This window comes from Burkholderia sp. BCC0397 (assembly GCF_902832865.1).
Taxonomy (GTDB): domain Bacteria; phylum Pseudomonadota; class Gammaproteobacteria; order Burkholderiales; family Burkholderiaceae; genus Burkholderia.
On sequence record NZ_CADFDL010000017.1, the window covers coordinates 1 to 57,671 of the forward strand.

A 57,671-nucleotide genomic window follows, 5' to 3' on the forward strand; every position below is an offset into this window, starting at 1 on the left:
AACCAGTTTGCTATCCTGTTCGGCGAGCGATTTATGCAGGCGCGTGGATAACGTGCTGTTCAACCGCCTCGCCCACAAAAATGCGGACAGGTTCGCGTTAGCGGGTCCAGGCCTACCATTTCCTTACATGCTCAGATGGCGTAGGCAAGCTCCCGCTCTTCCACTTTCTCGTTGAACGAACCCGTTCCAATGGTCGGCGCTTCCTCACAAGCACTGAAGTGGTACCCGGCATAGTGCGCGAACACTCGAATGTCCTTCCCTCCGATGCGACGCTTTTGCAACGCGTATGCTCGAGCGGATTCGGAAAGAAAGAATCGATGTTCGCCGTTACCCGGCTCAACGCTCACCAGCGACTTCTCGGTCAGTTCAGCAATGTCGCTGGCAACGTCAGACAGCGTATACCTCGCATCACATACCAGCGCGCGCAATGCCTCGAAAGTAAAAGCACTCTGGAATGCCGCAACGTGACCCAATAGCTTCTGACTCGACGGGCTCAGCGACGCAAAGCTCCAATCGAAGCTGGCCTGTAACGTCTGGTGGTGCGCAAGCGCCGTTCTGTATCCCCGCGTCAGCAACTTGAAGCGATCGTCGAGAAATCCGTGAACACCTCGAACGCCCAATGCACCGATACGCCCAACTGCCATTTCGATCGCCAGTGGATTACCGTCGAGCCGACGGCAGATATCGCCAACGAGACGAGCGCTTTTTCTTAAAGTATCAAGGTCGCAACCCGACTGTCGCGCGCGCTGCAAGAACATTTGCACTGCCTCACAATCCAGCAGCTCTACGATGGATGACTCCGGACGTGGCACTTGGAGCGGGCGCACGTGGAAGACAGTCTCACCCGATACCCTCAACGGCTCACGGCTCGTGACGAGTACCCGCAAGTTGCCAAGCCGCATGCAAACTGAATCGACCAGTCGAGCGACTGCATCGATGACGTGCTCGGCGTTGTCCAGCACCAGCAGCGTGCGGTCTCGCGGCAAAACTGCGACTAGCGCGTCGACCGCCAACCTGTCGTCCCGTATCGACAGGCCGAATGCCGTCGCGATTTTTTGCAAAACCGCTTCTGGAGAGGCAGCATCGGAAAGCGCGACGAAACGCGTGATATCAAAACGGCCGCTTACTGCCGCATGAGCAACTTCAATTGCCGCGCTCGTTTTCCCGACTCCCCCGGCGCCCACCAGTGTCAATATATGCGTCGTGTCCAGTATTGCCGCAATATTGGAGACCAGGCTGTCGCGTCCCGTGAGCGCCCCGTGCCGTCGCGGAATATCGCTGTCGCCCTGCCTGAGCGGTGTAGCCCTCGTCAAATTCGCGCTCGCGGCTGATCTCTGCGTCAGTTGGTAACCGCGACCGGGTACGGTCACAATCAGGTCGCGTTGCGGTCCGAGCAATTTTCGCAACGCGGAAATATGGACCTGCAGATTGTTCTCTTCAACTACTGTTCCGGGCCAGACCGTGGCCATCAACTCGTCTTTCGTTACGAGACGTCCCGCCGCTGACAAAAGTACCGCGAGCACGTCAAATGCACGCGAACCGACATGGATAGCCTTCCCATCACGTCGTAATGAGCGCGTCGACAAATCGACTTCGAGTGTGCCTAGCAACATGACTCAGGCCTCGTCCATTAGACAAACCGGGCCACTGAGCCAGCAACCGCTGCTTTCATCGGCCGGATCGCGAAAGTTCACCGTGATCGCGGACGGACGTCCCATCGCCACACCCTGACGCACGACGATGCCGCGTCCCGCTCCGGTGACGAGCCCATAGCGATGCGCGCCGTACAGGAGCGCTGCCGCTGCGATGCCGGTCGCCGCGTCTTCCGGATAGCCGGACGCGCGCGGGAATTGCCGTGCGTCGAACACGTGCGGTGCATTGGCATCTAGCGAAAACGGATACAGACCGGTCGACGACAGCGCGTCGCATAAGGCCTGGATTTGGTCGAGTTTCGGCGTGATCGCATTCAGCCGTGAGGTCGTGCGGACCGGCACCAGCGTTTTGGTGCGGCTCGTCGTTGCGTTGACGATGCCGAGAGGCAGCAGCTCGCCGGCATCAAGGTTCAACACATCGAGTGTTCTGGCAATGAGCGCCGCATCGATAACCGGCTCGACGCGTCCCGCCGGCTGGCTGACTTCGATCCGCGCGTCGGACGCGTCGTACCGCGCTTCGACGCTGCCGCTCAGCGTTTCAATCAGCGCCGTGTTCGTGCGCCATGCGCCTGTGTGACGCAGCAGCCACAATGCGCCCAGCGCCGCGTGTCCGCACATCTCCATCTCGTGGTTGGGCACAAAAAAGCGGAAGCGAAAATCATGGTGCGGGTCGACGGCGCGCATCACAAACCCGCTTTCCAGACCATACGCGCGGGCCACCTCTTTCATCTGCGCGTCGGACCAGCCGTTCGCGTCGAGCACGACCGGGGCCGGATTGCCGCCCTCGTCGGTGGTGAAAAATACCCGTACAACCCGCACACGTTGTACGATGCTCATGCGCTTGCTCCCTAATTAACTCTGCCTATCGGTGTGCCGCCTTTTGTGAAGCTGGCGGGAAGGCCAGTCCGTCGTCCCTCGCAGCATGCACGGTCTGCGTTTTTTATTCGCTTCCATTTGGGCCAGAACATGCTCACTATCGGGCCATGGTGGTTTGCGTCAGCGCGTTGTCCATCCCCTATAAAGTCCCAAGTCGCAGGTTCTCGCCATGTTTTATCAGACGTCTAAATCGCACATTCCCGCCGACCGCGTGGCTGCGACCCGTCGCATTACGATGGCCGATTACGTGACGTCGTGGCACGAGCACGAAGAGTTCATGTTCCTGCTGCCGAGTCAAGGCACGCTGACGCTGACTTCGGAGTGTTCAAAGCATTCGCAACGCATCAGCGCCGGCGTGCTTGCGATGGTTCCTGCCGGGATTTTTCACGACACGGCGAGCAATCCCGGAGAGCACTGCCATACGGCGGTCTATGCGGAGCGCGACTTCGTTTCGTTTTGTGCGCGCAAATCCAATGTCCGGATCGCCGGGGGCGATGCACCGCGCTACTGCGTGCCGCCGCCTGCTCTGCTTGGGGCACTGCGTTTGCAAACACAGTTCGACGCGGGCGACGAAACGGCGGAAGCACACGATATGTCGCGGTATCAAAGCGATCTGGTCGATCGGCTGATTGCGTCAGCGTGCGTGGCGGCGGTGCTAAGCGCCGCACCGAGCGGCGCCAATCCGAAGATCTCGCGCGAGCAACTGGTCAGTGAAATCAAGGCGTATCTTGACGTCATGCTGGCGGAGCGGATCGATATCGAGACAATCGCTTCGGAATTCGCGATATCGCGACGTCATCTCACCCGGATCTTCCGCGAGGAGACCGGCGAAAGCCTCACCGATTATCAGCTCCGGCAACGTGTCATGCGCGCGCGTTCGCTCTTGAATGTTCCCGGCACGACCGTGCTGTCGGCAGCCCTGAGCGTAGGGATCGAATCGCCGTCCTACCTGGCAAGGCTATTCAACAAGTTCGGTATGCCTGCGCCCCGCGATCTGAAGGCATCCCGTGCTCGATGCAACTGATGCCTCTTCACTTCCGAGTTCTGTCAGCTCCATCAGACTCGAACCACTCATCCGGTAAATTCTGGCGTACCTGACCGCTCGCGATAAGCTTGTTGCCGGCAGTTTGGACGCGGCAGCCCCGGACTGGGACGGTGAACGGCCGATGCCGCACCGACAATATCTGCCGTGTCATCACACGGTGTGCGGCAAAAGCCCACACTGCAACTGTTCAATTTCCGCACACCGAATCGCATCCACCCGCCAATCCATGCGGGCGCTACGGATGGGAAAAAACCCGGATACCCCCGTTTCACCACCCTCGCCTACCCTCGCGCGCATGCCGGTCGACGCCCAAGCAACGATCCGGCCGATCCGAATTTCCCAGGAGCGCATATGGATAGCACCAACCCCGCACTGTTCGACACCGACGTCTGGCGCAGCAAGATCTTCACCGGACGCTGGCACGCAAGCCCGCATGCGGCCGACGTAATCGAACCGGCGACCGGCAACACGCTCGGCCGCATCGGTCTTGCCGATAGCGCAGCCATCGCCGAAGCATCGGCCGTCGCCCATCGCGCGCAGCCCACATGGTTCGCCCTCCCCTACGACGACCGCGCAGCGGTGCTACGCCGCGCCGCAACCATCGCCGAAACACACTTCGACGCGATCGTCGACTGGCTCATCCGCGAAAGCGGCTCAACCCGCGCGAAGGCGTCGTTCGAAACCTCCGTCACGATCAAGGCACTGCACGAAGCAGCCAGCCTGCCATCACGCGCAGCCGGCGAAGTGCTGCCGTCCGCAGCCGGCCGGTTGTCGCTCGCGCGCCGCCGCCCGCGCGGCGTGGTCGGCGTGATCTCGCCGTTCAACTTCCCGCTGTACCTCGCGATACGCGCGGTCGCGCCCGCACTCGCGCTCGGCAACGCGGTCGTGCTGAAGCCCGATCCGCGCACCGCCGTGTGCGGCGGCGTCGCGATCGCCCGCGTGTTCGAACTCGCCGGCTTGCCGGCAGGCCTGCTGCACGTGCTACCCGGCGACGGCGCAGCCGGCGCGGCGCTGGTCGCCGATCCGCACGTCGCGATGATCCAGTTCACCGGCTCCACCATGGCCGGGCGCAAGGTCGGCGAAGCGGCGGGCCGCCACCTGAAGAAGGTGTCGCTCGAACTCGGCGGCAAGAATTCGCTGATCGTGCTCGACGATGCCGATCTCGACCGCGCGGTCGCGAACACCGCATGGGGCGCGTACCTGCATCAAGGCCAGATCTGCATGGCGACCGGCCGCGTGCTCGTGCAGCGCGCGATTCACGACCGCTTCGTCGCGAAGCTCGTCGAGAAGGCGCAAAGCCTGCGCGTCGGCGATCCGGCCACCGGCGACGTCGGCCTCGGCCCGCTGATCAACGCCGCGCAACGCGACCATGCGGCGAACCTGGTCGACGCGGCCCGCCGCGCGGGCGCGCGCGTCGAGACGGGCGGCGGCCATCGCGGCCTGTTCTTCGAGCCGACCGTGCTGAGCGGCGTCGCGCCGGGCAATCCGGCGTTCGACGAGGAAATCTTCGGGCCGGTCGCGATCGTCGTGCCGTTCGATACCGACGAAGACGCGATCGCGCTCGCGAACCAGACCGAATACGGGCTGTCGATGGCGATCCTGTCCGCCGACGTCGGCCGCGCGCTGAGGATCGGCGAGCGCTTGAACACGGGGCTGCTGCACATCAACGACCAGACGGTCAACGACGAAGTGATCAACCCGTTCGGCGGCGTCGGCGCATCGGGCAATGGCACGAGCATCGGCGGGGCGGCAAACTGGGAAGAATTCACGCAGTGGCAGTGGCTGACGATCAAGGGCGAAGCGCCGCTGTATCCGATTTGACGAGGAGACCGATCATGTACACCGAACACGATACACGCGCCGTCACCGCGGCCGTCGCGCGCGCCGCCGGCGCGCCCTTCTCGATCGAAGCGGCCCGCATCCGCGCGCCGCGCGGCGACGAGGTACTGGTGCGCGTCGTCGCGACCGGCTTGTGCCATACCGACCTGATCGTGCGCGACCAGTACTATCCGGTGCCGCTGCCGGCCGTGCTCGGTCACGAAGGCGCCGGCGTGGTCGAGGCGGTCGGCCCGAACGTGAAGACGCTCGCCGCGGGCGATCACGTCGTACTGACCTACGGCGCGTGCGGCCACTGCGCGTCGTGCGTCGGCGGTCACGGCGCGTATTGCCGGCAGTTCTTCGCGCTGAATTTCGGCGGCGCCGACGCCGACGGGCAGACGGCCATCCGCGACGAAGCCGGACAGCCGCTGCACGATCATTTCTTCGCGCAGTCGTCGTTCGCGAGCTACGCGCTCGCGCGCGAGAACAACGCGATCAAGGTGCCGAAGGAAGCGCCGCTCGAACTGCTCGGCCCGCTCGGCTGCGGGATCCAGACCGGCGCGGGCGCGGTGATCAATTCGCTCGCGGTGCGCACGGGCAGCAGCTTCGCGAGCTTCGGCGCGGGCGCGGTCGGCATGAGCGCCGTGATGGCCGCGCGTATCGCCGGCGCGACGACGATCATCGCGGTCGATATCGTGCCGTCGCGGCTCGCGCTGGCGCTCGAGCTCGGCGCGACGCACGCGATCAACAGCCGGGAAGTCGACGTGGTCGATGCGATCCGCGAGATCACCGGCGGCGGCGTCGACTTCGCGCTCGAATCGACCGGGCTGCCGGCCGTGCTGTCGCAAGGGATCGACGCGCTCGGCCCGCGCGGCACGATGGGCGTGGTCGGCGCGCCGAAGCTCGGCACCAAGGCCGAATTCGACGTGAACAGCCTGCTGCTCGGCGGCCACACGATCCGCGGCATCGTCGAAGGCGACAGCGTGCCGCAGACGTTCATCCCGCAGCTCGTGCAACTGCACCTGCAAGGCCGGTTTCCGTTCGACCGGCTGGTGAAGTTCTATCCGCTCGAGCAGATCAACCAGGCGGCGGAAGACAGCAGCAACGGGAGCACGCTCAAGCCGATCCTGCGTTTGCCGCATTGAACGCCGGTAACGCCGCCGGCCGCCGACGCAAACCGGCGGCACGCGGCGGCACCCTTGCCGGAACCGAAAATACCCTGCTTCAGGCGCCGGGCTATATTACGCATTCGCGCGACACGCCGGCCGGCACACCCGGCCCGGACATTCGACCCACATGGAGCGCAGCGTGAACCCAGCCCCCGACTCCCTTTCACGGCCGGTCGACCTCGACCGGCTCCGCGCCCGCTTCGCGGCGGGCGAGCCGCTGCCGGAAACGGCGTTGCCGGCCAGCGTCGCGCGCTCGTGGCTGCGTTCGCGCGACGCCGGGCTGCGGCCATGGCAAACCGCCCGCTATGAAATGCAGCGCGAACCCGACGAATCGCGCGCGGACCGGCGGCTGACCCGCTGCATCGCGCAGGAGATCGAGCCGCTGTGGGCCGCGTTCGGCGGCAGCGAGTGGACGATCATGTGCGTCAATCCACACGGCACGATCGTCCATGCGCGGCGCAGCCCGCAATGCGACGACTCGCTGCTCACGCCGATCGTCGCCGGCCGCCGGATCGTCGAACCGAACATCGGCACGACCGCGCCGAGCTGCGTGATTCACGACGGCGCCGAAACCGTCGTCGCGGGCGCGCAGCACTATCTCGACGAGTTGTCGCGGGTGTTCTGTCTCGCGGTGCCGCTGGTCGGCTTCGACGGCGAAGTGATCGGTGCGCTGGATATCACCGGCATCGGCCGGCGCAATGTCGCGCAGTTGCGCGAGTCGTTCCGGCACGCGTCGCTGTCCGCCGAGCAGCGGCTCTATGCGATGCTGCGCGACTGCCATCTGCTGCAGGTCCAGCATGACGCGCGTTGGCTCGGCACGCCGCTCGCCGGCGTCGTCGCGCTCGACGAAGCGGGCCGCGTGCGTGCGGTGAGCCGCCTGGCACGCCAGATGCTCGACCTCGCGCCCGCCGGGCCGGTGGCGCCGTACGATCTCCGGCAGCTGTTTCCCGGCGCGACGCCCGCACAACAGCGCCGTCTGCTGACACCGGCGCGCACGCCGCAGCGGATCGCGCGCGACGATGGTAGCCACGTATGGGTGCGCACCGTGCGTGCGCCGCTCGGCCGGGCGACGATGGCGCGTCAGGCCGATGTGTTCGAAGAAGCCGCCGATGTTTGCAACGTGACGTCGGCCGCCAGTCCGCAGGCGAGCCTGCACGAACAGTCGCTCGATGCGATCCGGCGGACGCTCGCCGAGCACGACGGCAACGTGTCGGCGGCCGCGCGGCAACTCGGCATTTCACGCACGACGCTGTACGCGAAACTTCGGCAGCTCGATGCGGCGGGGATCCGGCACGACGGGCCGCATTGACGATCGGGATGAAGCGGGCCGTATGGCGATGGCGCCAAGCCACTGCCCGCCGCTCATGCAGCCGCAACGCGAGCCACGCGATCCCGGCCGCGAACGCACCGACCACACCGCCGAAGGTGCCGATCCACGGCAGCCCGAAGTCGCCCGCGATCACCGAATGTGGGTGCGCCGACACCATGACGATGTCGCAATGTGTCGGCCGACGGCACAGCGGCGGCGAACCCTACTCGCGCCACGTCGCATCCGCGAGCTTCACCACCAGTTCGTCGTACACCACCCGGATACGCCTGGGCATCGGGCCGCGCCGCGGCCGATAGACGTGCAGCTTCCACGGCTCGGGCTCGAGGCTCCGCAACACCCGCACGAGGCGCCCCTTTTTGACGTACGGCCGGACCAGATATTCCGAGCACTGACCCAGCCCCACCCCCGCGCACACGGCCTCGATCTCCACCTCGGTGTCGTCCGTCAGGTAAGCCGGCGACGACGGCACGAACTGATGCTCGCCGCGAAACATCCACGGCCACGGGCGCCCGCTTGCACGATCGATCAGGCCGGTCACCGGCATCGCTTCGAGTGCCTTGCGGTTTTTCGGCTCGCCCAGCCGCCTGATCAGCGACGGCGCGGCCACCACCCACATCGGCAGCGGCCCGACCATGCGCGCGACGAAGCGGTTGTCGCCGATTGCGCCGACGCGCACGCCGATGTCGATCTGCTCGTCGACCACCGGCGACGGCACGTCGGACAGCCGCAGATCGGGCACGAGCCCCGGATACCGCTGCATGAGCCCGGTGAGGATCGGCTGCACGTAATGCCGCCCCATGCCCGACGGCGCGGTGATCCGGACGACGCCGACCGGCTCGTCGCGCTGCCCGGCGGCAGGCCCGAACAGCCCATCGACGACGGCCAGCGCGCCCTGCGCGTCGCGCGCGAACGACTGGCCGAACGCGGTGATCCGGATGCTGCGGGTCGTCCGGTGAAACAGCGTTTCGCCGAGCATCTCCTCCAGCTCGCGCACCGCGCGCGTGACGACCTGCGGCGACACGCCGAGCCGCGCGGCCGCCTCGCGAAACGTCGGCGCCGCGGCAGCGGCGGAAAAGATCTTCAGGATATCGAGGCGGTTGAGCATGGGAAGCCTTTATGATGCTCGCGACAAAGCGATTTTAATTCCTCAAAAAGGAATTCTAAATGCGCCATTGTTCCATTTTCTTGTCGCCGCCGAGCGACCACAATGCGCATCAGACGTCGCTTCGACGCAACGGGTCAACCACCATGGAGAAACGCCTCATGAACGCAAGCACGCACTCTGCCCCACTCGAAGGCCGCATCGCGCTGGTGACGGGCGCCAGTTCCGGCATTGGCCGCGCCTCGGCGATCGAACTCGCGCGGCGCGGCGCGAAGGTCGTCGTTTCCGCCCGGCGCAAGGCCGAACTCGATCGGCTGGTCGATGAGATCGCGACCGCCGGCGGCGACGCGAGGGCATTCGCCGCGGATGTCGCGAACGAAGCCGATCTCCGCAAGCTGTTCGATTTCACGGTGTCGGCCCACGGACGCCTCGACATCGCGTTCAACAATGCGGGCACGGAAGGCGTGTTCGCGCCGCTGCTCGAGCAGGACGCGGAAAGCTACGACCGGGTGTTCGAGCCGAACGTGCGCGGCGTATTCAACTCGATGAAGTTCGCGGCCGACATCATGCTGCGCCAGGGCGCGGGCAGCATCATCAACAATGCGTCGATGGGCGGCGTCATCGGCTTCGAGAATGCATCGGTGTATATCGCGAGCAAGCACGCGGTGATCGGGATGACGAAGACGGCGTCGATCGAATGGTTCAAACGCGGCGTGCGCGTCAACGCGCTGTGCCCGGGGCTGATCGATACGCCGTTCCATCATCGCGGCATCTGGCCATCGGAAGAGGCACGGCTCGCCTTTGCCGAATCGACGCCGGCCGGCCGCTGGGCGTCGGCCGACGAGATGGCGACGATCGTCGCATTCCTCGCGTCGGACGATTCCAGCTATGTGTCGGGGCACGCGCTCGTGGCCGACGGCGGCTATTCGGTCGCGTGATCCACCGGGCGCGCGCCGCGCAGCGGCTTCAAGGCGCGGGGGCCGCGACCGCCGCTTCCCGTTTCGCGTGGAGCCGCAACGCGGCCCACGCGATCCCCGCCGCGAAGATCGCGACCACGCCGCCGAAGGTGCCGATCCACGGCAGTCCGAAGTCGCCCGCGATATGGTTGCCGAGCAGCGCGCCGGCGCCGATGCCGACGTTGTACAGCCCGGAGTAGATCGACACGGCCAGGTCGGTCGCCTCCGGCGCCAGCTTCAGCACCCACGCCTGCATCGCCAGCCCGAAACAGACGATCGCGCCGCCCCACACCAGCGTGTGCACGGACAGCGTGACGATGTTCAGCGCGCACGGGAACAGGATCAGCAGGCAGCCCGACAGCGCGACGATCGACGCCAGCAGGAAATCGTCGGGCCGGTGCGGATAGATGCGATTGAAGCAGAGCGCGGCCGGCAGGCCGGCGACGCCGAACAGGATCAGCACGTACGTGATCCGGCTGTTGCTCGCATGGTTGATGCTCTGCACGAACGGTTCGATGTACGTGTACGACGTGAAGTGCGCGGACACGACGAGCACGGTGATCGCGTACAGCGCGACCAGCGCCGGCTTGCGCAGGAACACGCCGATGCTGCTCAGCGACCCTGCGCCCTGGCTCGGCAGCAACGGCAGCGTGGCGCGCAGCAACAGCAACACGACGCCCGCCGCGCCCGCGATGATCAGGAACGTGACGCGCCAGCCGAACGCCTCGCCGATCACGCGGCCGAGCGGAATCCCGGCCACCATCGCGATCGCCGAGCCCATCGCGATCAGGCTGAGCGCACGGCTTTTGCGGTCGCTCGGCGCGAGCCGCACCGCGAGCGGGATCGAAATCGACCAGAACACCGCATGCGCGCATGCGATGCCGAGCCGGCCGATCATCAGCACCGTGAAATTCCACGCGAAGCCGGTCACGACATGGCTGCCGACGAACACCAGCAGTGCCACGCTCAATAGCTTGCGGCGCTCGACGTGCCGCGTGACGAACGTCAGCGGCAGCGATACGACGGCAACGGCCCACGCGTAGATCGTCAGCATCAGGCCGACCGCGGTCGGCTGCATCTGCAGGCTGTCGCCGATCGCGCTCAACAGCGCGACGGGCACGAATTCGGTGGTATTGAAGATGAAGGCGGCGAGTGCCAGGGCCAGAACGCCCCACCACGATTGTTCGGAACTGACGGCGTCGGGGGTTGCCATACGGGGATTCGACGAAGGTTGGGCGCACACGGGCGGCCCGCCCGGCGCATCGGCGCGATTGTACCAGCGGTGGTCGATACGCTGCCGCCGGGCGCGGCGCGTACGGCGCGGGACATGGCGGTGACACGGCCGCGCGCCGATAATGTGACGAATTGGGTTTTGCCGACGATTTGCCCGAACGCCATCGGGCCAGGAGATTCACATGCGCATTGAAACGTCATTTCTGTTCGATCTCGACGGCACGCTCGTCGACAGCGTCTATCAGCACGTGCTCGCTTGGAAGGAAGCACTCGATGCCGAGGGCATCGAACTGTCGGTGTGGCGCATCCATCGCAAGATCGGCATGAGCGGCGGCCTGTTCCTGAACCAGTTGCTGCGCGAGACGGCCGGCGACATCGACGCGGAGCGCGTCGAGCGGCTCGCCCGGCTGCATGCGGCCGCGTATCAGCGGCTGCGCGCGCAGGTCCGGCCGCTGCCGGGCGCGCGCGAGCTGCTGGCCGCGTTGTCGAACGCCGGCATTCGCTGGGCGATCGCGACCAGCGGGCGGATGGAAACCGCGGCCATCAATCTCGAAGCGCTCGGCGTCGATCCGGCGAAGAACGTGGTCGTCACGCGCGATCAGGTGAAGTACGCGAAGCCGGACCCGGACCTGTTCCTGACCGCCGCCGCGAAGCTGAACGTGCCGATCGAGCATACGGTGGTGGTCGGCGACAGCATCTGGGACATGCTCGCCGCCGCCCGCTGCCGCGCGCTGGGTGTCGGGCTGCTGTCGGGCGGCTACGGCAGCGACGAGCTGGAGCGTGCGGGTGCATTGCGCGTGTATGACGATCCGGCGGATTTGCTGTGGCATCTCGACGAGGTGGCCGCGCGGCCGTAGGCGCTACACCGCCCGCCTGACCAGCATCGTCCGGATCTCCGAAATCGCCTTCGTCGGATTCAGCCCCTTCGGGCACACGTCCGTGCAGTTCATGATCGTCCGGCAGCGGAACAGCCGGTACGGATCCTCGAGATTGTCGAGCCGCTCGGCCGTCGCGAGATCGCGCGAATCGGCGATGAACCGATACGCCTGCAGCAGCCCGGCCGGGCCGACGAACTTGTCCGGATTCCACCAGAAGCTCGGGCACGCGGTCGAGCAGCACGCACACAGGATGCATTCATACAACCCGTCGAGCTGGTCGCGCTCTTCCGGCGATTGCAGCCGCTCGCGCGCGGGCGGCGTCGTGTCGTTGATCAGGTATGGCCGGATCGAGTGGTACTGGTTGAAGAAGTCGGTCATGTCGACGATCAGGTCGCGCACCACCGGCAGCCCCGGCAACGGCCGCAGCACGATCTCGCGCGGTAGCGTCTGCATGTTGGTCAGGCACGCGAGGCCGTTCTTGCCATTGATGTTCATCGCGTCCGAGCCACAGATGCCTTCGCGGCACGAGCGTCGATACGACAGCGTCTCGTCGCCGCACTTCACGCGGCCGAGCACGTCGAGCAGCATGCGGTCGGCCGGGTTCACGTCGATCTCGTAGCGCTGCATGTAAGGCGCCGTGTCGCGATCGGGGTCGTAGCGGTAGATATGCAGGGTGCGCGGATCGCTCATCGGTTCCTCCCGGCGCGGGCCGGCATGGGTTCACGGGGTACTGCGGGGTGCTGCCGCGGCACACGGCGACGCAGGCGCCACGCCGGTCAGTCGTCGTCCACGCGCTTGTCGATCAGATAGCGGCCGCGCTCGAGCCCCGCGCGCAGCGCCTCGACCTCGGTCAGCCATTCGGGGCCGGCGGCCTCCGGTACAACTAGCTCGATGCGCGCGCCGGCGACGTACACCTGTACCTCGTCGCGCCATGCGCCGCGCTCGTTGGGGTGCGCCCAGACGAGAATCTCGTGACCGCGATACGGGTCCCGAACCTGTGCGTCCTGTTGATGTGCCACGGTGGCCTCCTGTCTTATCTGCGATGGCGATGCAAAAAATGCGCGCCGCCTGCGGGCCGCGCACACCGTTGGCCATGTGCGCACGTGCCGTGCCCGGCCGGCACGCTGCTTGCGTCCCTTTTCCGCATCGAACCGCTGCCGGGCCCGCATCGCGCAGGGCCGGAACGGATGCCCCTCATGCTCGGCCACCTCGAATTACTCGGACGCCTGCCGCTGGCCGCGCCGCTCGGCAGCGTGATCGGGCTCGAACGCGAGCGCCTGAACTGGGCCGCCGGGCTTCGCGCATGCTCGTGTGCGTGGGCGCCGCGCTCGTGATGCGGGTGTCGACGTTCGGCTTCGAGGACGTGCGCGGGCAGGACGGCGTCGTGCTCGATCCGTCGCGGGTCGCCGCGCAGGTGGTGGCCGGCATCGGCTTTCCGGGCGCGGGTTCGATCCTGCTGCGCGGCGAAATGGTGCGCGGGCTGACGACGACGGCGAGCCTGTGGGCGGTGGCCGGCGTCGGGCTCGCCGCGGGCGGCGGCATGGTGATTGCGTCGACCTGTCAACCCGACACCTCGTCAAGGAGTTTCGTGTGACCCATACCGACCTGCTCTCCTATCTCGTGACGAGCCAGCTGACCGTGCGCATGCGCAGCGGAGCCTGGCTCACGACCAGCCAGCTGGTCGGCGCGCAGCGCGCGTGGCTCGCGAGCCGGCACGCCGAATGCGACTGGTTCGACCGGATCAGGATCGCGCACGCGTCGGCGACGATCGCGCAGGAGATCTACGAGATCGCGGTCGCCTACGGCGATCCGCACAGCGGCGAACGCGTGCGGCTCGATGCGCATTCGCCGGAACTGCGGGCGCTGCGCGCGCGCTGCGACGCGCTGCTGCAGCGGATCGACGGCGACCGGGACGTCGGCGACCGATGATCGTGCCGGATCGCGCGACCCGCGCCGACGACCGCCGGCTCGACGCCGCGCCGGCGGACGGCCTGCCGCGGCACGGCCTGCTCGAACGCGGGCGCAACTGCGACGCGATCCGCGGCGCGGACCGCTTCGCGATGCTGGTCGACGGCGACGCGTACTTCTCGACGCTGCGCGCCGCGCTGCTGCGCGCGCGCCATACGGTGTTCATCGTCGGCTGGGACGTCGACAGCCGGATGCGGCTCGCGCCGGGCGGCGCCGGCGACACGTTGCCCGACACGCTCGCGGCCTTCCTGCACGCGCTCGCGTCCGCCCGCCACAACCTGCGCATCTACGTGCTCGCGTGGGACTTCGCGATGATCTACGCGCTGGAGCGCGACTGGCCGCCCGTGTATCGGGCCGGCTGGCGCGCGCATCGCGGCATCCGGTTCCGGCTCGACGATGCGCACCCGCGCGGCGCGTCGCATCACCAGAAGCTGGTCGTGATCGACGACCGGCTCGCGTTCGTCGGCGGCCTCGACCTGACGCGCGCGCGCTGGGACACGCCCGCGCATGCGGCCGACGACCCGCGCCGCCGCGACGAGCACGGCATGCCGTACGGGCCGTTCCACGACGTGCACGCGATGTTCGACGGCGACGCGGCCGCCGCGATCGGCGAGCAGGCGCGGGCCCGCTGGCTGCAGGCGTGCGGGCGCCCGATCGCGATCCGCGCGCAGCGCCATCTCGACCGGGCGGACGACGACGATCGGTGGCCGCCCGATGCACGCGTCGACGTGCGCGACGTGCAGCTCGGCATCGCCTATACGGCGCCGCGCCACGGCGGCCGCGAGCCGGTACTCCAGGTGCGCGCGCTCGTCGAGGACGCGATCCGCGCCGCGCAGCGGCACCTGTATGTCGAAAACCAGTACTTCACCGCGGCGGTGGTGCGCGAAGCGTTGTCCGCCCGCCTCGCCGACGCGCGCGGGCCGGACGTGACGGTCGTCGCGCCGCGCGTGCAGAGCGGCTGGCTGCAGGAAGCGACGATGGGCGTGCTGCGCGCGCGGCTGCACGCGACGCTCGCGTCGGCCGACCGCTTCGACCGCTACCGGCTGCTGTATCCGCACGTCGACGGGCTCGGCGACGCGTGCGTGAACGTGCACAGCAAGGTCGCGATCGTCGACGACGAATGCATCGTGATCGGCAGCGCGAACCTGAACAACCGCTCGATGCTGCTCGATACCGAATGCTGCATCGCGCTCGTCGCGGCCGGCGATGCACGCCTTCGCCGCGCGATCGCCGGCATGCGCGAGCGGCTGCTGGCCGAGCATCTCGGCACGACGCCCGCGGCGGTGGCCGACGCGTTCGCGGGCGGGGAGCGGCCGAACGCCGTACTCGACCGGCTGCGCGCGAAGCCGGGCCGCACGCTGCGCACGCTCGACCCGGCCGTGTCGCCGCAATTCGAGGCGCTCGTGCCGGTCAGCGCGCGGCTCGACCCGGAGCAGCCGATCGAACCCGACCGGTTCGTCCGCGAATTCGTGCCGCACGAGCAGCATCGCTCGCTCACCGCGCGCTTTTTCGTGCTCGGCGCGATCGTGCTCGCGATCGCCGCGCTGGCGCTCGCGTGGCGCTTCACGCCGCTGGGCGCGCACCTGAACGTCGCGTCGCTGTCGCGCGCGGTGGCCGGCATCGCGCGGCTGCCGGCCGCGCCGGCGCTGCTGCTCGCGGCCTACGTGGTCGCGGCAACCTTCGCGGTGCCGATCACGCTGCTGATCGCCGCGACGGGGCTCGTGTTCGGCGCATGGCCGGGCTTCGCGTATGCGGGCGTCGGCTCGATGGCGGCCGCCGCCGCGACCTATGGGCTCGGCCGCTGGCTCGGGCGCGACGCGGTGCGCCGGCTCGCCGGCCCGCGCGCGAACCGGCTGAGCGAGCACATCGGCCGGCGCGGCGTGGTCGCGATGGCCGCGCTGCGGCTGCTGCCGATCGCACCGTTCACCGTCGTGAACCTCGTCGCCGGCGCGTCGCACATCGGGCTGCGCGACTTCCTGATCGGCACCGCGCTCGGGATGCTGCCCGGCATCTTGCTGACCGTCACGTTCGCGCACCAGCTGACCGCGGCGCTCAGCCATCCGGGGCCCGGCGCGTTCGCGTGGCTCGCGGCGATCGGCCTCGCGCTGGTCGGCGTATCGATCCTGCTCGTGAGGGTGCTGCGACGATGGCGCTGAGCACCCACGCGGCCCCGCCGCCGCACGTCGTCACCGCCGACGCGGCGCCCGCCGCCGCGCCGGGCGGGCGCGACCTGCGGATCGCGACCTACAACATCCGCGGCGGCTACGGCGCGTGGCCGGCGCGCGCGGCCGACCGGATCGCGGCGGTGATCGACGAGCTCGACGCGGACGTGATCGCGCTGCAGGAAGTGCCGCTCGGCGGCACGCGTGCGCCGGACGTGCTCGCGCACCTGCGCGACGCGACCGGCATGCACGCGGTGGCGGGCCCGACGATCGACACGCCGGAGCGCCGCTACGGCAACGCGGTGCTGTCGCGCTGCCCGATCCGCGCGGCGCGCACGCTGGACCTGTCGTTCCACCCGCGCGAGCCGCGCGGCGCGCTCGACGCCGACATCGACTGCGGCGCCGGCACGATCCGCGTGGTCGCGACCCATCTCGGGCTGTCGGCCAGCGAACGCAGCGCGCAGGTGCAGCGGCTGCTCGCGGCATTCGACACGGGCGCGATGCCGGTGATCCTGCTCGGCGACATCAACGAATGGTTCGTGCGCGGCCGCGCGCTGCAGGCGCTCGTCACGCGGTTCCGGCGCGCGCCGGCGCCGCGCACGTTCCCGACCGTGTGCCCGGTGTTCTCGCTGGACCGGATCTGGATCCATCCGGGCGAGCTGCTGGTCGACGTGGTCGTGCACCGCAGTGCGCGGGCGCGGCACGCGTCGGACCACTATCCGCTGGTGGCCCGGATGCGCGCGACGCCCGCGACGGGCACGGCGCTTGCGCGGTGAGCTTTTTTCGATCCGACGGAGGCAGCTCATGCGAACCGACGCACTCGACGGAAAGGATCTCGATTACTGGTGCGCACGCGCGTTGTGCGTCGATGACGAAGACACGCTGCGCTTCACGGCCGTCGCGCCGACCGTCGTCGTGACGGCCGCGTGCGACGCGTTCCGGCACCTCGATGCGCCGTTCGCGCCTTCGGCGTCGTGGGCCGATGCGGGCGCGGCGCTCGATCGCGTGGACGACCTGCGGATCGCCCGCCACGGCGACGACGTCGAATGCGACGCGACCTTCGTCGACGGCCCGTCGACCTGCGGCGCCCATGGCCGCGATGCGCGCGAGGCGCTGCTGCGCGCGTTCGTACGCGCGCGCTTCGGCGACGAGGTGGACGAGCCGCCGCCGTTCCCGCACCGGATCGAACATGGCGCGGTGGTGCGGTACGACCCCGGTGTGCCGATTCCGGACACGGACGACGATCCGGCGACGGGCGACAGCACCGATATCCGTTCCATACCGCGCATGTAGTGCACGCGTGGGCCCGGCGGTCATGTAAAAACGACAGTCCCCTTCGATCCGCATTCCCGTCGATGCCCCGCCCCGCTGGCGATTGCGCAGCAGGCACGCCAGTTGCGACGCACCGGCTTTACCGCTCGCCGCCACCCGCCCGCGCCACGCCATGGACTCCACACCACCGTTCGCTCCGCACCTCTACTTCTGCGACGCCCGCCTCGTCGGGCCGCTCGACGCGTGGCCGCAGACCTTCGCGCATATCGCGGGGATGGGCTTCGATCACGTGCTCGTCGGCGCGTTCTGGGCCGCGAGCGTCGCCGGCTTTCCGCGCCATGTGGCCGATTTCCGGCGGCCGGCCCAGTCGTTCGAGACGCGCGCGAGCGCGCTCGAAACCTTCTCACGGCTCGCGCAACTGGCGAAGGGCCACGGGCTGCGCCTGCTGCTCGAAGTCGTGCCCGATCGCATCGCGTGCGAAAACCCGCTGCGCGCCGAGCATCCGGACTGGTACGTCGAGCGCCCGCACGACGACGCGCTGATCGATCCGCGCGGCACCGCGCACGGGCTGGATATCGCGCATGCGAACACCGGCGACGAAGCGGCGCGCGACGCGCTGTCGGCATGGTGGTGCGCGCATCTCGCGACGTTCGCCGACGCGGGCGCGGCCGGCTTCCTGATCGATGCGCCACACCATCTGCCGGCCGACTGGTGGCCCGGCTGGCGCGCGGCGCTGCGCCGTGCGCGCCCGGATGTCGCGGTGCTCGCCGGCGTGCCCGGCCATGCGCGCGACGCGCTCGCGCAGCTCGAAACCGCCGGGTTCGACGCGGTGTTTTCATCGGTGCGCTGGTGGGACCTGCACGCACCGTGGTTCGCGGACGAACACCGGCTGCTGCGGCGCATCGGCGCGCCGATCGCGTTTCCCGATGCGCCCGACGGCCCGCGTCTCGCCGACGACTGGCCCGACGCATCGGACGACACCGTCGCCCGCGCGTATCGCCGTGCACTGTGGACGGCGGCGGCCGTCGGCACCGGCTGGCTCGTGCCGATGGGTTTCGAGCGCGGCGTGACGGTGCCGCTGATGGCGCGCGACGCGGATGCCGAACGCTACCGCGCGGCGTTCGAGCGCGCCCGTTTCGACCTGTCCGGCGCGCTCGCCGATGCGAACGCGTGGCGGCGCGCCACGCCCGTTGCGGCGGCCCGCGGCGAAATCGTGCAACTGAGCGCGCCGGGCGCGAGCGCGACCGTGCTGCTGCGCGGCACCGGGCCGTCGCTCGAACACGACGACGCGGCGTTGCTGATCGCGTTGAATCCCGATCTCGACGCGCCAGCGACGGTCGACCCCGCGACGATCCTGCCCGGCGTGCCGGGCGGCTTCACGCGCGTCGCCACGCAGGGCGGCGCGCAAACGCATCCGCCGGCCGCGCTCGAGCCGTTCACGCTCGCGCCCGGCGCGTATGCGCTGCTGCACGCGTGGCAGGCGCCGCCCGTCACGGTGCACGCCGACGCCGCGCGCGAGCGCACCGCGCTGTCGGCAGCGCTCGCCGCCGACCGGATCGCGATCGAGCGCGTCGAGCCGTCGGTCGACGGCGGCCGCTTCGCGATCAAGCGCGTGATCGGCGAGCCGCTCGTCGTCCGTGCGTCGATCTTCACGGACGGCCACGCGCATCTGGCGGCCGTACTCCAGTGGCGCGCCGCCGACGACGACACCTGGCGCGAAGTCCCGTTCGAAGCCGAGCCGAACGACCGTTGGCATGCGCGCGTCACGCTCGACCGGCTCGGTCGCCATGAATTTCGCGTGATCGCGTGGCGCGACGACTGGGCGTCGCTCGTCACCGACATCGGGAAAAAGCGGGCCGCCGGCCAGGACGTGACGCTAGAGGTGCGCGAAGCGCAACTGCTGCTCGCGACCGCGCTGAAGCTCGCCGAGCCGGCCGATCCGCGCGCGGTCACGCAGATGAAACGGCTCGCCGCCGAGCTCAAGGACGCGTCGCCCGACGACTGCCTCGCGCGGATCGGCGCGCCCGCGCTCGCCGACGCGTTCGCGGCGCTGCGCTACCGCCCGTTCGTCACGCACGACGCGACGACCTATCCGGTCGACGTCGAACGCCGCAAGGCGCGCTTCTCGAGCTGGTACGAGATGTTTCCGCGCTCGGCGAGCGACGATCCGCACCGGCACGGCACGTTCGACGACGTGATCGCGCATTTGCCGCGCATCCGCGACATGGGTTTCGACGTGCTGTATTTCCCGCCGATCCACCCGATCGGCACGTCCGCCCGCAAGGGCCCCAACAACAGCCTGACCGCCGGCCCCGACGACGTCGGCAGCCCGTACGCAATCGGTTCGCCCGACGGCGGGCACACGGCCGTGCATCCCGAACTCGGCACGCTCGACTCGTTCCGCGCGCTGATCGACGCCGCGCGCGTGCACGGGCTCGAGATCGCGCTCGATTTCGCGATCCAGTGCTCGCCCGACCATCCGTGGCTCGCCGCGCATCCGGGCTGGTTCGCGTGGCGGCCCGACGGCTCGCTGCGCTTCGCGGAGAATCCGCCGAAGCGCTACCAGGACATCGTGAACCCCGATTTCTACGCGGCGGACGCGCTGCCCGACCTGTGGCTCGCGCTGCGCGACGCGGTGCTGTTCTGGGTCGACGCGGGCGTGCGGATCTTCCGCGTCGACAACCCGCATACGAAGCCGCTGCCGTTCTGGGCGTGGATGATCGCCGACGTTCGCGACCGGCATCCGGACGTCGTGTTCCTGTCCGAGGCGTTTACGCGCCCGGGAATGATGTATCGCCTCGCGAAAGTCGGCTTCTCGCAGTCGTACACGTACTTCACGTGGCGCGAGTCGAAGCGCGACTTCATCGACTACCTGACCGAGCTGACGGCCGGCCCCGCGCGCGAATTCTTCCGGCCGAACTTCTTCGTCAACACGCCCGACATCAACCCGCGCCACCTGCAGAACGCGCCGCGCTCGCAGTTCGTGATCCGCGCGGCGCTCGCGGCGACGCTGGCCGGCTCGTGGGGCCTGTACTCGGGCTTCGAGCTCGGCGAATCGGCGCCGCTGCCGGACAGCGAGGAATACGCGAATGCCGAGAAATACGAGCTGCGCGTGCGCGACTGGAGCAAGGCCGCGCACATCGGCACGGAAATCGCGCGGCTGAACCGCGCGCGGCGCGATCACCCGGCGCTGCAGACGCATCTCGGGCTCACGTTCGTCGACGCCGACAACGACTCGGTGCTCGTGTTCATGAAGGCGACGCCCGCGTTCGACAGCGTGGTGGTGGTCGCGATCAGCGTCGACCCGTGGCATCCGCAGGCCGCGAACTTCACGCTCGATGCGGCGCTGTGGCGCGGCCTCGGGCTGGTCGACGGCGAACCGCTCGATGCGCTCGAACAGGACGCCGCGCAAGCGGAAACCTGGCGCGGCCATCGCCAGTACGTGTCGCTCGATCCGCACGTGCGGCCGTACGCAATCTGGCGGCTCGCGCCGTCTCCGGGCGCCGCGCGGGCGGCGACGCCCGCGCCGGACGACGCCCGACACTCTTCGGGAGCCCACGGATGATGAAACGCGAAGATTCCCTCGACGACGTGCGCCGCGCGCAATTCCCGTCGCTCGCGCCGGCCGGCACGCCGCGCCGGCGCCGCGCGCGCCGCCGCGAACCCGCGCTCTGTGCGGACGATCCGCTGTGGTACAAGGACGCGATCATCTACCAGGTGCACGTGAAGTCGTTCTACGACTCGAACAACGACGGCATCGGCGATTTTCCCGGCCTGATCGCGAAGCTCGACTACATCGCCGAACTCGGCGTCGACACGATCTGGCTGCTGCCGTTCTATCCGTCGCCGCGCCGCGACGACGGCTACGACATCGCCGACTACCGCGACGTGCATCCCGACTACGGCACGCTGGCCGACGTGCGGCGCTTCATCCGCGAAGCGCATTCGCGCGGCATCCGCGTGATCGCCGAGCTCGTGATCAACCACACGTCGGACCAGCATCCGTGGTTCCAGCGTGCGCGCCGCGCGAAGCCCGGCTCCACGCATCGCGACTACTACGTGTGGTCCGACACCGACACGAAATACGCGGGCACGCGGATCATCTTTCTGGATACCGAAACGTCGAACTGGACCCACGACCCGGTGGCCGGCCAGTATTACTGGCACCGCTTCTACTCGCACCAGCCGGACCTGAACTTCGACAACCCGGCCGTCGTGCGCGAAGTGATCCAGGTGATGCGCTTCTGGCTCGACCTCGGCATCGACGGGCTGCGGCTCGACGCGGTGCCGTACCTGGTCGAGCGCGAAGGCACCAACAACGAGAACCTGCCCGAGACGCATGCGATCCTGAAGCGGATCCGCGCGACGATCGACGCCGAGTACCCGAACCGGATGCTGCTCGCGGAAGCGAACCAGTGGCCGGAAGACGTGCAGGAATACTTCGGCAACGAGGACGAATGCCACATGGCGTTCCACTTCCCGCTGATGCCGCGCATCTACATGTCGATCGCGAGCGAGGACCGCTTCCCGATCCTCGACATCATGCGGCAGACGCCGGCGCTCGCGCCGAGCAACCAGTGGGCCGTGTTCCTGCGCAACCACGACGAGCTGACGCTCGAGATGGTCACCGATTCGGAGCGCGACCTGCTGTGGCAGACCTATGCGTCCGACCGGCGCGCGCGGATCAACCTCGGCATCCGGCGCCGGCTCGCGCCGCTGATGGAGCGCGACCGGCGCCGCATCGAGCTGATCAATTCGCTGCTGCTGTCGATGCCCGGCACGCCGGTGATCTACTACGGCGACGAGCTCGGGATGGGCGACAACATCCACCTCGGGGATCGCGACGGCGTGCGCACGCCGATGCAGTGGTCGTCGGACCGCAACGGCGGCTTCTCGCGCGCCGACCCGGAACTGCTCGTGCTGCCGCCGGTGATGGGCTCGCTGTACGGCTATGACGCGATCAACGTCGAGGCGCAGACGCGCGATCCGCATTCGCTGCTGAACTGGACGCGCCGCATCCTCGCGACGCGCCGCGCATCGCAGGCGTTCGGGCGCGGCACGATCCGCTTCCTGCGCCCGGACAACCGCAAGGTGCTCGCGTACCTGCGCGAGCTGGACGGCCACGAGCCGGTGCTGTGCGTCGCGAACCTGTCGCGCGCGTCGCAGGCGGTCGAACTCGACCTGTCCGAATTCGCGGGCCGCGTGCCGATCGAAATGACGTCCGATTCGCCGTTTCCACCGATCGGCCAGCTCCCGTATCTCCTCACCTTCCCGCCGTACGGGTTCCTGTGGTTCGTGCTCGCCGAGCACGGCCGCGAGCCGTCGTGGCGGCAGCCGCATGCGGAGCCGCTGCCCGAATACGTGACACTCGTGATGCGGCGCGGCGATACGCGGCCGGACGTCTCGCAGCTGCATGCGCTCGCGCACGACGCGCTCGCGTCGTGGCTCGCGCGGCGGCGCTGGTTCGCGTCGAAGGATCGCAAGATCGGCGACGCGTGGCTGAACGTCGTCACGCCGATCCCGGACGAGCCGTTCCAGTATGCGGAGGCGTGGGTGTCGGCCAGCGACGGCGGCGCCGAACGCTACGTGGTGCCGCTCGCGACCGCCTGGGGCGGCGAGACGTCCCATCCGCTGTTCGCGCAACTGGCGCTCGCGCGCGTGCGGCGCGGCCATACGGTCGGCTACCTGACCGACGCGTTCGCGCTGCCGGCGTTCTCGCGCGGGATGCTGCGTAAGCTGCGCGACGGCGCGACGGTGCCGACGGCCGACGGCGGCCGGCTCACCTTCCTGCCGGAAGACGCGCTCGCCGGGCTCGACCCGGGCGACGACGCGGAGGTGCGCTGGCTCGCGGCCGAACAGAGCAACAGCTCGCTCGTGATCGGCGACGCGATCGTGCTGAAACTCGTGCGCAAGGTCGCGCACGGCATTCATCCGGAAGCGGAAATGAGCCGGCACCTGACGCGCATCGGGTATGCGAACACCGCGACGCTGGCCGGCGAAGTCGTGCACGTCGATCCGGACGGCACGCCGCATACGGTCGCGATCCTGCAGCGCTACGTCGACAACCAGGGCGACGCATGGACGCGCTCGTTCGACTTCCTGCGGCGCGCGATCGACGAGCTCGCGCTGCCCGCCGCGGACGAAGGCGACGCCGCCGAAACGGACGAAGAGCCCGATGCGCTGCTCGGCTACGCGGCGTTCGCGGGCATCATCGGCACGCGGCTCGGCCAGTTGCACGTCGCGCTCGCGCAGCCGTCCGACGATGCCGCGTTCGCGCCGGAGCGGGCGACGCCCGAGCACGTCGACGGCTGGTGCATGGACGCGATCGCATCGTTCGAGCGCGCGCTCGACGTGCTGCGCACGCGGCTCGATGCGCTCGACGCGGCCACCCGCGCATCGGCCGACGCGCTGCTCGCGTCGCGCGACGCGGCCGTGGCGGCGCTCGGCGAACTCGTGCCGCGCACGCTCGATGCGCAATGCACGCGGATTCACGGCGATTTTCATCTGGGCCAGGTGCTCGACGTGCAGGGCGACGCGCTGCTGATCGATTTCGAAGGTGAACCGGCGCGCGCGCTCGAGCGGCGTCGCGCGAAATCGCATCCGCTGCGCGACGTGGCCGGCCTGCTGCGCTCGCTGTCGTACGTGAGCGCGACCGCGCAATTCGCGATCGAAAAAGCGCCGCCGCAGGCCGCCGGCCGCAAGCGCGCGCTGTTCGACCGCTTCGGGCAGGCCGCCGCCGACCGCTTCGTCGAATGCTATCGCGCGGCCGCGGACCTCGCGCCCGCGCGCTTCGTCGACCCGCGCTACGCGGACCGCCTGCTCGCGCTGTTCCTGATCGACAAGGCGTCGTACGAGCTGTGCTACGAAGCCGCGAACCGGCCCGACTGGCTGAGCGTGCCGGTCGGCGGGCTCGCGGCGCTGGTCGAGCGGCTGCTCGGCGACGGCGTGCTGCCCGACGACGGAGGACACCCATGACCGACACGCTGTTCGACCGCGCCGATATCGACGCGCTGCTCGCCGGCCGCCATCCCGATCCGTTCGCGTGCCTCGGGCCGCACGAACAGGCCGACCAAGTCGTCGTGCGGGCGCTGCTGCCCGGCGCCGAACGGGTGCGCGCACTGTCGCCGGACGGCGCCGAACTCGGCGCGCTCGCGTGCATCGATCGCGCCGGCTGCTTCGCTGGGACGATCGCGCACGACGGCGACTGGCGCCATTACCTGCTCGCGATCGACTGGCCGGATGCGCACCAGGTGACCGACGACGCGTATGCGTTCGGCACGCTGCTCGACGACGCGGCGCTCGCGCGCTTCTCGGCCGGCGATCCGGCCGCCGTGCTCGACTGCCTCGGCGCGACGCCCGTGCGCATCGACGATACCGACGGCGTGCGCTTCGCGGTCTGGGCGCCGAACGCGCAGCGCGTGTCGGTGGTTGGCGATTTCAACGGATGGGACGGGCGCCGCCATCCGATGCGGCTGCGGCGGCCGTCGGGCGTGTGGGAGCTGTTCGTGCCGGGCATCGGCGCGGGCGAGCGCTACAAGTACGAGCTGCGCGCGGCCGACGGGCGCGTGCTGCCGCACAAGGTCGATCCGTGCGCGCGCGCGACCGAAGCGCCGCCGCACACGGCATCCGTGGTCGCCGACGTCGCGGCGCTCGACGCGTTCGCGTGGCACGACGACGGCTGGATGCATGCGCGGCCGCGCATCGATCGCTATCGCGTGCCGTGGTCGATCTACGAGGTCCATCCGGAATCGTGGCAGCGCGTCCCCGAGGAAATGGAGCGCAGCGCGACGTGGGACGAGCTGGCGGAACGGCTGATTCCGTACGTCAAGGGCATGGGCTTCACGCATGTCGAGTTCATGCCGATCGCCGAATACCCGTTCGGCGGCTCGTGGGGCTACCAGCCGCTCGCGCAGTTCGCGCCGTCCGCGCGCTTCGGGCCGGTCGACGGTTTCGCGCGGTTCGTCGATCGCGCGCATGCGGCCGGCATCGGCGTGATCGTCGACTGGGTGCCCGCGCATTTTCCGAACGATGCGCACGGGCTCGCGCAATTCGACGGCAGCGCGCTGTACGAGCATGCCGATCCGCGCGAGGGGATGCATCCCGACTGGAACACCTGCGTGTTCAACCTCGGGCGCACCGAGGTCAGCGCGTTCCTCGTCGCGTCGGCGCTCGCGTGGGCGCGCCGCTATCACGTCGACGGCATCCGCGTCGATGCGGTCGCGTCGATGCTGTATCGCGACTATTCGCGCAAGGAAGGCGAATGGGTGCCGAACGTGTACGGCGGCCGCGAGAACCTCGAATCGGTCGCGTTCCTGCGCCGGTTGAACGACACGCTGCACGGTGCGGTCGCGCCGGCCGGCGTCGTCACCGTCGCGGAGGAATCGACCGCGTGGCCGGGCGTCACCGCGCCGACCGCCGACGGCGGGCTCGGCTTCGACTTCAAGTGGAACATGGGCTGGATGCACGACACGCTCGCGTATCTGCACGAAGACCCGATCCACCGCCGCTATCACCACGACCGGATGACGTTCGGGCTCGTGTACGCGTTCTCCGAGCGCTTCGTGCTGCCGCTGTCGCACGACGAGGTCGTGCACGGCAAGGGCTCGCTCGTCGCGAAGATGCCCGGCGACGCATGGCAGCGGCTCGCGACGCTGCGCGCGTATTTCGGCTTCATGTGGGCGCATCCCGGCAAGAAGCTGCTGTTCATGGGCAGCGAATTCGCGCAATGGGCCGAGTTCGCGCACGATGCGACGCCGCACTGGGACTTGCTCGACGCGCCCGCGCATCGCGGCGTGCAGCGGCTCGTGCGCGACCTGAACCGCACGTATGCGGCCGAACCGGCGCTGCATGCGCTCGACTGCCATGCGGCCGGGTTCTCCTGGCTGATCGGCGACGACCGCGACAACAGCGTGTTCGCGTTCGCGCGCCGCGACGATGCGGGGCACCTGGTCGTCGCCGTCTGCAACTTCACGCCCGTGCCGCGCGCCGGTTACCGGCTCGGGCTGCCCGCGCCGGGTCATTGGCGCGAACTGATGAACACCGATGCCGCGCCGTACGGCGGCACCAACGCCGGCAACGACGGCGCCGTGTGGGCCGAACCGGTGCCCGCCCACGGCGAGGCGTGGTCGGCGACCTTGCGCTTGCCGCCGCTCGCGACGCTGTGGCTCACTCCCGCCTGATTTTCCGCGCCCTCGACACGGAGATTCGCCCCATGCCGACCGCCCTGCCCGCCCGTCTCGAACCCGGCCGCAGCTACCCGCTCGGCGCCACCTGGGACGGACTCGGGACCAACTTCGCGGTATTTTCCGCGCATGCGCAGCGCATCCAGCTGTGCGTGTTCGATCCGACCGGCCGCAAGGAACTCGCGCGCCTCGACCTGCCCGAATGCACCGACGAGGTGTGGCACGGCTACCTGCCCAACGCGCATCCGGGCACCGTGTACGGCTTTCGCGCGGACGGCCCGTACCAGCCGCAGCACGGCCACCGCTTCAATCCCACCAAGCTGCTGCTCGACCCGTACGCGCGCAAGCTGGTCGGCCAGTTCCGCTGGTCGGACGCGCTGTTCGGCTATCGCGTGCATTCGAACCGGGCGGACCTGTCGATCGACCGCCGCGATTCGGCGCCCGCGATGCCGAAGGCTGTGGTCGTCGACGAGGCATTCGACTGGAGCACCGACCGCCGCCCGAACGTGCCGTGGCGCAGCACCGTGATCTACGAGACCCACGTGCGCGGCGCGTCGATGCGCCGCGCCGGGCTGCGCCCGCCGGAGCGCGGCACGTTCGCATCGCTCGCGCATCCGGCGTTCATCGATCATCTGCTGTCGATCGGCGTGACGACGGTCGAGCTGCTTCCGGTTCATGCATTCCTGCAGCAGCGCGCGCTGGTGCATCGCGGGCTGCGCAACTACTGGGGCTACGACACGGCCGCGTTCTTCGCGCCGGAACCCGCGTACCTCACGACGCGGCGGCTCGACGAAATGCGCATCGCGATCCGCCAGTTGCATGCGGCCGGCATCGAAGTGGTGCTCGACGTCGTCTACAACCATACGGCGGAAGGCAACCAGCTCGGGCCGACGCTGTCGTGGCGCGGCCTCGACAACGCGAGCTATTACCGGCTGCGGCCCGACGATCCGCGTTACCACGTCGACGAAACCGGCTGCGGCAACACGCTGAACATGTCGCATCCGCGCGTCGTGCAGATGGTGATGGACTCGCTGCGCTACTGGGCGACCGCATTCAACATCGACGGCTTCCGCTTCGATCTCGGCGTGACGCTCGGCCGCGAGGATCACGGCTTCGAGCCGGGTGCGGGTTTTTTCGACGCATTGCGGCAGGACCCGGTGCTCGCGCAGCGCAAGCTGATCACCGAACCGTGGGATCTCGGCCCCGGCGGCTATCAGCTCGGCCGCCATCCGCCCGGTTTCGCCGAATGGAACGACCGCTTTCGCGACACCGTGCGGCGCTTCTGGCGCGGCGACGCCGGACAGCGCCCGGAACTGGCCGCGCGGTTGTCAGGCTCGGCCGACCTGTTCAACCACGGGCGGCGCCGCACGTGGGCGTCGGTCAATTTCATCACCGCGCACGACGGCTTCACGCTGGCCGACCTCGTGTCGTATGCGGGCAAGCACAACGACGCGAACGGCGAGGACAACCGCGACGGCCGCGACGACAACTGCAGCGCGAACTGGGGCGCCGAAGGGCCGACCGACGACGAGGCGATCCGCGACGTGCGCGCGCGCGTCGCGCGCTCGATGCTCGCGACGCTGTTTACCGCGCTCGGCACGCCGATGCTGGTAGCCGGCGACGAATTCTGCCGCACGCAGCAGGGCAACAACAACGCGTATTGCCAGGATAACGAACTGTCGTGGCTCGACTGGGAGCTGGCGCACAGCGACGACGGCGTGCAGATGACGCGCTTCGTGTCGCGGCTCGCCGCACTGCGGCGCATGTACCCGGTGATGTCGGCGCCGCGCTACCCGTCGGGCGACCGCGACGGCGCGCCGGGCATGCGCGAGATCGCATGGTTCGACGAACGCGGCGACGCGCTCACCGTGCCCGCATGGGAAGACGGCGAAGGCCGCGCGCTGACGATGCGGCGCGTCGGCACCGGCCGCACCGGCCGCACCGAGGCGTTGCTCGTAATGCTGAACGCGTCGGCCGACACCATCACGTTCATGCTGCCCGCGCCCGTGCTCGACTACCGCATCCTGCTCGACACCGCGACACCCGACTCGGGCCCGCGCTCGTGGCCGGAAGCCGGGTTCGACGTCGCCGCGCACGCGGCCGTGATCGCGGTCGCGGCCGTGCCGCCGCCCGATCAGCCCTCTTGAGGACCGCCATGACTTCTCGTTCCGCCCGCCCCATCGGCACGCATGCCTTCGAATCGTCGTTCGGCGCGACCTGCGTCGATGCCGACCGCACGCGCTTCCGGCTGTGGGCGCCCGCGAGCCGCACGGCCGCCGTCGAGCTGCAGGACGAAGGCGGCCGTGCGATGCCGATGACACCGGCCGGCGACGGCTGGTTCGAGACGGTCGCGCCGTGCGGCCCCGGCACGCTGTACCGCTACCTGCTCGACGACGCGCTCGCGGTGGCCGATCCCGCGTCGCGCTTCCAGCCTTACGACGTGCTGGGCCCGAGCCAGGTCGTCGATCCGGCCGCGTACCGCTGGCGCCACGACGGGTGGCGCGGCCGCCCGTGGCACGAGACGGTGCTGTACGAGCTGCATGTCGGCGCATGCGGCGGCTACGCGGCCGTCGAGCGGCGGCTGCCGTCGATCGCCGAACTCGGCGTGACCGCGGTCGAGCTGATGCCCGTCAACGCGTTCCCCGGCGCGCGCAACTGGGGCTACGACGGCGTGCTGCCGTTCGCGCCCGACGCGTCGTACGGGCGGCCCGAGGAACTGAAATCGCTGGTCGATACCGCGCACGGGCTCGGGCTGCAGGTGTTCCTCGACGTCGTGTACAACCACTTCGGCCCCGAAGGCAACCTGCTGCCGCGCTACGCGCCCGACTTCTTCCGCGCGGATCGGCAGACCGCGTGGGGACCGGCGATCGACTTCTCCCGCCCGCAGACGAGCGCGTTCTTCATCGACAACGCGCTGTACTGGCTCGACGAGTACCGTTTCGACGGGCTGCGCATCGACGCCGCGCACGCGATCGACGACGACGCGTGGCTGCGCGAACTCGCGCGCCGCGTGCGCGCATACGCGGGCGATGCGCGCCACGTGCATCTCGTGCTGGAGAACGAGCGCAATACCGCGAGCCTGCTCGGCCCCGGCGGCTTCGACGCGCAATGGAACGACGACTTCCACAACAGCGCGCACGTGCTGCTGACCGGCGAGCGCGACGGCTACTACCGCGCCTACGCCGACGCGCCACTGCGCCATTTCGCGCGCACGCTCGGCGAAGGCTTCGCATACCAGGGCGAGCCGTCGCCGCTGCACGACGGCGCCGCGCGCGGCGAGCCGAGCGCGCATTTGCCGCCGACCGCGTTCGTCGCGTTCCTGCAGAACCACGACCAGATCGGCAACCGCGCGTTCGGCGAACGGCTGCGCGCGCTCGCGAACGACGACGCGGTGCGCGCGGCCACCGCGCTGATGCTGCTCGCGCCGTGGATCCCGCTGCTGTTCATGGGCGAGGAAGACGGCAGCACGCAGCCGTTCCAGTTCTTCACCGACTATCGCGGCGCCCTCGCCGACGCGGTGCGAGATGGCCGGCGCCGCGAATTCGCCGCGTTTCCCGCGTTCGCCGACGCCGCGCATCGCGACGCGATTCCCGACCCGAACGACATCGCGACGTTCGTGCGTTCGTCGTCGCACCATCCGCCCGACGAGTCGTGGCCCGACGCGGCCGCGTGGCGGCGCTTCTACCGCAGCGCGCTGGCCGTGCGCGCGGCGCTCGTGATGCCGCACCTGGCCGGCGTGCAGTCGCTCGGCGTCGACCTGCTCGCGGGCGAAGGCGACCCGCCCGCGCTCGTCGCGCGCTGGCGCCTCGGCGACGGCAGCACGCTGACGATCGCGCTGAATCTCGGCTCGCACGACGCGGCGCTGCCCGCGCTGCCGGTCGGCAAGATCGTGTTCGAGACGCCGCCGCGCGCGCGCGACCGGCTGCCCGGCGGGCACGTGCCGCCCCGCGCGTGCATCGCGTGGCGCGACGGCGCGGTCAACCAGGATGCGCGGCAGCACCGCGCGAACGGACGGAGCCGATCATGACGACCGACGTCCCGATCGCGGCGCTCGCCCGTGCGGCCGGCGTGGAACCCGACTGGACCGACGCGGGCGGCGTCGCGCGGCGCGTGGACGACGACGCGCTCGTCGCGCTCGTCGATGCGCTCGGCTGGCCGTGCGGCACCGCGATCCAGCGGGTCGACAGCGCGGCGGCGCTCGCCGACGCGAACGCGTCGCCGCCGCGCGTCGTGACCGGCGATGCCGGCCTGCCGCTGACGCTGCCCACGACCGTCGCGCAGCCGGGCGCACGCTTCCGGATCTCGCTCGAAACCGGCGGGCACGTGGATGGGCGCGTGGGCGGCGCGGGCGAACACGGCACGCTGCCGCCGCTCGCGATGCCCGGCTATCACGCGCTCGACGTCGGCGAACAGCGCATCGGGCTGGCGATTGCGCCGCCGCGTGCGCAGCCGTTCGACGCGTTCGCCCGCACCCACGACGCGGGCCGCTGGGGTATCGCGGCGCAGCTCTACAGCCTGCGCCGCACCGGCGACGACGGCGCGGGCGACTATACGGCGCTCGCGCGGCTGGCCGCCCAGGCGGCGCGCCACGGCGCGCAGGCGGTGGCGATCAGCCCGACGCATGCCGGCTATCCGGCGCTCCCCGCGCACGACAGCCCGTATTCGCCGTCGTCGCGACGCTGGCACAACGTCGCGTATCTCGACTGCGACGCGGTGCCGGGCGCCGATGCCGCGCCTCGCTCATCCGCGGCCCCGGCCGCCGCCGCGCTGATCGACTGGCCCCGCGTGCTGCCGATGAAGCTGCACCGCCTGCGTGCGTGCTTCGACGCGTGGCGCGCCAGCGACGACCCGTCGCGCGACACGTACCAGCGTTTTCGCGCGGCGGGCGGCGCGGCGCTCGACGCGCATGCGCGCTTCGATGCGCTGCAGGCGTTCTGCATCGAGCACGGGATCGGCGCGGACTGGCGGCAGTGGCCCGCACCGTGGCGCATGCCGGGATCGGCGGAAGTCGACGCGTTCGCGCACGCGCATGCCGACACGGTCGCGTTCCACACCTTCCTGCAATGGTGCGCGTCGCGCGCGCTCGGCGACGCGCAGCATGCGGCGCGCGGCGCGGGCATGGCGACCGGCCTGATCGCCGATCTCGCGGTCGGTTCGGATCGCGCCGGGAGCGACGCGTGGGCCCACGGCACGACGCTGCTGCGCGGCGTGTCGCTCGGCGCGCCGCCCGACCTGTTCAATGCGGCCGGCCAGGCGTGGGGTGTGACGACGTGGACGCCCGATGCGCTGCGCGCGGACGGCTTCATGCCGTTCATCGAGCTGCTGCGCGCCGCGTTCGCGCACGCGGGCGGCATCCGCATCGATCACGTGCTCGGCTTCGCACGGATGTGGATCGTGCCGGACGGCGGCGCGCCGCGCAGCGGCGCGTACCTGCGCTATCCGCTCGACGATCTGGTGCGGCTCGTCGCGCTCGAAGCGGCCCGGCATCGCGCGATCGCGATCGGCGAGGATCTCGGCACCGTGCCGGCGGGATTGCGCGAACGGCTCGGCTCGCAAGGTGTCGCGGGCATGCGCGTGCTGTGGTTCGAGCGCGATGCGAACGGCGCGTTCCGGCCGCCGTCCGCGTGGGATCGCAATGCGATCGCGACGACGTCGACGCACGATCTGCCGACCGTGGCCGGCTGGTGGCGCGGCGTCGATCTCGGATGGCGGCGCGTGGCAGCCGAGGCCGCAGCCGCGAAACGGCGCGACGCAACGCAGCCGCCGCACGACGTCGCCGCACCGGCGCCGGGCGATGCGAGCGCGCACGATTCGGACGAGATCGTGCAAAGCATGGCGCTCGGACACGACACCACGCAGCGTCCCGAATCGGGTAATGCGACACCTCCGCCGGCGTCGCCTCCCGAGCTGCTCGCCGCTCACGCGGAACGCGCCACCGAGCGCGCGGCGCTGTGGCACGCGCTGCAGGAGGCCGGGTGCGTGCCGGCCGACGCCGCGATGCCGCCGGCCGACATGCCGCCGGTGACCGCGATCCTCGGATACGTCGCGAGCAGCCCGTCGCCGCTCGCGCTGCTGCCGCTCGAGGATCTGCTCGCGCTCGACGCGCAGCCGAACCTGCCGGGGCCGCCGTGCGGCCATCCGAACTGGCGGCAGCGGCTGCCGCGCACGATCGACACGCTGTTCGACACCGACGTGCGCACGCGCATCGCCGCCGTCGTGCACGCGCGCCGCGCGCGGAGGCACGGCCCATGACCCCACGCGCGACGCTGCGACTGCAGCTGCATGCGGGCTTCACGTTCGACGACGCGGCCGCGCATGCCGACTACTTCGCGCGGCTCGGCGTCAGCCACCTGTACCTGTCGCCGGTGTCGACGGCCGAACCCGGCTCGCTGCACGGCTACGACACCGTCGACTACGGCGCGCTCGGCGCGGAACTCGGCGGCGAAGCCGGCTTCATGCGGCTCGTCGACGCGCTGCGCGCGCGCGGCCTCGGCGTGATCGTCGACATCGTGCCGAACCACATGGGCGTCGGCGGGTCGTCGAACGGCTGGTGGAACGACGTGCTCGAATGGGGGCCGGCGAGCCCGTACGCGCGCACCTTCGACATCGACTGGCATCCGCCCGACCCCGCGCTCGACGGCAAGGTGCTGCTGCCGTGCCTCGGCGCGCCGTACGGCGATGCGCTCGCGGCCGGCGACATCACGCTGCGCGCCCATCCGGCCGCGGGCCGCTTCTATATCGCGTGCCCGGGGCGGCGGCTGCCGGTCGCCGCCGCCACCTACGCGGAGATCCTGCGCATCGCGAACCGCGCGGACCTGAACGCGCTCGCCGAGCGCTTCGACGCCGCGCCGGCACGCGACAGCGCGCGGCTCGCCGCCGCCCATGCGGCGCTGCGCGACCATGCGGCCGCGCACGGCCCGCACGCGCTCGACGCGGTACTGCGCGGCGCCGATCCGCGCCGCGCGCGCTCGCGCGCGTGCCTGCACCGGCTGCTCGAACGCCAGCACTACCGGCTCGCCTGGTGGCGCACGGCCGCCGACGAGCTGAACTGGCGGCGCTTCTTCGACATCGCGACGCTTGCGGCCGTGCGCGTGGAAGACGACGCGGTGTTCGACGCCGTTCACGCGCTGCCGCTGCGCCTCCATGCGGCCGGGCTCGTCGACGGCGTACGCGTCGATCACGTCGACGGCCTCGCCGATCCGGGCGCGTATTGTCGCCGGCTGCACGCGCGGCTCGCCGCGCAGCGCGACGTGCGGCGCGACGCGAGACCCTACGTCGTCGTCGAGAAGATCCTCGCGCCCGGCGAGACGCTGCGCACCGACTGGGCCGTCGACGGCACCACCGGCTACGACTTCATGAACGACGTCGGCGCGCTGCTGCACGACCCGGCCGGCGCCGAGCCGCTCGCCGCGCACTGGGCGGCCGTATCGGGTTCGACGCGCACGTTCGCGCAGGAAGCGCTCGACGGCAAGCGTCGCGTGCTGATGCGCCAGCTCGCCGCCGAGCATGCACGGGTCGCGCGGTTGCTGCACGGGATCGCGCGGGCGTCGCCCGCGACGCGTGACGTCAGCCGGATCGCGATCCAGCGCGTGCTCGGCGAACTCGCGGTGCGGCTGCCCGTGTACCGGATGTATCCGGCGCCGGGCGACGAACCAACCGACGCCGACCGTCGCGTACTCGCCCAGGCGTACGACGGTGCATACGCAGCGGTCGATCCGGCCGACCGGTTCGCGCTCGAGCGCGTCGCCGCGTGGCTCGGCTTGCCGGTCGTGCGCGTGCCGCGCGCCGACGCCGATGCGCTGGTCGCGGCGCGCGTCGCGTTCGCGCAGCTCACCGCGCCGCTGGCCGCGAAGGGCGTCGAGGATACGGCCAACTATCGCTATGGCCGGCTCCTGTCGCGCAACGAGGTCGGCGCGGACGCCGGCGACTTCAGCCTGTCGCGCGGCGCATTCCATGCGCGCAACCGGCACCGCGCGCGCACCGTGCCGCACGGGCTCGTCGCGACGGCCACGCACGACCACAAGCGCGGCGAGGACGCGCGTGCGCGGCTCGCGGTGCTGAGCGAGGTGCCCGACGCGTGGCGTGCGGTGTCGCTCGACTGGTCGGCGCTGAACCTGCCGCATCGCGGCGGCGCGCACCGCGACCTCGCGTGGACGCCCGGGCCGGCCGCCGAGGCGATGCTGTACCAGACGCTCGTCGGCTGCTGGCCCCCCGCGCTCGCGCCCGACGATGCGGCCGGCCTCGGCGCGCTCGCGACACGCGTCGTGCAATGGCAGACGAAGGCGCTGCGCGAAGCGAAGCAATACACCGACTGGCTCGCGCCCGAGCCGGATTACGAGCACGGCTGCGAAGCGTTCGTTCGCGCGATCCTGACGCCGCGCGGCGCCGGCGATTTTCCGCATCGGCTGCACGCGTTCGTCGCGCGGATCGCGCCGGCCGGCGTCGTCAACAGCCTGACGCAAACCGCGCTGCGGATCGCGTCGCCCGGCGTGCCCGATCTGTATCAAGGTACCGAGTCATGGGATCACTCGCTCGTCGATCCGGACAACCGGCGCGACGTGCCGTTCGCGACGCTGGCGGCCGAACCGGTCGACGGGCCGGTCGCGTCGTATCTGCCGACGTGGCCCGATGCACGCGTGAAACGCGCGCTGATCGAGCGGATGCTGGCGCTGCGTGCGCGGTGGCCGGCGACGTTTGCGGACGGCGCGTACGTTCCACTGCGTGTGCGCGGCACGCTCGCTCGGCATGCGGTGGCGTTCGCGCGGTGCGACGACGCGGCCACCGTGGTGGTGGTCGCGACGCGGCTCGCGTGCCGGTTGATGGGTGAAGCGCCCGGGTTGCCGCGGGTGGAGCCGGCGCAATGGGGCGATACGGCGGTCGTACTGCCATGCGGCGTCGAAGGGCCCTGGATCGACTGGCTCGATGACGGCAGGGAAATCGATGCGCGGGACGGCACGATACGACTCGATCGCTGCCTCGCCGCGTTGCCGGTCGCGGTGCTGGTGACTGCTGATGCGAAGCGCCCGGCGCCATGATCGATTTGTGTAGAGGCGCGGGCGCGCCCGAGACGCGCTTTCGCATGGCCGTCCGGCAAAAGTCGCCGCAATGCTGACGACATATCCTCATCCTCGTATGGCAAGGTCGAGCCCGATTCGATGCAATATCCTGACGGCAAATTTCGGCACGTTGCCCGTCATGCTTTGCGCCCGTACTGCAGACCGCACAACAGCGCGCTGATCGACAGAAAAATCGCGGCGCCGCTATAGATCAACATTGGCGAAGCGACCGGCAGCAGGAACCCCGCGATCAGAGGACCGATGCCCGAGCCGATGTCGCGCCATACCGCGTTCGACGCCAGCGCTTGCACGCGCATGGTCGGATGTTGCTGCGCGACAACCGTGGTGACGAGTGGCAGCTGAAGCGCGCGCAGCACCAGGATGCCGCCGCCGCAGACGACGAACCATTGGCTCCCGTAGCCGATCAACGCCCCGCCCGACAGCAGGGACAACACGACAAGCATGCGGACTGCGCCCCAGCGGTGCGCGGCGCGTCCGCCGAGCGGACTGAGCAGCATTTCCGCCGCGTATCGCAGCGCGAGCAGCACACCTGCCGCAACCACACCGGTCGCCGGCATATGCTGCTCTGCGATGGTCGACAATCCCACGATAAACAGACCATCCAGGATGACGCCTTCCATGAACGACCAAATCGCAACGCTATCGGGCAGGCGGATACGCCGATCGGACAGGGTAACGGCTGGGTGCGGGCCATCCGGCAGACGGAGCGCCTGGATCACGCCGAGCAGAGCCACCCCGCCGAGCAGAAAAAAAATGACGCGTGGACCATATGCCAAGGTCAGCGCGGCACCGACAGGCAGCGCCAGCATCGGGCCGCTCGCGAAGACCGCCCGCGATCTACCGACGCGACGGGCGAGATCGGCCGGGTTCGAAGTCGCCAGGACCTGAGCCGACAGATTCAGCGCGGCGAACGACATTCCCCACATCAGCCGCAACACCAGGATTGCCCAGAATCCGGAAAGCGTCGCGTATCCGAATGCGCAGCATGCTGTCGCCAGCGCGGCCCACAAGGACGTTGTGCGATCGCCGTGTTTGCCATAAAAGCGCAGCACGTAGGCATAACCGGCGATCCGGACCAGCCGGTTGGCTCCCAGCAAAATCCCTGCTTGCGCGAAACCGACGCCGAAGTCACGCGTATGCATCGGCAACAGCAGATAGAGCAACGTGTCGCCAGGTGCGCAAAGCGCGAGCGTCAAGGCCGCGCAAAACGAATGACGATCGGCAACGCTCCGAGAAGATTGGGTCAATACCCGCCGTCTTTCAGCCAATAACGCTCAACCGATTGGTTTTCAATTCAAAGAGAATTCATTGCCGCATGTACCCGCCCTTCTCTTCGTCCCACGCCTCTCGATGCGCCACAAGCACGAACAAAATACGCTACCGAAGCTCGATCACCGCGTCGGCTGCAAATGCCCCCTGGCCGACCGGCAGCGCGAATACCGGGTTCAGGTCGATCGCCTGCAAGCGCGGGCCGGCCTGATGCGCGACAACCGACAGCCGCGCGAGCATCGCCGCCAGCGCCTTGACGTCGACCGGTGGTCTCCCACGCGCACCGAGCAAGAGCGGCGCGCCCTTGATCGAGAGAATCATCTGTTCCGCCAGGTCCTCGCCGAACGGGCAGCGACGCAACACCACATCCTGGATGACTTCAACGAAGATGCCGCCCAGCCCGAACATGGCGACCGGACCGAACACCGGATCGCACTGGATGCCCAGGATGCACTCCACGCCGCCGCTCAGCTGCTTTGCCACCAGCACGCCTTCCAGGCTTGCGCCGGGCGCCGCTCGCCGCGCACGTGCCATCAACGTCTCGAAAGCGGTGTCGACCGCCTCGGCGTCGGCCACGCCGACGATCACGCCGCCGATTTCCGACTTGTGCACGATGTCGGCGGAAAGAATCTTCATGACCACCGGGAAGCCCAGCGCTTCGGCGGCGGCGATGGCTTCGGCCGCGGACGTGCAACCACGCTCCGGCACGACCGGGATGCCGGCTTGCGACAACCATTGCTTCGCTCGTGCTTCGCTGGGTGCCGTCTCGGGCAGCGCGATCGCCGGCACGTCGGGCGCCGGTAACCGCGGCGCACGCGCAAATGCGTCGCCGAACCGGCCCATCGCGTCGATGGCCGCCGTCGCGCGCGCCGGATCCTCGAACACCGTGAAACCGTCCTCCTCGTACTGACGCATCCGTTCCTGCGACGCCAGGATCGACAACACGAACAGACGATCCGGGTACTTGTCCCTCACGGCCTTGAGATGCGCCCGCAGTCCATCGGCGATCGATGCGACCTCCACCGTATAGGTGAAGAAGCCGAGGATCGATCGATAGCCGCCTTCCTGGACGACGGCTTCGGTAAAGCGCGCGGCGATGCTCAGGTCGTTGAGGAACTGGGCCGTGCAGTCGACCGGATTGCGCGGCGCCGAAAACGGGATCAGTTCCTTCAGGTGTCGCTGGGCTGCCGCCGGCATTTCGGGCATGGCCAAACCGGCCGCTTCGGCCGCATCGGACACGATGACGCCCGCGCCGCCACTGACGGTGATGACGCCCAGCGAATTATTGACGGGGTAGATGCGCCGCGTCGCCAGGCGCACGACATCGAGCATGTGCTCGGTGGAACGCGCGCGCACCACGCCGTAATCGGCCAGCACCGCATCGGTCACGGCATCGTCTCCCGCGATGGAGGCCGTATGCGACTGGGCCGCGATGCGTCCCACGGTGCTGGTGCCGACTTTCATGAGCACCACGGGCTTGCGCGCCAGGCGCGCCGCCTCGAGCGCCGACAGGAATCCCGCGCCATCGCGAATGCCCTCGGAATAAACGGCGATCACATCGGTTTCGTCGTCGTCGACCAACGCCCGCACCAGGTCGCCCAGACTCACGTCGGCCTCGTTGCCGGTCATGGTCGCCGATGAAATGCCGATGCCGACGGCCCGGGCGAGCCCGAGGATGTGGCCGCCATATGCGCCCGACTGGCTGGCGATGCCGACGCGCCCCGCCAACGGGAATCCCGTCTCGACCACCGTGGTGAAGCTGCCGTAAAACCCTCGGCGCGGGGTGAGCGTCCCAAGCGAGTTGGGGCCGAGCAACCGGATACCGCTCGAGCGTGCCGATGCCAGCAACGCGCGCTCGAGTTGCGCGCCGTCCTCGCCGGTTTCGGCGAAACCGGCGGAAAAAACGATGGCCGCGGGCGTGCCGAGCGCGCCGAGATCGGCAACGACTTGCGGCGCAAGTTTTGCCGGCACGGCAACGATGGCGACCTCGGGCGTCTCGGGAAGCGCCTGCACGCTGGCGAACGCCGGCAGCCCCTGAATCTCGCCGCGATTCGGATTGACCGGCATCAACCGCCCGTCGTAATGCTGCTTCCGCATGTACGCGATGGGGCGACCGCCGATGCGCTGGACGTCGTCGGATGCCCCGACGATCGCGACACTGCGTGGGTTCAGCAGGCAACGCAAGGCATGCTCGGCGGTGTCCGGCCTGGCCGGACGGTCTGCTGGCAAATCGAAATCCAATGGGTCCATCGCGACTTCTCTCCTGATTTTTCCTAGCTGGCTTGCGTTCGTGACCGCGCCACGAAGCACAACGACGCGCAACAAGAACGTCGCCGTGCGGCAGCGCGCAGCCGCGCATCGTTGGCCTCGTTGTCGTGGCCGAATCAATCGGCCTGCTGCGGATCGTGAACCTTCTCGGGGATGAACGTGGCGCACAGCCCCGTGCAGAAATACATCGCCGCGACCAGCACGAAACCGGCGCCGATCGAAACATGGTCGGCGAACAAGCCGATGGTGACCGGCGCGATCGCGCCGCCGAATCGCCCGAGGTTGTAGGCGCCGCCGGCGGCCGTGCCGCGAATGACGGTGGGGAAACTTTCGGCCATGAAGGCCGCATTCGTGCTGATGGGAATGCCGTACAGAAAGCCGAACAGCCACATCAGGTAGACGATGTTGTCCGGGGTCTGACAGGCCACGATGAACGGCAGGCAGACGGCCGTCGCGAAGCTGCCGAACAGATAGACGGCGCGACGTCCCATCCGGTCGGATAGGAAGCCGAACAGGATTTTCCCGATGATCATCAGCGTGTAGGTACCGACCATGTAGCCGATCATCGCGCTGAACTTGATATGCAGTTCCTTTTCCAGGTAGGTCGGCAACCAATTGGCCACGCCGTAATAGCCGAACAGGAAAAAGAAGTTGGTCAGCGTCCACAGGACGAACATCCGCCGGTGGCTCGGCTGGCTGAAAATCAGCCGGTAGCCGCCGGGCGCATGGCCGCCGGCGACACGCCGCGCGCGCGCCTCGCTCCAGCTCGCGGGCTCGGGTATCAGCCAGTGCGAGAGCAGCGCGAAGACGAGCGGCACGATGGTCACGTAAAACAGCCAGCGCCAGCCGTGGGTGGGCAGCAGCCAGCCGGCGAGCAACGAGGCGACGATGTATCCGGTCGACCAGCCGGCCATCAAGGTACCGAGCGCAAGCGCCCGGTGCCGGGTCGGCACGTATTCCGATATCAGCATGTTGCAGGTGACATAGGTCGACCCCAGGCCCAGCCCGCCGATGAAGCGGACCACCGCGAACTGGCCGAAGTTCTGCGTGAAGCCGAGGCAGGCCGTCCCCAGCGAGAACAGCACGATCGACCAGACCAGGGTGCGCACGCGGCCGTAGCGGTCCATGGTCCAGCCGCCGACGATACCGCCGAGCGCCATCGCAATCAGCGTAATGGTGCCGAACATGCCGGCCTGCGCCGCGCCGAGATGGAATTCCGCGCGCAGGTGCGGCAGGCTGTACGACAGGATCATGTTGTCGGCGCCGTCGGCCAGCAGCAGCAGCACGCAAAACACGAACGGCAGAACCCAGGCGGTCGTGCCGGGCGAGGATGCACTCGTGGAGTGCGGGGTGCCGACGACGGACATGACTGTCTCCTGATGGATCGTTGTCCATTCGCCCGTTCGGCCTTGAATGCGAATCAGGCGATTTATTGTGATATCGATGCAGCCGGCGGCCGCATGACGTTCCCCGGCGTGCGGTCTGCTCCGGCCTTACACGTAGCGTCGGGATACCATCTCCGCCACGCATGCCGGCTTGTCGCTGCCGCCCACGTCGACGACGGCGTACCAGACCACCTGCATGCCGCCCGGCAGCGGATCGGCGGCCCGCAACGTGAACCGCGCGCGAATGCTGTCGCCCACCCGCACGGGCGACACGAAGCGCACGCGGTTGAGACCATAGTTCACCCCCATGCGGACGCCGCCGACCCGGATGCAGCCGCTCGCCAGACACGGCAGCAACGACAGGGTGAGATAGCCGTGGGCGACCGTGGTGCCGTACGGCGACTCCCTGCGTGCCCGTTCCGGATCGACGTGAATCCACTGGTTGTCCTCGGTAACCTCGGCAAACCGGGTCACGCGGTCCTGCAGGATCGGAAACCAGGGGCTCACGGCGACTTCCCGGCCGACGTAGGCCGGCAACGCGTCGAGCGTATCGATCGCAAACACTTTCGTTTCGGTCATGCCGGCAACCCCAGTACCTGGCGCGCGAGGATGTTGCGCTGGATTTCGTTGGTGCCCCCGTAGATCATCGCGGAGGTCGCCCCGATCAGCGGCGACAGCGCGTTGAACGACTGGCCGCCCAGGTCCTGGTCGTCGCCCAGCGCGCCGAGTTCGTCGCACGACTCGACCAGCAGCGCGCCGATGCGGTGATAGGTCTCGCTGGCCCAGATCTTCAGCAGCGACACCGAGGCCGGCAGCGGCTGCCCGGCCTTGACGATGCTGGCGAAGCCGCCGTAGGCGGCCGACAGATCCGCCACGTCGAGGCTCAGCGCCGTATAGCGCTGCGAGAACACCGGATCGTCCAGCAGATGGCGCTCCTGCGCGAGCCGCGCGAGCTGCCCCAACGCATAGCGCGATTGCTTCGGGCTACCAAGGAAAATTCGCTCGAATCCCAGCAGGGCCTTGGCGATGGTCCAGCCGCCGTTCAGCTCGCCGACCAGGTTCCCCGCCGGCACGCGCACATCGTCGAAGAACACCTCGCAGAATTCGGCTTCCCCTGCCAGCGTGCGGATCGGCCGGACGGTGACGCCGGGCGTGCGCAGGTCGCACAGCAGGAAACTGATGCCCGCCTGCTTCCTCGCATGCCTGTCGGTGCGCACCAGCATGAAGATGTGGTTGGCGTCCTGCGCCAGCGTGGTCCAAATCTTCTGGCCGTTGACCATGAAGTGCTCGCCTTGCGCATCGTGCCCCGCGATGGCCTCCGTGCGCAGGCTGGCCAGATCGGAACCGGCATTGGGCTCGGAATAGCCTTGGCACCACACATGCTCGCCGCTCAGGATGCGCGGCAGGAAGTGACGCCGCTGCTCGACCGTGCCGTACCGGATCAGCAGCGGCCCGATCATCACGATGCCCTGGTCCGGCGCACGCGCCACGCCGTATTGCTCCAGCTCCTCGATCCACGCGATCAGCTTGTCGGGCGGCAAGCCCATCCCGCCGTGCGCCTGCGGCCATGCCGGCGCGATCCAGCCCTGCGCCGACAGCGTCAGATACCACTCGCGGATCTCGCTCCAGCGCGCGCGGTGCGAAAGATGGCGCAGGTGCGCGGGATAGTGTCGTCGCAAGTAAGCCCGCACCATGCGGCGGAACTCGGGTTCGGGCATGGCCGACCAATCGGCGGTGCGCGGGAACGCGCCGTCCCAACCGGTTTCGCGGTCCGTGCCGGCCATGGAACCGGCCGCCGTCTCCGCCAGCGCCGCACAGCGCCGCTGATGCGTCGTCACATTGCCGAGCCACGCCGATAGCCGCAGCACCCGCTTGTAGAACAGGCTGACGTCGCATTCGTCCGTGTAACCGATCGCGCCGTGCAGCTGCACCGCCGAGCGGGATGCCAGCAATGCAGCCGCGCTGCAGCGTGCGTTCACGCGACTGGCCTCGTATTCGAGCCGGTCGAGCGACAGATCGGCGGTATGGTCCACCAGCGTCAGCACTTCGTTCAACGTGGCCTGCGCCACTTCGAGATGGATGAACATGTCCACGCAGCGGTGCTGCAACACCTGGAAAGCCGCGATGGGCTGGCCGAACTGGGTGCGTGTGTTGAGGTAGTTGCGCGTCTGCGTGAGCAGCGCCTGCCCGGCGCCGAGCAGCTCGGCCGCTTCGAGGATCTGGGCTGCGGCGAGCGCATGGCGCAGCGCGTCTTGCGCGGCTTCGCCCCTCGCGACCACCGACGCCCCCGGCAACCGCACCTGATCGAAACGCACCGTCGCGGCCTGGCAACCGTCGGTCAGCGCGACGGGGTGCTCGGTCACGCCGGCCGTGCCGCGCGGCACCCACAGCAGCACGGTCTCGTCGTCGCCGCGCGCCGACACCAGCCATCCGCTGGCCGATGCGCCCGGGATCACCATCAGTTTTTCGCCCTGCAGCAAAACGCTGCCATCGGCTCGTACGTCGCAACCGCACGCAAGCGGCACGGCGCCGAGATCGCCGGCGTTTTCCTGCCATGCCAGCGCCGGCAGCGTCTCGCCCTTCACCAGTTCGCCCAGCAGCGCGTGCGCCGCCGCGCTTTCCAGCCGGGACAGCAGCAACGCACTCAAGCCCGCCACCGCAAGCAGCGGTTCCGGCGCCACATGGGCGCCGGCGGCTCGCAGGATTTCCGCCGCGCCGGCCAGGCCCAGCGCGAGCCCGCCAGCAGCCTCCGGGGCCAGCATGCCGGGCCAGCCGAGCGCGACCAGCTCCGGCCAGCCGGGTTCATCCGCACTCGGGCCGGCTTCCACATGCGCACGACAACGCAGCAGGCTCCGGCTGCGCTCGAAGTAATCCCGTGCCGCTTCGTGAATGGCTGTCAGCGATTGCGCGTCCATGACACTCCCACGATGTTTCCGAATGGAAGCCAGCGTGCCAGAAAGACCGGCGAATCCGATTTGTCTTTGCCGAAGGGAGTCTTTCGCATTCATGGAACGGCCCCGAAGCCGGCCGCGTTAGATTTCCATCATTGACGGAACGCCGACACACCACCCCTGCCAGGAACACGCACATGAACAAGGTCAGAAAAACGCTGCACTGCCGCCTCGGCCACAGCACCCCGGACAAGATCACGGTCTGCGGCCGCGATCTGCCCTCTGAAATCCTGGGGCACTTGAACCTGGGCGACATGGCCTTCCTGGAACTGACCGGCCGTATGCCGACGCCACAGGAGTCGACCACCTTCAACGCGATCGTGGTGACGCTGGTCGAACACGGCATCACCCCCAGCGCGCTGGCGGCGCGCCTGACCTATGCCGGCGCGCCCGAAGCGCTGCAGGCCGCGGTGGCGGCAGGGCTGTGCGGACTGGGCACGGTGTTCGTCGGCAGCACCGAGGGCGCCGCCAGGATGCTCTACGACGCCATCCCGCCGGGCACGCAACCGTCTCGTCCGCTCGCGGACCTGGCGCGCGACATCGTGGCCGATTTCCGTGCCCGCAAGCAGATCGTGCCCGGCCTGGGCCACCCGCTGCACAAGCCGGTCGATCCACGCACGCCCCGGCTGTTCCAGATCGCCGCCGAGAACGGGTTGTCGGGCCACTACGTGGCGCTCATGCAGGCCGTGCAGGAAGAGGCCGAACGGGTGTCGGGCAAGTCGTTGCCGGTCAACGCCACCGGGGCCATCGGCGCGATTGCCGCCGAGTTCGGTTTTCCGTGGCGCATCATTCGCGGCATCGGCGTGATGGCGCGCGCGATCGGCCTGGTCGGGCACATCCTGGAGGAGATCGACGATCCGATGGCGGTGGAGATCTGGCAGCGCGTGGAACACGAGGTCGGCGACGCCAGCCTCGGCTGAAAGGCCGTGCCCTAGCGCTAATCTCCAGGCAGAGTCGGAACCGGTGCCGGCGCGTCGTCAGGCAACGACAGATGATCGAACAACGCGCGCGCGGACGCCGGCAACTGTTCGCGATTGCGCGTGACCATCTTCAGTTCGCGCATGGCCCACGGATCGAACAGCGGGACGATAGCGATGTCCATGACGCGCGCGTGGCGGCCCGCCGAGGTCGCCGGCAATACGCCGATGCCGACGCCGGCCTGGATCAGCAGGCAGATCGCCTCGAAGCTGCCGACCTGGATGCGCGGGAGGAAGCTTCGGCCCGCGAGTTCCGCGCGCCGTTGCAGAAAGCGATGAATGGCGCTGCCGTGGTGCAGTCCCACGTGCTGCTCCTCCAGTGTATCGACGAAGGCGACCCCGGCCGCGGCGGCCAGGCGATGCCCGGTCGGCACGACCAGCACCAGTTGGTTGCGTCCGAACGGGCGCGATTCGAAATCGCCCGTGTGAACGTCGTCGGAGAGGATGCCGATATCGGTCTCTCCGGCTGCGACGGCGCGCACGATCTCCTCGCTCAGGAATTCGCGCAGATCGATCCGCACGATCGGATGCTCGGCGAGGAAGACCGCCAGGCGCTCGGGCAGGAATTCCGTGATCGAGGTGGTGTTGGCGAAGATGCGGACATGGCCTTTGATGCCCTTGCCGAAGTCCTGCATGTCGCAACGCAAGTGCTCCATGCGCTGCAGCACCAGCTTGGCGTGATACAGCAGCGCGTCGCCGGCGGCGGTCAGGCTCGCGCCTTGTGCGCTGCGGTGCAGGAGCTTGCTGCCCACCGCCTCTTCCATCTGCTTGATGCGCGTACTGGCGGCCGGCAGGGAAATGCAGGATTTCTCGGCGCCGCGCGTGAGGCTGCGCGCCTCTGCCACGTGACAAAAGAGCCGGAGGTCGAACAGATCGAAATGGAGATTCACATGAAAGCCAGCCGAGTAGACGATGAGGCGCCGGCCGCGTTCCGTCGCATGAACCCGGCCGGGTGGACAAGAGCGACCTTACACCGGATCCCAGCTGAACACATCCGGGGATCGTTCCAGCGGGTAGAACCCGGAACGCATGGCCGGCATCGCATGGTCGGCGATGGCTTGCGGCGTCCAGCCCTCCGAGCGATGGATCGATCGCACCGGGCGCGGCTGGCTGATCAGCGATATCTCGTTATTGCGCACCGAGAAGATCTGCCCGTTGACCTCGCCGGCCGCATCGCTGATCAGATACACGGCCAGCGGCGCGACCTTGGCCGGCGTCATCTGCTGGATCTTGGCGACGCGCGCCCGCTGCTCGTCCGTGTCGGTCGGGATGGCGCCGATCATGCGGCTCCACGCAAACGGCGCGATGCAGTTCGAGCGCACGTTGAATCTGCGCATGTCCAGCGCAATGGACTTCGACAACGCGGCGATACCCAGCTTGGCCGCCGCGTAGTTGGCCTGGCCGAGGTTTCCGATCAGGCCCGACGTGGACGTCATGTGCACCAGCGCGCCCGCTTCCTGATCCTTGAAGTACGGCGCCGCTGCCCGGCTGACGTGGAAGCTCCCGTACAGGTGCACTTTCAACACGGCGTCCCACTCGTCGGCCGACATCTTGTGGAAGAAGCGGTCGCGCAGGATGCCCGCGTTGTTGACCACCGCGTCGACGCGACCGAAGCAGTCCATCGCGCACGCGACGATCCGCGCGGCGCTGGCGGCGTCCGCCACGCTATCGGTGTTGGCGACCGCGCTGCCGCCTCGTGCGCGAATCTCGTCCGTCACCTGCTGCGCGGGCGCCGCGCTCCCGCCCGCGCCGTCGAGCGACGCGCCGATGTCGTTGACCACCACCCGGGCGCCATGCTGCGCCATCGCCAGCGCGATATCGCGCCCGATGCCGCCGCCCGCCCCCGTGACCACCACCACCTTGCCCTCCACCATGCTTCACCTCGATTCCGTTCGATGACCAGGCCGGCGCAAGGCTGGGTTGCGGTTGCCGCCGGGCTCCCATCGAGCGTGACATGCGGAGGCTCGCGCAACTTCGTATTTCCGAGAGAGGGGCTTCGGCAGCACCGGACGTACGCGCTTCCGCGCGTGTGCCGTTGAACACGACAGCGTCCATCGCGCTCGGCGCAAAACCGCTTGGTGGCGCAGCATCCGCGACCACCCGGACGACCGCCCGCGGCGGATGCGAACGCCTGTCATGCCGCCGCATTCGGCACGATCAAGCGAACCGGAAGCGTCGCGCCGGGGAAAAACCCTGCTCCGGGAAACCGGGACCGGCGGTAGCCCCGGTCGTCGCTCATCGAATCGTCGACGCGGATAGCGCGTGGTCACCGTCCACTACTGCACACCCTCCGCCACCACGGCCCGCACCACGTCGACGAACAACGTCATCGACGCGCTCGGCGGACGGCCGAGGCGCGTGACGATGCCGTACGGGTCGAGCTTGCGCGGCAACGGTACGGGCAGGATGTGCAGCAGGCCCATGCTCGCGTGAAATTTCGCGACCGCCATCGGGACGACGGCGACCAGGTCGCTGCCGGGCAACAACGACGTCGTCATCAGGATCGCCGCGGTTTCGATGGTGCTCTGCGGCGCCGTGACGCCCGCCTCCTCGAACGAACGATCGATCAACGCCCGCATCGGGCTCGGACGCGGTTGAAGAATCCACGGGTAAGTCGCCAGCTCACCGAACGTGAGATCGGGCCGCGTCGCCAGCGGGTGATTGCATCCCACCACGACAGCCAGCCGCTCGTCGCCCAGTTGCTCGAACATCAGATGGCTGGCATCCCAGCCTTCCGGCACGCGCCCGAGCACCAGATCGAGTTGATCGCGCTCGAGCATCGGCACGAGCATGTCGCTGGTATCGACATGAACGGTCATGTTGAGCCCGGGATGATCGCGCTTGAGCCGGCGGATCACTTCCGCCATCAGCACCGGCGTCGGGGCCATGACCGCACCGATCCGCACCTTGCCGATTCGGCCCGTTTCCAGCGACATCAGTTCGTCATGCAGGTTCGCCAGGTCCGAGAAGACGAGGGTCGCGTAGCGCGTGACCGCCGTGCCGAAGCGCGTGGGCCGAAGTCCGCGCAGATGCCGCTCGAACAACGTGACGCCCAGTAGCGCCTCCATGTCCTGAAGCATTTTCGTCACGGCCGGCTGCGAGAGCGAGAGCGCGTCCGCTGCCTGACGCAACGAACCGCGTGCCTCGATCGACAGCAGCAAGCGCAGATGCTGCATCTTCAGGCGGCTTTGGAGCGTGAGTGCGGGCGGGATCATGGAACGCTCGGAAGGAAAGGGACCCACTGCGAACGACGAAGGAAGGAACGAAGAGCGGCGATCAGCATTCGCCGGGGTATCGAAAATAGTTATCGACGCATAGAAAAACGTCAATGGATATTATCGGCGCCGGCTCCTATAGTCGTCCGAAGTCGGCACCACCACGCCGGCTTCGTACAAAGACATCGCTGTCGCCACCGGGCATGATCTCCGCCGCCGCGACACGCATCCGGAGACCCGTTACATGCCTTCCAGCCCGGCCACGACGCCCGCGTGCAACACCGCCATCCGCAAGTGCCTCAGGCGCCTGCTGCCGTTTCTCGTGCTGATGTACGTGATCGCGTTCATCGATCGCGCCAACGTCGGCTTCGCCAAGGCGGCCCTGCAGGCGGACACGGGTTTGTCGAACGGCGCATTTGCGTTCGGCGCGGGGATCTTCTTTATCAGCTACGCGATATTCGAAGTGCCGAGCAATCTCGCGCTGCATCGCTTCGGCGCGCGGCTGTGGATGTCCCGCATCATGGTGACGTGGGGGCTGGTGTCGGCGTCGATGGCTTTCGCGCACGACGCCACCACGTTCTATGCGCTGCGCGTGCTGCTCGGGGCCGCCGAGGCGGGCTTCTTTCCCGGAGTCATACTCTATCTCACCTACTGGTTTCCGAGACACGTGCGTGCGCAGGCCATGGGCGTGTTCTACTTCGGCCTGCCGCTCGCACTGGTGCTGGGCGGCCCGCTGTCGGGCTTGCTGCTCGGCCTTCAAGCCCCATTCGGGCTCACACCCTGGCAGTGGATGTTCGTGATCGAAGGGCTGCTCGCATCGGTTGTCGGCGTGATCGCATTCTTCTATCTGAGCGACGGCCCCGCGCAAGCCGGCTGGCTCGCCGACGACGAACGCCGTGCGCTGCTCGATGCGCTCTCGCAGGAAGATGCCGCCAAGCTGGGCCACGGTCCGGCGACCTTGCGCGACCTGTTCCGCAGCCCGCGGCTCGCGGCATTCTGTCTCGTGTATTTCACGGTACAGATGAGCGTATACGGCGTGGTCTTCTATCTGCCGACCCGCATCGCCGAACTCCACGGCGGCAAGGTCGATCTGGGCGTGGGGCTGATTACCGCGATACCGTGGCTGTGCTCGCTGGCCGTGACGCGGTGGACGACACGCATCGCCGACCGTACCGGCGAGCATCGCAGGCTGGCTGCGCTGATGCTCGTTTGCGCCGGCTGCGGGATCGCGGCGTCGACATTCTTTTCGAGCCTGGTGCCGGTGATCGTCGCGTTCTGTTTTGCGGCGAGCGGCTTCGTCTCCGTGCAGCCGCTGTACTGGACGCTGCCGACCAACTATCTCGGCGGCGTGGCGGCGGCCGGCGGCATCGCACTGATCAATTCGCTCGGCAACGTCGGCGGCTTCGTCGCGCCGAATCTCAAGACCTGGGCCGAGCAGGCATTCGCGAACCCGCACGCCGGCATGCTGAGCCTCGCTTGTATCGCATTCCTCGGCGCCGTGATGCTCACGCTGATGCGGCGCGCGGCGCCCGTGCATTCGCACGCGCAGTCGGTCGCCACGTAGGCGGACCTACACGCGTCGTGGTGTTGCAGGGACGTTTGTTTCAGCGACGAATCTGTATCAAGGTACCGAGTGATGGGATCACTCGCTCGTCGATCCGGACAACCGGCGCGACGTGCCGTTCGCGACGCTGGCGGCGGAACCGGTCGACGGGCCCGTTGCATCGTATCTGCCGGCGTGGCCCGATGCGCGCGTGAAGCGCGCGCCGATCGAGCGGATGCTGGCGCTGCGTGCGCGGTAGCCGACGACGTTTGCGGACGGCGCGTACGTTTCCACTGCGTGTGCGCGGCAAGCTCGCGCGGCATGCGGTGGCGTTCGCGCGGTGCGGCGACGCGGCCACCGTGGTGGTGGTCGCGACGCGGCTCGCGTGCCGGTTGCTGGGTGACGCGCCGGCGTTGCCGCGCGTGGAGCCTCGGGAATGGGGCGATACGGCGGTCGTGCTGCCACGCGAGGTTGAAGGACCGTGGATTGACTGGTTGAATGTGCGGGACGCGATCGATGCGCCTGAAGGCGAGCTGGCGCTCGATCGCTGCTACCTGCGGCGGTGCTCGTCGTGGCGCGGAGTGGGAATTGAAGCCGGTGCCCAATGGGCGCCAGCCTGAGTCGCCGAAATCGATTTTGTGCAAAACGTGCCGTAAATAATCGATTTTGTGCACGCGTAATCGAATTTCAACCGAAACGCCCGATCGTAAGCGATTTTGTGCAGTCAACGATGTGCGTCGACAACCTCACGACCACTCCTCCGGCGGCATCTCGCCCCTGTCGTCCTCCCACAACGGTTTCCTTGCCTCTTCTCCGCGGCTCGGTGTCACCGGCCCGTTCCCGCTGTCGTTCCCGCGCTCGGCGCGCCGCGCGTGGTCACGAGAACCCGCCGCATGCGTGCGGGCTCGCGTGCGCGTCGGCGTCACGGTCCGCTGCCCGCTGCGGCGGCGTTCGTCCGTCGACCCCGCATCGTTCGTCTGTCGCGCGTTCGAAGCTGTAGCCATTTTTCTCTCCTGAGTCATTGAGTCATCGAAAGAAACCGGTCGCCCGAACGCAGCAATTTCAGTGCCGCCCACCGGGCAAGCGCCTTGCTCCATCGTTTCGACCGCAACCGTTCCGGAGGTGACGATGTCGACGAATCGCAACCCGCCGCCCGGCACACGCCGTCGCCTCGGAGAATGGATGGCCACCGAGGAATCACACATGGCCGCGTTCCGCGAAAAAATGGCGAGCGAAGCGCGCGCGCATGCCGGCGAGCGGCTGCGCACGCCGGCCGTGCAGGAACTCGCACGGCTGTTCGACGACAACGCCGTGCTGCGCATGAGCCTGACCCGCGCGATCGACGAAGCGCGCGAATCGGGATACCGGCTCGGCTACGCGTCGATCGGCGAGCTGATGACCGTGCTCGACCATCTGATGACCTACACGCCGCCGTTCAGCGAGGAAAGCCTGATCGTGTGCCCGCTGAACGCGTTCTTCGACTGGCCGATGTGCATGCCGTCGGGCCACGCGGTGTTTCGCGACGCGGCCGTCAACGCGCAGTTGAAGCGCGTATTGAACGCATGGTGCGACTTCCTCGGCGGCCCGCATTCGCGCGCGCATCTCGACACGTCGGCGCCCGACGGCTGGTTCTGCGACGCAGCACGCAAGCGCCTGGGGCTGTCGCAGTTCCAGTATCGCGAAGACCAGCCGCACTGGGGCTTCGATTCGTGGAACGACTTCTTCACGCGGCGCTTTCGCGACGGCGCGCGGCCCGTTGCGGCGCCCGACGATCCGCACGTGATCGTCAGCGCGTGCGAAGCCGCGCCCTATCACACCGAAACGAACGTGAAGCTGCGCGACACGTTCTGGATCAAGGCGCAGCCGTATTCGCTGCGCGACCTCTTCACGCCCGCCTGGCTGCCGCTCGCCGAGCGCTTCGTCGGCGGCGACGTCTACCAGGCCTACCTCAGCGCGTACAACTACCACCGCTGGCATGCGCCGGTGCGCGGCGTCGTCACGCATGCGTATCGGGTCGACGGCACGTATTACTCGGTCGCCGAAGCGGAAGGCCCGGACCCGGCCGGGCTCAACGACTCGCAGGGCTACATGACGGCGGTCGCCGCGCGCGCGGTGGTCGCGATCTCGAGCGACGATCCCGGCATCGGCACCGTGGCGGCCGTGTTCGTCGGCATGGGCGACGTGTCGTCGTGCGTGATCGACGTCATGCCGGGCCAGCGCGTCGACAAGGGCGACGAGATCGGCTACTTCCAGTTCGGCGGCTCGACCTACTGTCTACTGTTCGAGGCCGGCGTGATCGACCGCTTCCTGTGCTCACCCCCGATCGAAGGTGAACCGCCGGTCGTGCAGGTCAACGCGCCCGTCGCGATCGCGCGGTAAGTGCCGCGCGCGGCCCGGTACGTCACGCGTCGGCGGCGTCATTCAGGCCGATCGCGTCGGATTCGGCAGCATCATGACGCTGCACGCTCTGCAGGACCGACAGTCCGTCGGCCGTCAATGCCGGCCGGTGCGCGCCCGATGCGTCGTCGCGCTGCATCACGATCAATTGTTGTTCGACGAGCGCGACGACGTCGTCGCGATCGGTCTGAATCTGCTCCGGTGCGTGATGCACCAGGAACAGCGCGGCAAATTCATGGGCGGTCAGCATGCTCGTTTCCCCGTTGGCGGCTACGCGCGACGCGAATCGTGCGCCGGCGACGTGACGAGCATGCAGGGACTGTGCCAAGCGGCGCCATGCGACCGGCGTCCGTGCAGTGTGCGCGCCGCGTGATGTGGCACCGGACGGCGCGTTCGAGCCGCTGCAAAGTTTTCAACGGCATGTAACGGGTGGCCGGATGGGTGGCCGGATGCGGGGTGACCGGCCGGGGTGGCCGGGTGCGGCCGAAGAAAATGCGTGCGAAACGCGCCGGGAATTTGCGCGCCGCTCGCTCACGGCCGCCGCGAGCGAAACAACCCGGCCCGCGCACGCCCGCCCGGCGCACGGAAATACCCGCTGTGCAACACCACGTCGTGGTTACCGCTGGCCAGCACGTCCGCGCACGCGGCTTCGATACGCGCGCGGCCGCGCTCGAACGCGTCGCGCAGGTCGGCTTCCAGCGCGGACGGCGCGCCGAAATGATCTTCCAGCGCCTCGACGGTAATCGCGCAGATTTGCGGCGCGCCATCGACGTCGACGATGAAGCGCAGTTGCAGCACCGCGCCGTCGAACGTGGGCGGTGCGTCGGTGAGCGTCACGGGGCGGGTGGAATCGGCCGGCATCGGCTCATGCCCCCCGCGACGCGAGACGCTCGACCAGCGCGCCGTTGAACGCGGGCAGGTCGGCCGGCTTGCGGCTCGTGATCAGGTTGCCGTCGCGCACGACTTCCTCGTCCACCCACTTGCCGCCCGCATGACGGATATCGTCCTGCAGGCTCGGCCAGCTCGTCATCGTCTTGCCCTCCACGAGCCCGGCCGACACGAGCAGCCAGCCGCCGTGGCAGATCGCCGCGACCGGCTTGCCGGCGCCGACGGCCGCCGTCACGAATTCGCGCGCGGCCGGCAGCATCCGGATCGCGTCGCCGTTCACGACGCCGCCCGGCAGCACGACCGCGTCGTAATCGCCTTCGCGCGCATCGTCGAACGTGCGGTCGACCTTCACGCGCTCGCCCTTGTCGACGTGCCGAAAACCCTGGATCTCGCCGCGCTTCTGCGAAATCACGTCCACCTGCGCGCCTTCGGCCGCGAGCGCGCGCTGCGGTTCGACGAGCTCGGCTTCCTCGAAGCCGTCGACCGCGAGAATCGCTACCTTGCAATGATCCAGCCTGCCGCTCATGAATGCCTCCGTGGATTGGGATAGGGTGGCACACGTCGTGCCGTGCCGTCATGCAGCAATCGCCGTTCCGGCCGGGCGGACGCGATAGGCGTGTGCGGTCATGCGCGTGTGCATTCCGTGCGCATTCAGGCGTTCGCCGGGGACCGACCCGTAGTCCGGCTCGGCCCACGCGCGCCTACGTCCATTGGCCCATCCCGATGCAAAGATTTCAACGGGATGTAACGCGACACCATGCGTCGATCCGGCGCGATTACTGCAGATGACGTGCCGCATCGAGCATCGCGTCGGTCAGCTCGACCGTCAGCGTCACGTCTTCGTCGGTATCGGGCAATTGATCGAGCGTCTGCTGCACGGCATCGTGCAGCATCGCGTGCACGCGCATCCGCGCGCCGTCGTCGAGATCCGCGTAGCGTTCCATCGTCGAGCATTCGAGCGCGAGCACGACCGAATGCCGGGCCGCCTCGGGCGGCGCCTCGATGGGGTTCGCCCACGCCGCATGAAACATGACCCTGCCCGTTTCGACGTCCACGTGGACCGTCGTGTCGAGATCGTCCGCGTCGCTTGCATCGTCGTCGATCTCGTCGTGCTCCAGAAAAATCCGGGAATTCGATTGCATGATGTCCTCCTGCGTGGTGGCGGCGCGCCCGTCCCGGGAAACCGCGCCGCCATCGCGCCGTGCCGGCCGCGCCGGCACGACACCGTCAATAACCGCTGGAACCGCCGCCGCCGGCCCCGCCGCCCGAGCCCGCCGAACCGCCGTTGCCGGCGCCCGTACCGCCCGCCCCGCCCGAGCCACCGGCCCCACCCGATCCGCCGCCGACCCCGCCGCCGGTGGCGCCGCTACCGCCCTCGCCCGCGCCGTTCGGGCCGCCGCCCGGCTTCACGTGGCCGGCCGCCCCGCTGTGCGACCGCATGCCGTGCTTCGCGCCACGCGGCTGCGTGCGCGCCGGCGGAGGCGGCGCGGCCGTATTGCCGTTGGTGCCCGGCGTCGACATGTCCATCGACGGATTCGGCGCGCCGGTGCCCTCGTCCGAGCGCTGCGAGTTCTGCGCCCACGCGGCCGGCGCGGCCGCGACGATCGCGACAGCCGCGCAGGCCAGCACGCGCCGCACGACAAACTTCGATTCGAATCCTGACTTCATGGCGTTTTCTCCCGGTGGAAGATGGTGTGATGGAAATTCCTGATTCGGTCTTTTAGCAAGGCCCATGCCGTCGCGGGCAACGTTCGCGACGCGGCACGCGGTTTGCGCCGGCTTTCTCCACACGACTGTCCTGTGACCCCTGTCCTGTGACCCCATACGGAGCCCCCGCCTTATGCCTTCCACTTCTGCTTCTGCCTCTGCTTCCCACCCGCACGGCAAGCGCCACACGCGCCGCCCGGGCCGCGCGCGCAGCGCCGACCCGGCCCACCGCAAGCGCTGGTCCGGCGAAGTCACGCAAACAAGCGATGCGCTCGACATCGAGCCCGACATCTTCAAATCCGACGATCCGGCCGCGATCGCCGCGTCGCTGAAGCATTCGGCCGAACACAGCCGCCGCCGCAAGGCGTCGCCGTTCCAGTCGGCGATGTCGATGCTGAACTTCTACGTGAACCGCGCGGGCCGCAACCTGCCCAAAACGCGCCGCACGACGCTCGAACGCGCGAAGCGGAAACTGCGCGAAGCGTTCGGCCGCAAGCCATGACGGCTGGCGCGCCGCCCGTCTCCCTCCGCTGCGATTCCCACGCATGCAAGAAACCCTCTGGTACCTGATCATCGGCGCGGTGCTGCTGGGCATGGGCGTCGTGACGTCCGCGCTGCGCCACGTTCCATGCAGCGCGGCCATGATTTACCTGGTGCTCGGCGTCGCGCTCGGCCCGGCCGGCGCCGGCCTGCTGCACCTCGACCTCGAACGCGACGGCCGCCTGCTGCGCGAGATCGTCGAAGTCGCGCTGCTCGTGTCGCTGTTCGCGATCGGGCTGCGATTGCGCGTGCCGCTGTCCGACAAGCTGTGGCTCGTGCCGTGCCGACTCGGACTGCTCGCGATGATCGTCACCGTGCCGCTGCTCGCCGTATGTGCGGTGCTCGCGCTCGGGCTCGGCTGGGGCCCCGCGCTGCTGCTCGCGGCGATCCTCGCGCCGACCGACCCGGTGCTCGCGCACGACGTGCAGGTGCACGATCCGGGCGATCGCGACCTGGTGCGCTTCGCGTTGTCCGGCGAAGGCGGGATGAACGACGGCATCGCGCTGCCGTTCGCGCTCGCGGGGCTCGCGCTGTGCGGCGCACCCGGCGCGACGCACAGCATCCCGCCGCTGTCCGGCACGTTCGCGCTCGTCGCGCTGTGGGGCATCGCGGGCGCGGCCGCGATTGGCGGCGGCCTCGGCTGGGTCATGACGAAGACGATCGGCTGGCTGCGCACGCGCCACGCGCAGGCGCTCGGCCTCGAAGGCTTCTTCGCGCTGGCGCTGATCGTGCTGTCGTTCGGCACCGCACAGGTCGCGCATACGTTCGGCTTCATCGCGACGTTCGCGGCCGGCGTCGCGATGCGGCGCGTCGAGCATCGCGCGAGCGGCGACCGCCCGCCGCGCGAAGTGATCGGCCAGATCGATTCGGAAGACGTCGTCGCCACCGAAAAGCATCCGGACAAAGCGCATGCGTTCATGGCCGAATCGGTGCTCGGCTTCACGATCGAGCTCGAACGGATCGCCGAAGCGGTCGTGATGACGATGATCGGCAGCGTGCTCTCGACGCGGCCCGGCCCGCTGATCACGTGGGGCGCCGCCGCGCTGGCCGTCGTGCTGTTCGTCGCGGTGCGCCCGCTCGCGGTGTTGCTCACGCTGACCGGTTCGCGTGCGACCCATGCGCAGCGGCGGCTGATGGCGTGGTTCGGCATCCGCGGGATCGGTTCGTTCTACTACCTGCTGTTCGCGCTCGAGCATGGGCCGTCCGAGGTCGTGCGCCCGCTCGCGGCGCCGGTGCTGGCCGTCGTGTCCGCATCGGTGGTCGCGCACGGGATTTCCGCGACGCCGCTGATGAACTGGTATTACCGGCTGCAACAGCATCGGCACTGACGGTCATGCTTCGGCGCCGAGCCGCGCCCGCATCGCCGCGGTGATGCGCTGGCGCGCCTTCGCATAGCCATCCCAAGGGTCACGCTTCAACATGTCCAGACGTTCGTGCAGCGTATCGATCGTCCATTGCGCGCCGCCCGTCGTCTCCGGAACCTCGTCCCAGTCGAGCGGCACCGACACGCCCATGCCGGGCCGCGCGCGCACCGAATACGCGGCGATCGTGCTCGCGCCGCGCCCGTTGCGCAGACAGTCGACGAAGATCTTGCCGCGCCGGTGGCGCGGCCCCATCGTCGCGGTGAAACGGTCGGGCAGCGTGCCGGCGACGTGCTGCGCGACCGCGCGCGAGAAGTCCTTCACGTCGTCCCAGCCCGCATGCCGCGTGAGCGGCACGACGACGTGCAGCCCCTTGCCGCCGCTGGTCTTGCAGAACGACACGAGCCCGAGTTCGTCGAGCAGCCCGCGCACGAGTTGCGCGGCGTCGATCATCGTGCGCCACGGCAGCGCCGGATCGGGATCGAGGTCGAACACGATGCGGTCGGGCCGCTCGATGTTCGACGCATGCGCGTTCCACGTATGCAGCTCGACCGTGCCCATCTGCGCGGCGCCGAGCAGCGCGTCGACGCTGTCGATCGACAGCAGCGGCCCGTGGCCCGGGTCGAGCCCTTCGTGCTGCGTGACGAACGGGATCTCGCGGCGCTCCGCGTGCTTCTGGAAGAACAGTTCGCCGGCGATGTCGCCCGGCGCGCGCACGAGCGAGACGGGCCGGCCTTTGAGGTCGGGCAGCAGCCACGGCGCGACCGATTGCCAGTAATGCGCGAGGTCGATCTTGCGCGTGCCGCTTTGCGGGTCGAGCACGCGCTCGGGATGCGTGATGCGCACGCGGCCGAGCTGGTCAGGGCCGGACGCGTCGCCGTCGGCGCGGGCGACTGCGCGAGAACGTGAGGGATGCTTGCGACTGGCGGTTTCATGAGCGACATGCGCTGCGCGCTTGCGTTTGTCGTCGTGGGTGGTCTGGCGTCGATCCATCGTCACCTCCGTTTCCGTGTTTTCCGTGTGTTTCGGCATCTCGCGGACGATCTGCTCCGCCGGCTTGTCGTCGCGCAGCGCGATGAACGCGGCCTGCCGCACGATGCCGTCGCCGGTCCATTCCGCGAATTCGCATTCGGCGACGAGCGTCGGCTCGACCCAGTGCACGCGGGTGCGCGTGCGTTCGCGCGGCGGCGCATCGAACGGCATCGTGTCGCGTTCATGCTTGCGCAGGATCGCGGCGAGACGGTCGAGCATCCGCGCGTCGAAGCCGGTGCCCACGCGGCCGACGTAGCGCAGCGGCCCCGGCCCACGCCGCCGTTTGCCGGCCGGCGCCGGTTCGTGCACGCCGAGCAGCAGCGCACCGAAGCCGTGCCGGCTGCCCGACGGCTCCGTAAAACCGCCGATCACGAACTCCTGCCGACGCCGGCATTTGAGCTTGATCCACGCGGGCGAA

Annotated in this window: 42 protein-coding genes and 2 pseudogenes (1 of these 44 running past the window's edge); 24 read left to right on the top strand and 20 right to left on the bottom strand. The window is 68.9% G+C overall.

Translation table 11 applies throughout. The features are described from left to right. Positions 1–131 precede the first annotated feature (131 nt). The gene (locus HWX03_RS32400) at positions 132–1,613 is read right to left on the bottom strand and encodes a winged helix-turn-helix domain-containing protein (RefSeq protein WP_175874065.1); all 1,482 of its coding nucleotides are present in this window, start codon (positions 1,611–1,613) and stop codon (positions 132–134) included. 3 nt (positions 1,614–1,616) lie between these two features. Beyond that, on the bottom strand, positions 1,617–2,489 hold the full coding sequence (locus HWX03_RS32405; protein ID WP_175874066.1) for a PhzF family phenazine biosynthesis isomerase: 873 nt from the start codon (positions 2,487–2,489) through the stop codon (positions 1,617–1,619). A 208-nt stretch (positions 2,490–2,697) separates the two neighbouring features. Here HWX03_RS32405 and HWX03_RS32410 point away from each other — a divergent pair, with 208 nt between their 5' ends. The 4 genes from HWX03_RS32410 (at position 2,698) to HWX03_RS32425 (ending at position 7,869) form a co-directional block, all read left to right on the top strand. Continuing rightward, the gene (locus tag HWX03_RS32410) at positions 2,698–3,552 is read left to right on the top strand and encodes an AraC family transcriptional regulator (RefSeq protein ID WP_175874067.1); all 855 of its coding nucleotides are present in this window, start codon (positions 2,698–2,700) and stop codon (positions 3,550–3,552) included. Between the two features lie 372 nt (positions 3,553–3,924). Continuing rightward, complete coding sequence (locus HWX03_RS32415) at positions 3,925–5,394, top strand: benzaldehyde dehydrogenase (RefSeq protein WP_175874068.1); 1,470 nt, start codon at positions 3,925–3,927, stop codon at positions 5,392–5,394. 14 nt (positions 5,395–5,408) lie between these two features. Beyond that, positions 5,409–6,536 carry an NAD(P)-dependent alcohol dehydrogenase gene (locus HWX03_RS32420; RefSeq protein WP_175874069.1) on the top strand — a complete coding sequence of 376 codons (1,128 nt, stop codon included), beginning with the start codon at positions 5,409–5,411 and terminating at the stop codon, positions 6,534–6,536. Between the two features lie 163 nt (positions 6,537–6,699). Continuing rightward, the gene (locus tag HWX03_RS32425; RefSeq protein ID WP_244132834.1) at positions 6,700–7,869 is read left to right on the top strand and encodes a helix-turn-helix domain-containing protein; all 1,170 of its coding nucleotides are present in this window, start codon (positions 6,700–6,702) and stop codon (positions 7,867–7,869) included. Between the two features lie 223 nt (positions 7,870–8,092). Here the strand turns inward: HWX03_RS32425 and HWX03_RS32430 are convergent, their stop codons facing one another. Continuing rightward, a complete protein-coding gene (locus HWX03_RS32430; RefSeq protein WP_175874071.1) occupies positions 8,093–8,995 on the bottom strand; it encodes a LysR family transcriptional regulator in 903 nt (300 codons plus the stop codon). 158 nt (positions 8,996–9,153) lie between these two features. Here HWX03_RS32430 and HWX03_RS32435 point away from each other — a divergent pair, with 158 nt between their 5' ends. Then, entirely contained in the window at positions 9,154–9,930 is a 777-nt protein-coding gene (locus HWX03_RS32435) for a glucose 1-dehydrogenase (protein WP_175821354.1), read from the top strand. A gap of 28 nt (positions 9,931–9,958) precedes the next feature. Here the strand turns inward: HWX03_RS32435 and HWX03_RS32440 are convergent, their stop codons facing one another. Continuing rightward, entirely contained in the window at positions 9,959–11,161 is a 1,203-nt protein-coding gene (locus tag HWX03_RS32440) for a sugar transporter (RefSeq protein ID WP_175874072.1), read from the bottom strand. 202 nt (positions 11,162–11,363) lie between these two features. On the opposite strand from HWX03_RS32440, the gene HWX03_RS32445 reads away from it, so the two are divergent. Beyond that, positions 11,364–12,038: an HAD family hydrolase gene (locus HWX03_RS32445; protein ID WP_027785977.1), complete on the top strand. Its 675-nt coding sequence runs from the start codon at positions 11,364–11,366 to the stop codon at positions 12,036–12,038. Between the two features lie 3 nt (positions 12,039–12,041). Here the strand turns inward: HWX03_RS32445 and HWX03_RS32450 are convergent, their stop codons facing one another. Continuing rightward, the gene (locus tag HWX03_RS32450) at positions 12,042–12,749 is read right to left on the bottom strand and encodes a succinate dehydrogenase/fumarate reductase iron-sulfur subunit (RefSeq protein WP_174429770.1); all 708 of its coding nucleotides are present in this window, start codon (positions 12,747–12,749) and stop codon (positions 12,042–12,044) included. Between the two features lie 86 nt (positions 12,750–12,835). Further along, on the bottom strand, positions 12,836–13,078 hold the full coding sequence (locus HWX03_RS32455; protein WP_175874073.1) for a DUF6566 family protein: 243 nt from the start codon (positions 13,076–13,078) through the stop codon (positions 12,836–12,838). A gap of 177 nt (positions 13,079–13,255) precedes the next feature. On the opposite strand from HWX03_RS32455, the pseudogene HWX03_RS32460 reads away from it, so the two are divergent. From HWX03_RS32460 to treY, 12 genes and pseudogenes are all read left to right on the top strand, one after another. Further along, positions 13,256–13,714: pseudogene (locus HWX03_RS32460) on the top strand (MgtC/SapB family protein); the annotation flags it as partial. Then, positions 13,650–13,988, top strand: coding sequence for a hypothetical protein (locus HWX03_RS32465; protein ID WP_175874074.1), 339 nt, complete (start codon positions 13,650–13,652; stop codon positions 13,986–13,988). The pseudogene HWX03_RS32460 and the gene HWX03_RS32465, both read left to right, overlap by 65 nt. Continuing rightward, positions 13,985–16,183, top strand: coding sequence for a VTT domain-containing protein (locus HWX03_RS32470; protein ID WP_175874075.1), 2,199 nt, complete (start codon positions 13,985–13,987; stop codon positions 16,181–16,183). The genes HWX03_RS32465 and HWX03_RS32470 overlap by 4 nt, the downstream gene beginning before the upstream one ends. Further along, the gene (locus tag HWX03_RS32475) at positions 16,174–16,965 is read left to right on the top strand and encodes an endonuclease/exonuclease/phosphatase family protein (protein WP_175874076.1); all 792 of its coding nucleotides are present in this window, start codon (positions 16,174–16,176) and stop codon (positions 16,963–16,965) included. Before HWX03_RS32470 ends, HWX03_RS32475 begins: the two co-directional genes overlap by 10 nt. Positions 16,966–16,993: 28 nt before the next feature. Beyond that, positions 16,994–17,482, top strand: a complete 489-nt coding sequence (locus HWX03_RS32480) for a phage protein NinX family protein (protein WP_174429775.1) — start codon at positions 16,994–16,996, stop codon at positions 17,480–17,482. Positions 17,483–17,633: 151 nt separating this feature from the next. Further along, the gene (locus HWX03_RS32485; RefSeq protein WP_175874077.1) at positions 17,634–21,026 is read left to right on the top strand and encodes a maltotransferase domain-containing protein; all 3,393 of its coding nucleotides are present in this window, start codon (positions 17,634–17,636) and stop codon (positions 21,024–21,026) included. After that, entirely contained in the window at positions 21,026–24,436 is a 3,411-nt protein-coding gene (gene treS, locus HWX03_RS32490; RefSeq protein WP_175874175.1) for a maltose alpha-D-glucosyltransferase, read from the top strand. The genes HWX03_RS32485 and treS overlap by 1 nt, the downstream gene beginning before the upstream one ends. Further along, positions 24,433–26,640 (top strand): 1,4-alpha-glucan branching protein GlgB, encoded by a 2,208-nt coding sequence (gene glgB, locus HWX03_RS32495; RefSeq protein ID WP_175874078.1) that lies wholly within the window; start codon positions 24,433–24,435, stop codon positions 26,638–26,640. Before treS ends, glgB begins: the two co-directional genes overlap by 4 nt. A gap of 32 nt (positions 26,641–26,672) precedes the next feature. Continuing rightward, complete coding sequence (glgX, locus tag HWX03_RS32500) at positions 26,673–28,790, top strand: glycogen debranching protein GlgX (RefSeq protein ID WP_175874079.1); 2,118 nt, start codon at positions 26,673–26,675, stop codon at positions 28,788–28,790. Between the two features lie 8 nt (positions 28,791–28,798). Further along, positions 28,799–30,670 carry a malto-oligosyltrehalose trehalohydrolase gene (gene treZ / locus HWX03_RS32505; protein ID WP_175874080.1) on the top strand — a complete coding sequence of 624 codons (1,872 nt, stop codon included), beginning with the start codon at positions 28,799–28,801 and terminating at the stop codon, positions 30,668–30,670. Further along, entirely contained in the window at positions 30,667–32,895 is a 2,229-nt protein-coding gene (gene malQ / locus HWX03_RS32510) for a 4-alpha-glucanotransferase (RefSeq protein ID WP_175874081.1), read from the top strand. Before treZ ends, malQ begins: the two co-directional genes overlap by 4 nt. Then, on the top strand, positions 32,892–35,678 hold the full coding sequence (gene treY, locus HWX03_RS32515; RefSeq protein ID WP_175874082.1) for a malto-oligosyltrehalose synthase: 2,787 nt from the start codon (positions 32,892–32,894) through the stop codon (positions 35,676–35,678). Before malQ ends, treY begins: the two co-directional genes overlap by 4 nt. Before the next feature lie 158 nt (positions 35,679–35,836). Here treY and HWX03_RS32520 read toward each other — a convergent pair whose 3' ends face one another. The 5 genes from HWX03_RS32520 to HWX03_RS32540 form a co-directional block, all read right to left on the bottom strand. Further along, positions 35,837–36,988 (bottom strand): MFS transporter, encoded by a 1,152-nt coding sequence (locus tag HWX03_RS32520; protein WP_347879544.1) that lies wholly within the window; start codon positions 36,986–36,988, stop codon positions 35,837–35,839. Between the two features lie 109 nt (positions 36,989–37,097). Next, positions 37,098–39,239 (bottom strand): acetate--CoA ligase family protein, encoded by a 2,142-nt coding sequence (locus HWX03_RS32525; protein WP_175874084.1) that lies wholly within the window; start codon positions 39,237–39,239, stop codon positions 37,098–37,100. 134 nt (positions 39,240–39,373) lie between these two features. Then, the gene (locus tag HWX03_RS32530; protein WP_175874085.1) at positions 39,374–40,624 is read right to left on the bottom strand and encodes an MFS transporter; all 1,251 of its coding nucleotides are present in this window, start codon (positions 40,622–40,624) and stop codon (positions 39,374–39,376) included. A 126-nt stretch (positions 40,625–40,750) separates the two neighbouring features. Next, positions 40,751–41,221 carry a MaoC family dehydratase gene (locus HWX03_RS32535; protein ID WP_175874086.1) on the bottom strand — a complete coding sequence of 157 codons (471 nt, stop codon included), beginning with the start codon at positions 41,219–41,221 and terminating at the stop codon, positions 40,751–40,753. After that, a complete protein-coding gene (locus HWX03_RS32540) occupies positions 41,218–43,557 on the bottom strand; it encodes an acyl-CoA dehydrogenase family protein (protein WP_175874087.1) in 2,340 nt (779 codons plus the stop codon). The genes HWX03_RS32535 and HWX03_RS32540 overlap by 4 nt, the downstream gene beginning before the upstream one ends. A gap of 173 nt (positions 43,558–43,730) precedes the next feature. Here HWX03_RS32540 and HWX03_RS32545 point away from each other — a divergent pair, with 173 nt between their 5' ends. After that, the gene (locus HWX03_RS32545) at positions 43,731–44,513 is read left to right on the top strand and encodes a citryl-CoA lyase (RefSeq protein ID WP_175821373.1); all 783 of its coding nucleotides are present in this window, start codon (positions 43,731–43,733) and stop codon (positions 44,511–44,513) included. A gap of 17 nt (positions 44,514–44,530) precedes the next feature. Here HWX03_RS32545 and HWX03_RS32550 read toward each other — a convergent pair whose 3' ends face one another. The 3 genes from HWX03_RS32550 to HWX03_RS32560 all read right to left on the bottom strand — a co-directional run bounded on the left by HWX03_RS32550 (position 44,531) and on the right by HWX03_RS32560 (position 47,785). Then, positions 44,531–45,460 carry a LysR family transcriptional regulator gene (locus HWX03_RS32550; RefSeq protein WP_175821374.1) on the bottom strand — a complete coding sequence of 310 codons (930 nt, stop codon included), beginning with the start codon at positions 45,458–45,460 and terminating at the stop codon, positions 44,531–44,533. Positions 45,461–45,538: 78 nt separating this feature from the next. Next, complete coding sequence (locus tag HWX03_RS32555) at positions 45,539–46,444, bottom strand: SDR family NAD(P)-dependent oxidoreductase (protein ID WP_175821375.1); 906 nt, start codon at positions 46,442–46,444, stop codon at positions 45,539–45,541. Between the two features lie 402 nt (positions 46,445–46,846). Continuing rightward, on the bottom strand, positions 46,847–47,785 hold the full coding sequence (locus HWX03_RS32560; RefSeq protein ID WP_175874176.1) for a LysR family transcriptional regulator: 939 nt from the start codon (positions 47,783–47,785) through the stop codon (positions 46,847–46,849). Positions 47,786–48,029: 244 nt separating this feature from the next. Here HWX03_RS32560 and HWX03_RS32565 point away from each other — a divergent pair, with 244 nt between their 5' ends. The 3 genes and pseudogenes from HWX03_RS32565 (at position 48,030) to HWX03_RS32575 (ending at position 51,707) form a co-directional block, all read left to right on the top strand. Beyond that, positions 48,030–49,349: an MFS transporter gene (locus HWX03_RS32565; RefSeq protein WP_175874088.1), complete on the top strand. Its 1,320-nt coding sequence runs from the start codon at positions 48,030–48,032 to the stop codon at positions 49,347–49,349. A 49-nt stretch (positions 49,350–49,398) separates the two neighbouring features. Further along, a pseudogene (locus tag HWX03_RS32570) lies at positions 49,399–49,920 on the top strand (malto-oligosyltrehalose synthase); the annotation flags it as partial. A gap of 536 nt (positions 49,921–50,456) precedes the next feature. Continuing rightward, the gene (locus HWX03_RS32575; RefSeq protein WP_175874089.1) at positions 50,457–51,707 is read left to right on the top strand and encodes a phosphatidylserine decarboxylase family protein; all 1,251 of its coding nucleotides are present in this window, start codon (positions 50,457–50,459) and stop codon (positions 51,705–51,707) included. 22 nt (positions 51,708–51,729) lie between these two features. On the opposite strand, the gene HWX03_RS32580 is transcribed toward HWX03_RS32575, so the two are convergent. The 5 genes from HWX03_RS32580 to HWX03_RS32600 all read right to left on the bottom strand — a co-directional run bounded on the left by HWX03_RS32580 (position 51,730) and on the right by HWX03_RS32600 (position 54,281). Continuing rightward, on the bottom strand, positions 51,730–51,975 hold the full coding sequence (locus tag HWX03_RS32580) for a hypothetical protein (protein ID WP_175874090.1): 246 nt from the start codon (positions 51,973–51,975) through the stop codon (positions 51,730–51,732). A 281-nt stretch (positions 51,976–52,256) separates the two neighbouring features. After that, a complete protein-coding gene (locus HWX03_RS32585) occupies positions 52,257–52,586 on the bottom strand; it encodes a DUF1488 domain-containing protein (RefSeq protein ID WP_175874091.1) in 330 nt (109 codons plus the stop codon). A 4-nt stretch (positions 52,587–52,590) separates the two neighbouring features. Further along, entirely contained in the window at positions 52,591–53,139 is a 549-nt protein-coding gene (locus HWX03_RS32590; protein ID WP_034209240.1) for a type 1 glutamine amidotransferase domain-containing protein, read from the bottom strand. 250 nt (positions 53,140–53,389) lie between these two features. Beyond that, positions 53,390–53,755 carry a DUF3022 domain-containing protein gene (locus HWX03_RS32595; RefSeq protein ID WP_175874092.1) on the bottom strand — a complete coding sequence of 122 codons (366 nt, stop codon included), beginning with the start codon at positions 53,753–53,755 and terminating at the stop codon, positions 53,390–53,392. A gap of 85 nt (positions 53,756–53,840) precedes the next feature. Beyond that, entirely contained in the window at positions 53,841–54,281 is a 441-nt protein-coding gene (locus HWX03_RS32600; protein ID WP_175874093.1) for a hypothetical protein, read from the bottom strand. A 172-nt stretch (positions 54,282–54,453) separates the two neighbouring features. Here HWX03_RS32600 and HWX03_RS32605 point away from each other — a divergent pair, with 172 nt between their 5' ends. Together HWX03_RS32605 and HWX03_RS32610 are read left to right on the top strand one after the other, a co-directional pair. Then, complete coding sequence (locus tag HWX03_RS32605; protein ID WP_175874094.1) at positions 54,454–54,822, top strand: DUF3175 domain-containing protein; 369 nt, start codon at positions 54,454–54,456, stop codon at positions 54,820–54,822. A gap of 43 nt (positions 54,823–54,865) precedes the next feature. Continuing rightward, positions 54,866–56,188 carry a cation:proton antiporter gene (locus HWX03_RS32610; protein WP_175874095.1) on the top strand — a complete coding sequence of 441 codons (1,323 nt, stop codon included), beginning with the start codon at positions 54,866–54,868 and terminating at the stop codon, positions 56,186–56,188. A 3-nt stretch (positions 56,189–56,191) separates the two neighbouring features. On the opposite strand, the gene ligD is transcribed toward HWX03_RS32610, so the two are convergent. Beyond that, positions 56,192–57,671: the 3' portion of a DNA ligase D gene (gene ligD, locus HWX03_RS32615; RefSeq protein ID WP_175874096.1), read on the bottom strand. 1,355 nt of this gene lie beyond the right edge of the window; only the last 1,480 of its 2,835 coding nucleotides appear in the window; its start codon lies beyond the right edge, outside the window; the stop codon is at positions 56,192–56,194.

Bases quoted from the DNA above. Each gene is read 5' to 3' on its own strand.
- HWX03_RS32400 (WP_175874065.1), bottom strand. From the start codon at position 1,613: ATGTTGCTAGGCACACTCGAAGTCGATTTGTCGACGCGCTCATTACGA.
- HWX03_RS32405 (WP_175874066.1), bottom strand. From the start codon at position 2,489: ATGAGCATCGTACAACGTGTGCGGGTTGTACGGGTATTTTTCACCACC.
- HWX03_RS32410 (WP_175874067.1), top strand. From the start codon at position 2,698: ATGTTTTATCAGACGTCTAAATCGCACATTCCCGCCGACCGCGTGGCT.
- HWX03_RS32415 (WP_175874068.1), top strand. From the start codon at position 3,925: ATGGATAGCACCAACCCCGCACTGTTCGACACCGACGTCTGGCGCAGC.
- HWX03_RS32420 (WP_175874069.1), top strand. From the start codon at position 5,409: ATGTACACCGAACACGATACACGCGCCGTCACCGCGGCCGTCGCGCGC.
- HWX03_RS32430 (WP_175874071.1), bottom strand. From the start codon at position 8,995: ATGCTCAACCGCCTCGATATCCTGAAGATCTTTTCCGCCGCTGCCGCG.
- HWX03_RS32435 (WP_175821354.1), top strand. From the start codon at position 9,154: ATGAACGCAAGCACGCACTCTGCCCCACTCGAAGGCCGCATCGCGCTG.
- HWX03_RS32440 (WP_175874072.1), bottom strand. From the start codon at position 11,161: ATGGCAACCCCCGACGCCGTCAGTTCCGAACAATCGTGGTGGGGCGTT.
- HWX03_RS32445 (WP_027785977.1), top strand. From the start codon at position 11,364: ATGCGCATTGAAACGTCATTTCTGTTCGATCTCGACGGCACGCTCGTC.
- HWX03_RS32450 (WP_174429770.1), bottom strand. From the start codon at position 12,749: ATGAGCGATCCGCGCACCCTGCATATCTACCGCTACGACCCCGATCGC.
- HWX03_RS32470 (WP_175874075.1), top strand. From the start codon at position 13,985: ATGATCGTGCCGGATCGCGCGACCCGCGCCGACGACCGCCGGCTCGAC.
- HWX03_RS32475 (WP_175874076.1), top strand. From the start codon at position 16,174: ATGGCGCTGAGCACCCACGCGGCCCCGCCGCCGCACGTCGTCACCGCC.
- HWX03_RS32480 (WP_174429775.1), top strand. From the start codon at position 16,994: ATGCGAACCGACGCACTCGACGGAAAGGATCTCGATTACTGGTGCGCA.
- HWX03_RS32485 (WP_175874077.1), top strand. From the start codon at position 17,634: ATGGACTCCACACCACCGTTCGCTCCGCACCTCTACTTCTGCGACGCC.
- treS (WP_175874175.1), top strand. From the start codon at position 21,026: ATGAAACGCGAAGATTCCCTCGACGACGTGCGCCGCGCGCAATTCCCG.
- glgB (WP_175874078.1), top strand. From the start codon at position 24,433: ATGACCGACACGCTGTTCGACCGCGCCGATATCGACGCGCTGCTCGCC.
- glgX (WP_175874079.1), top strand. From the start codon at position 26,673: ATGCCGACCGCCCTGCCCGCCCGTCTCGAACCCGGCCGCAGCTACCCG.
- treZ (WP_175874080.1), top strand. From the start codon at position 28,799: ATGACTTCTCGTTCCGCCCGCCCCATCGGCACGCATGCCTTCGAATCG.
- malQ (WP_175874081.1), top strand. From the start codon at position 30,667: ATGACGACCGACGTCCCGATCGCGGCGCTCGCCCGTGCGGCCGGCGTG.
- treY (WP_175874082.1), top strand. From the start codon at position 32,892: ATGACCCCACGCGCGACGCTGCGACTGCAGCTGCATGCGGGCTTCACG.
- HWX03_RS32525 (WP_175874084.1), bottom strand. From the start codon at position 39,239: ATGGACCCATTGGATTTCGATTTGCCAGCAGACCGTCCGGCCAGGCCG.
- HWX03_RS32530 (WP_175874085.1), bottom strand. From the start codon at position 40,624: ATGTCCGTCGTCGGCACCCCGCACTCCACGAGTGCATCCTCGCCCGGC.
- HWX03_RS32535 (WP_175874086.1), bottom strand. From the start codon at position 41,221: ATGACCGAAACGAAAGTGTTTGCGATCGATACGCTCGACGCGTTGCCG.
- HWX03_RS32540 (WP_175874087.1), bottom strand. From the start codon at position 43,557: ATGGACGCGCAATCGCTGACAGCCATTCACGAAGCGGCACGGGATTAC.
- HWX03_RS32545 (WP_175821373.1), top strand. From the start codon at position 43,731: ATGAACAAGGTCAGAAAAACGCTGCACTGCCGCCTCGGCCACAGCACC.
- HWX03_RS32555 (WP_175821375.1), bottom strand. From the start codon at position 46,444: ATGGTGGAGGGCAAGGTGGTGGTGGTCACGGGGGCGGGCGGCGGCATC.
- HWX03_RS32560 (WP_175874176.1), bottom strand. From the start codon at position 47,785: ATGATCCCGCCCGCACTCACGCTCCAAAGCCGCCTGAAGATGCAGCAT.
- HWX03_RS32565 (WP_175874088.1), top strand. From the start codon at position 48,030: ATGCCTTCCAGCCCGGCCACGACGCCCGCGTGCAACACCGCCATCCGC.
- HWX03_RS32575 (WP_175874089.1), top strand. From the start codon at position 50,457: ATGTCGACGAATCGCAACCCGCCGCCCGGCACACGCCGTCGCCTCGGA.
- HWX03_RS32580 (WP_175874090.1), bottom strand. From the start codon at position 51,975: ATGCTGACCGCCCATGAATTTGCCGCGCTGTTCCTGGTGCATCACGCA.
- HWX03_RS32585 (WP_175874091.1), bottom strand. From the start codon at position 52,586: ATGCCGGCCGATTCCACCCGCCCCGTGACGCTCACCGACGCACCGCCC.
- HWX03_RS32590 (WP_034209240.1), bottom strand. From the start codon at position 53,139: ATGAGCGGCAGGCTGGATCATTGCAAGGTAGCGATTCTCGCGGTCGAC.
- HWX03_RS32595 (WP_175874092.1), bottom strand. From the start codon at position 53,755: ATGCAATCGAATTCCCGGATTTTTCTGGAGCACGACGAGATCGACGAC.
- HWX03_RS32600 (WP_175874093.1), bottom strand. From the start codon at position 54,281: ATGAAGTCAGGATTCGAATCGAAGTTTGTCGTGCGGCGCGTGCTGGCC.
- HWX03_RS32605 (WP_175874094.1), top strand. From the start codon at position 54,454: ATGCCTTCCACTTCTGCTTCTGCCTCTGCTTCCCACCCGCACGGCAAG.
- HWX03_RS32610 (WP_175874095.1), top strand. From the start codon at position 54,866: ATGCAAGAAACCCTCTGGTACCTGATCATCGGCGCGGTGCTGCTGGGC.